Source organism: Chitinophaga varians, from assembly GCF_012641275.1.
GTDB lineage: Bacteria > Bacteroidota > Bacteroidia > Chitinophagales > Chitinophagaceae > Chitinophaga > Chitinophaga varians_A.
This window is the reverse complement of sequence record NZ_JABAIA010000003.1, coordinates 1,441,789-1,499,459: the sequence shown is the minus strand read 5'-3', so window position 1 is coordinate 1,499,459 and position 57,671 is coordinate 1,441,789. Positions and strand designations below refer to the sequence as shown.

Sequence of the window (57,671 nt, the reverse complement as noted above, 5' to 3'; positions counted from 1 at the left end):
CCATTTGCGGCGTTCTTCGCTGCCGCCGAGGATGATTTCCGCATCGTCCGGAGCGATGATCACCGCAGGGAATTGTCCGATGTGGCGGGAGAAGCGGTCATATTTTTCATCGTTGAGCGATACTTCTTTTTTACCGTCTTTTACCGTGCATACGATTTTGGCTGGCTGCCCCTGTTTGTCGAAGTAGCCTTCCAGACGAAAGCCGTTGGTCTGGTACTGGGTGTTCTGGCTTTCATTGCTGGTAAAATAGCTGCGGGTGAAGCAGAGGTAATAGATGGCATCGAGGAGGTTGGTCTTGCCGGAGCCGTTTCTGCCGGTGATGCCCACCACCCGTTGGTCGAACCGGAAGTCCTGCCGGGTATAATTTTTAAATTGTACGAGTGATATTTTACCTATATGTAGCAAAGAAATTAATTATGTGTATAAAAAAATATGCAAATTCTGCAATATCTGTAACTGATATAGATCCCTGTCTGTGGGCCTTTATCTCTCAATAAACTGCAATTAAATGCAAAACTGTTTGAAATTGATGAATTTGCATAATTTAATACTAATTGGATTTGATATTTACATTTTAGGATTTTCCTGTTATATTTGCCAACAAATTTAGAAAGAGTGCAAACTAAAACAGACGTGAAGACGAAATTCACCAAAGAGACATATCTGTACTGGTATGAATTGATGCTTTTGCTGCGCCGCTTTGAAGAAAAGACAGGCCAATTGTACGGAATGCAAAAAATCCGTGGCTTTTGTCACCTGTACATCGGTCAGGAGGCAATTGCTGCTGGTGCAATGACTGCGACGAAACCGGAAGATAAATTTATCACCGCGTACCGTGACCACGCTTTGGCAATTGCCAAGGGTATTTCTGCCAAGGCTTGTATGGCGGAGATGTATGGTAAAGCAACCGGATGTTCAAAAGGTAAGGGAGGTAGTATGCACTTCTTCTCCAAAGAGCACAACTTCTTTGGCGGTCATGGTATCGTAGGCGCCCAGATTGGCACCGGTGCGGGCCTGGCGCTGGCGGAGCAGTACCAGGGTACTGACAATGTGGTGCTGTGTTTCTTCGGTGACGGTGCCGCCCGTCAGGGTATGCTCCATGAAACCTTTAACATGGCGATGACCTGGAAACTGCCGGTGATCTTTATTTGTGAAAACAACATGTACGCCATGGGTACTTCAGTAGAACGTACCTCCAACGTACTGGATATCTATAAGCTCGCTGACGCGTACGAAATGCCGGCCGATTCTATCGACGGTATGAGCTGTGAAGCGGTACACGAAGGTGTGGAAAGAGCGGTAAAACGTGCCCGCGAAAATGGCGGCCCAACCCTGTTGGAAATCAAAACTTACCGTTACCGTGGCCACTCCATGAGCGACCCCGCTAAATACCGCACTAAAGAGGAACTGGAAGAGTACAAACAGAAAGATCCGATTAACCAGGTGTTGAGCGTTATTGAGAAAAACAAATGGGCTACTGAAGCTGAAATTGAAGCGATCAACGACCGTGTGAAAGCGGAAGTGGAAGAATGCGTTCAGTTCGCTGAAGAATCCCCCTGGCCGTCTGACGATGAGCTGCTGAAAGACGTTTATGTGCAGCAGGATTATCCTTTCATCGTTGACTAAAGCTTAATAGTACGCAACAGTTAGCTTTTTACCTTTTCTTCAAAAGGCAGAAAGCTAACTGTTGTTCATTGATACCTATTAAATAACCAAGCAATCACAATTACCTTTTAAAATGGCAGAAACTAAAGATAAAGCCACCACGCCGCAACCTGCAACAAATTTTGACCTGGAACAGTCCATGCACAAGGCGGAAGACTTCTTCGTTAAAAATAAAAATGTCATTACTATTGCTGTGCTGGCAGTAGTAGTGGGGGTAGGCGGTTTCTTCGCCTATAACCGTTTCGTTAAACAACCCAACGAAAACAAAGCCCAGGAAATGATCTTCCACGCGCAGAACTACTTTGCAGTGGATTCCTTCAAACTGGCGCTGAATGGCGATGGTAACAACTACGGTTTCTTACAGGTAGTAAACAAATACGGCGGCACCAAAGCCGGTAATCTCGCAAAATACAGCGCTGGCGTATGCTACATCCGTATGGGCGAATACCAGAAAGGTATCGACATGCTGAAATCCTTTAGCTCAGACGATCTGCTGCTACAGCCTACTGCACTGGGCCTGATCGGTGACGCTTATATGGAGCTCAACAAAACCGCTGAAGGTATCGAATCCTATAAAAAAGCAGGTCACTACAATGATAATGAGCTGACTGCCCCTGTTTACCTGTTCCGCGCCGGCATGGCCCTGGAAAAAGCAGGTAAGGCACAGGAAGCCATCTCTATCTATAAAGAAATTAAAGAGAAATTCCCCCTCACCAACGAAGGCCGTGAAATGGACAAGTACCTGGCGAGACTGGGAGACGTAAGGAATTAATCAATTACGAATTACGAATTACGAATTAAGAGTTCTTTTGTAGCGCGGTTACTTAGTAACTTTCTAAAAAACAGCCCTCAATTCGTAATTCGTAATTTGTAATTCCAAATTGAATGTATGTCTGATTACAATAAAAGCTTGTTAAATGATACTGGCATTCTCAACCTGGAGGATGCCAGTGTTGTTATGGTGTATACCGAATGGAATGACACTATCGTCAACGAACTGGTAGCCGGTTGCGAAAGATCACTGCAACAATACAAGGTGTCCAAAACCAATAAAATCGTAGTGCCGGGCGCGTTTGAACTGCCTTACGCCTGCAAACAATATTGGGAAAACACCAAAGGCACCGGTCAGCAACCTGGCGCTATTATTGCTTTCGGTTGCGTGATCCGCGGCGAAACCCCGCATTTTGACTATGTGTGCAAAGCTGTTACAGAAGGTATCCTGCAACTGAACCTTCAACTGCCCGTTCCCGTTATATTCGGTATATTGACGGTCGATAACGAGCAGCAGGCCCTCGACAGACTGGGCGGAGCGCACGGCCATAAAGGGGAGGAAGCTGCCATCACCGCATTAAAGATGATCGCGTTACAAAGAGACCTGGCGAGAGGAGTTTAGCACCATAACCATGGTTGTCGGCCTTTGCCCAAGCCCCCGGCGTAACCGGCCCTCTGCGCAACCAATGGAACCGCTAAAAGATTTTATGATGAATGTACAGTTATTTATACCATGTTTCGTAGACCAGCTGTTTCCGGAAACCGCTTTCAATATGGTGAAAGTACTGGAGAAGCTCGGATGTAACGTGATGTATAACCCGGAGCAGACCTGCTGTGGCCAGCCTGCCTATAATGCCGGTTATCAGGATGAATGCAGATCAGTAGCCACCAAATTTGTTAAAGACTTCAAGACTTTCGATTATATCGTGGCCCCCAGCGGCTCCTGTACAGGGTTTGTCCGCAATTACTACAGCAAACTGTTTGATAATTCCGCCGCTCATAACGACGTGAAACTGTTGCGCAAAAACCTCTACGAATTCACCGAATTCCTCACAGACGTCTTGCATGTAACAGACCTCGGCGCTACGCTCAACGGAGTGGGCACCTATCACGACGCCTGCGGCGCTTTGCGCGAATGCGGCATCAAGGAAGGACCCCGTAAACTGCTGGAAAAAGTAAAAGGCCTGGAGCTGAAAGAAATGAATGATTGTGAAGTCTGCTGCGGGTTTGGCGGTACTTTCTCGGTCAAGTTTGAACCCATCTCTGTAGGAATGGGGGAGCAGAAGGTAAACAACGCCGTCAACAGCGGCGCCGATTACCTCATCTCCACCGACCTTTCCTGCCTGATGCACCTCGATGGCTATATCCGTAAACACGGTACTCCTATTAAAGTGATGCACATCGCCGATGTACTGGCGAGTGGATGGTAAACCAAAAACCTTACACATGAACTATTGGCTTGTCAAATCGGAACCTTTCAAGTATTCGTGGGACCAGTTTGTAAAAGATAAAAAGACCTTCTGGGACGGCGTGCGCAATTACCAGGCACGCAATAACCTGAAGGCCATGAAAAAAGGCGACCAGGTACTGTTCTACCACAGCAACGAAGGCCTCGCCGTAGTGGGGATCGCTGAAGTGGCCAAAGAACATTACCAGGACCCTACCACACCAGACCCAAACTGGGTAGTGGTAGACCTGAAGCCGGTCAAAAAGCTGAAGGTGCCCGTTACCCTCGCTGAAATGAAAGCAGAAAAAAGGCTTGCCGACCTTTCGCTGATCCGCCAGGGGCGCCTGTCGGTATGCGACGTTACCAAAGATCAGTTTGACGTGATCCTGGAAATGGGAGGCATGAAATAGATTTTAATTTGATTATGGAGTTTCCGGATTGTTCGCATCATACCGGAAATTCCATTACAATGAAGTACTTAACCCTTATCTCCGCTTGTTGGCTGCTGGCAGCTTGTAGCCATAAACCCGAACCTGCGGCCTCTGTCAGTTTAGAAGCCCCGGCCATTGCTAAAGACGAAACGGCGCCTGCCGGTTTACTGGATGCCAAACAGGCCGGATACCTCGCGCCGGATGACGCTTCTTCCGGCCAGCCCGCTCCCGAACAGAAAATTATCAGGACAGCCCGTATCACTTATTCCGTGGATGATTTTGCGGCTGCTAAAAAGCGTGTAGCCGGTATCGTTAGTAAGGCCGGCGGATATATCTTAGCAGAAACTCAACATGGCGACGGTACGGAAAAACGTAACCAGCTCGATATCAAAGTGCCGGCCGCGGCATTCGACAGTTGCGTGGACAGGCTCACCAGCGGTGTGTCCCGGCTGGATGAAAAAAGTATCAATTCCCAGGACGTAACAGCGGAGTATGTGGACCTGGACGCCCGTATGAAGACGAGGGTGGCCACAGAACAACGTTATCTCGACATCCTGAAACAGGCACGTACCGTAAAAGACGTGCTGGAAGTGGAAGCACAGCTGAAATCCATCCGAGAGGAGATTGAAGCCGCCAAGGGAAGGCTGCTGTACATGGACCGCCAGGTGAGCTACAGTACCATTCATCTTGAATATTACCAGGTACTGGCCTTATCAGCACCGGAAGCGCCGGGGTTCTTTCCCCGGGTGGGACTGGCGCTCCGCAACGGCTGGAACAATATACTGGGCCTCGTAATAGATGTGATTGGCTGGTGGCCTTTGATGCTGGTTGCCGTTTTTCTATTTATATTTATCAAAAGGCGTTGGAGAAAGAACAACCCATCTGTCACAACAGCCTGATTCACTTAAACGACACAAAACATATGAAACCAAGATTAGTGGTGCTGACCGGAGCCGGCATCAGCGCAGAAAGTGGACTCCGGACTTTCCGTGACAGCGATGGCTTATGGGAAGGTTATGACGTATACGAAGTGGCTTCCCCCAAAGGCTGGCAAAACAATCCCGGGCTGGTGCTCGACTTCTACAACAGCCGTCGCCGTGATGTGAAAAATGCGCAGCCCAACGCAGCCCATACAGGTCTGGCGGAACTGGAAGCGAAGTACGACGTACGGGTGATCACGCAAAACATCGACGACCTGCATGAGCGTGGGGGCTCTTCCCGTGTGCTGCACCTGCATGGAGAGATTTTCAAAATGCGCAGTGTAAAAAATGAAGAACTCATCTTCGACATACAGGAAGACATCCGCCTGGGCGACCTCGCTGAAGATGGCGGCCAGCTGCGTCCGCACATCGTTTGGTTTGGCGAAGCGGTGCCCATGATAGAGCAGGCGGTACGTGAAGTGATGTGGGCGGATATTTTCGTGGTGATCGGCACTTCTTTACAGGTGTATCCTGCTGCCAGTCTGCTGAACTATATCAGGCCGGAGGCTGTCGTGTACCTGATCGATAAAAAGCTGCCTTCCGTGGAAGGATACAATAACATCATCAGTATCGAAAAGCCGGCTACGGCCGGCGTGGCAGAGCTGCTCACGCTTTTGTAAAAAATAAAAGCTCCCCGTTTCATGCGGGGAGCTCTCACGAGTCCTTTCTTCTCCGTTAGTGTTTATCACAGGATAATCATATCGTCTACTCAAAACTTTCTTCAAAACGGATATCAAATTCTTCCAGTTCTTTTAAGACCGGGTTATATATTTCGGGCATCACGGGGATGCGCAGGCCGGTGAGGGTTATTTTCTCCTGCAGCAGCAGTTTGGCAAGGATGCCCAGCGGCAGTCCTACTGTTTTGGCCATGGCCGTGCGTACATTGTCTTCTCCCTGTGTGATCATGTAGCTGTGCATGCGGGTGGCCATGTTGCGGCGCTCGAATTCTATCTCATGCATCATCACGATCATATCCTTATCAGAAGGTTCCATCTTCAGTTTATCTTCCACCAGGTGTTGCAGCACTTCCGCGTCTGTTTTCTCGCCGAGGTTGATCTGGTCGCCGTTGAGCAGACCAAGGAATTTCAGCTGCCGGATCACTTTTGATTTGCTGCTGACATTGAGGAACCTGGCCATTACTTCTTCATGGCCGGCTTGTTTGTCAACTCCCTCGATATGTCGTGTGGCCCAGTCGAAGCAGGTGAGGTGGTCGGTCTGTATTTTGCCGTTTTCACCGGTGAGGCCCAGTTTGATCAGGGCGTTCCATCCTTCGCAGAAATCGGGGAAACGCAGGGTGGCGCGCATGAAGGTGGCAATGTTTTCCAGTTTATAGGACTCCATGTACCCGAGGGAATCGCGGTTGGGATAGTAGGCGAGTTTGCCCAGTCCGGGCACCTGGATGGTTTTGTTATGGTCAAAGAGCTGTTCGTACGCCACTTCGCGGGTTTTGCCCTTTTCGCGGTAGATGGCGCCGGAAGCGCCGGCCATCACTACGTTGCGCGCGTTCCAGGAGATCTTGTACTGCCATGGGTTGTCCAGGCTTTCCGGGGAGATAAGGCCGCCGCAGTAGGATTTAAACGAAAATATCTGTCCGCCTTTTTTCTCGATGGAGTGAATAAGTTTCATGGCAGACATATGGTCGATACCAGGATCGAGGCCCATTTCATACATGAACAGGAGCCCGGCTTTTTCAATGTCTTTTTCGAGTTTGCGTACTTCGGGATCAATATAGGAAGCGGTGAGGAGGTTTTTATGGAACTGCAGGCAATCTTTGGCCACGGTAATATGCAGGTGGGGAGGGAGCAGGGAGATGACAAGGTCCGTTTCCTGTATCAGCTGCTGCCGGGCCGCCTGGTCTTTTATGTCGATGGCCGCCGGGGTGGCATAATAAGACTTGCCTGTTTTGGATTTGATGAGCATCAGGTCATGGTCCGCCACCGTGATATGCCATTTTTGTCTAGGTGCATTGGCCAGCAGATAGTCGATCAGGCTGGTCGCCGATTTTCCGGCCCCAAACAACAGAATATTCTTCATAGTCTCTTTAAGAAAAGGTTAAGAATCAGGGGAATAACAGCATTTTTGATGTTAATGTTTGAACTGACAGTAAAATTCGGTGCATATCCCGCCCAAAACCCAGGTTTGAGTGATTCGATCTATTGATTATCAGTCTATTAAAAACAAATACTTTGCCAATATTTAATTTTCGATATATTTCCCTATTTATACATATTTTAGATAAAGTAAAATTAAACCATTACACATACTAACGCAGAAAAGCAAAAAATGGTTGTTCGTTATGGGAAAAATCAGTCATATATCGATTGCGCTATATAATTGATTAACACAATGATGTTTTTATTCACATTTCTTCGGTTTTAGGCCATAATAAGCCCTGAAATGGCTATATTTGCCCTTATCTGTTTTCAGCAGAAAAAACTGTAAATCAACACACAAAATGACAGAGCACACGGAAAATCAGCAGGAAGGGAGAATTGTCCAGATTAATATCGAGGAACAAATGAAAACGGCCTACATCGATTACTCAATGTCTGTAATCGTGGGTCGTGCCTTGCCCGATGTGAGAGATGGTTTAAAGCCTGTACACCGCCGCGTTTTATTCGGAATGAACGAGTTGGGCAACCACAGCAACAAGCCCTACAAGAAGTCAGCGCGTGTGGTGGGTGAGGTAATGGGTAAGTATCACCCCCATGGTGACGCCTCTATCTACGACACCATTGTACGTTTGGCCCAGCCCTGGAGCATGCGCTATCCCATGGTGGACGGCCAGGGTAACTTCGGCTCCGTAGATGGTGACATGCCCGCTGCGATGCGTTACACCGAAATCCGTCTTCAACGCATTGCGGAAGCGATGCTGGAAGACATCGAAAAAGAAACGGTGGATTTCACCAACAACTTCGACGACACCCTGGAAGAACCTACGGTGTTGCCTACCCGCATTCCGAACCTGCTGGTCAACGGCGCTTCCGGTATCGCGGTAGGGATGGCCACCAACATTATGCCCCATAACCTCTCTGAAGTAGTGGACGGCGCAGTGGCCTATATCGAAAATCGGGACATCACCGTTGAAGAACTGATCAAACACGTGAAGGCCCCTGACTTCCCGACAGGTGGCACCATATATGGTTTTGAAGGCGTTAAACAGGGCTTCGAGACCGGAAGGGGCAGAGTGGTGGTAAGAGGTAAAATCACCGCGGAAACGGCTAAAAACGGCCGCGAAAGACTGGTGATCTATGAACTGCCCTACCAGATCAACAAAGCCATCCTGCACCAGAAAATCGCACAGCTGGTAAACGACAAGATCATCGAAGGCATCACCGACGTACGTGACGAGAGTGACCGCGAAGGGATGCGCCTGGTAATAGACCTGAAAAAGGAAGCTATCTCCAACGTGATCATCAACCAGCTCTATAAATACTCCGAGCTGCAGACTTCCTACGGTATCAACAACGTGGCCCTGGTGAAAGGCCGTCCGCGTATCCTCAACCTGAAGGACATGCTGGCAGAGTTCATCGACTTCCGCCACGAAGTAGTGGTCAGAAGGACCCGCTTCGACCTCCGCAAAGCGGAAGAAAAAGCGCATATCCTCGCCGGCTACCTGATCGCACTGGACCACCTGGACGAGGTGATCGCCCTGATCCGTGCCTCCAATACGCCGGACGTGGCCAGAGACGGACTGATGAGCCAGTTCGGCCTCTCCGAAATACAGGCCAAAGCCATCCTGGAACTGCGCCTGCAACGCCTCACAGGCATGGAACGCGATAAGATCCGTGCGGAATACGACGAAGTGATGAAACTCATCGCCTGGTTGAAAGATGTGCTTAACGACGAGTCGCTCCGTATGAAGATCATCCGGGAAGAACTGGAAGAGGTGAAAAAGAAATTCGGTGATGAACGCAAAACCGAAATCCAGTACCTCGCCAGCGAAATGAGAATTGAAGATATCATCGCGGAAGAAGACGTGGTGATCACTATTTCCCACCTGGGTTATATCAAACGTACCTCTGCATACGACTACCGTCAGCAGAAACGCGGCGGCCGTGGCGCCATCGGCGGCAGGACCCGCGACGAAGATTACATTGAACACCTGTTCGTGGCTTCCACGCACCATACCATGCTGTTCTTTACTGAAAAAGGACGCTGCTACTGGCTTAAGGTATACGAAATACCGGAAGGCGAGAAGAGCGGTAAAGGACGTGCTATCCAGAATATGATCCAGCTGCCGGGCGATGACAAGATCCGCGCGATCATCGATATCAAAGACCTGGGCGATAAAGATTATATCAACAATCACTATATCGTTCTCTGTACCAAAAAAGGTATCATCAAGAAAACACTGCTGGAAGAATTCTCCCGTCCCCGTCAGAACGGGGTGAATGCCATCACCATCAACGAAGGGGACCAGCTGCTGGAAGCCAAACTGACTACCGGCGACAGCCAGATCATGATGGCCATCCAGAGCGGCCGCGCTATCCGCTTCCCGGAAAATACCGTGCGTGACACCGGTCGCGGCGCCATCGGCGTAAGAGGTATTGAAGTGGACAGCGAAAAAGATGAGGTAGTTGGTATGATTTGTGTAAACAAAGACGACGACTCCAGGACGATACTGGTAGTTTCTGAAAAAGGTTTCGGCAAACGCACCAACATCGAGGAATACCGTATCACCAACAGAGGTGGTAAAGGGGTGAAAACCATCAATATCACTGAAAAAACCGGTAACCTGATCGCCATCCTGGACGTAACGGAAAAACATGACCTGATGATCACCTGTAAATCCGGCATCACCATCCGCATGGCGGTGGCTGATATCCGCGAAGCAGGACGTGCCACTCAGGGCGTGCGCCTGATCCGTCTGGACGACGCTGATGAAATAGCAGCAGTGGCCCGTCTCGATGAGCAGGAAGAGGAAACCGCAGAAGTACTGGAAGGAGAAGAAAACACTGTAGCCAACGACAGCATCGCTGACACCAGCACAGATACTGATACTGAACAGGATACTGCAGCGGAAGGACCTGAAACGCCGCAGGAATAGTATTCACAGCAAACTGAAAAAATTAACCCGCTTATGGCAGGAGATGCCCCTTCAAAAGGTGTCTCCTGCCTAAACTGATAAAAAAAGTACAGCCGGCTTTAGTGGTAACGATGGGCCCGATTGTATTGGATTATTGGGAGCACCATACTCTTATTGTAATCAGCAACTAAAAACTAGAGACATGAAAAAATTATTGGTATCTCTTCTCTTTTGTACGGCCGGCGTATCGGTGATGGCCCAAAGAGCAAAAGTAAGCAGCGCAGATGAGAACCTGAAGAAACAAGATCTGGAGAAAGCCAAGGCAGATATCGATGCAGCGTTACAGAACGACAAGACCAAAAACGACGCAAAGACCTGGCTGGTAAACGGCAAAATCCTCGAAGCAATGGGCACCAAACAAAAAAGCGCTGGTCTTGCCCTCGAAGCCTATAACTCTTTCAAAAAAGCACTGGAAATCGATCCTAAAATGAAAGAGGCTATCCTGGAGATGAGCGGCCCTATGTTCAATGTATACGCTACTGTGGCCAACGCCGGTTACGGTTTCCTCAACGAACAGAAATGGGATTCCTCCCTGGTGGATTTCAAACATGCGTTCGAAATCGCTGAATACTACAACAGCAAAAACCTGGGCACCACTATCCCTACCGATACCGCACTGACCTTCTACACCGGTTACGCAGCTAACCAGGCCAATAAGAAAGATGATGCTTTCACCTACCTGAAAAAAGCCGCTGACCTGCAGTTCAAAGGCGAACCTGCACTGTACGTAGTACTGGGCCAGCTGTATGAAGAAAAAGGCGACCAGGCCAACTGGCTCAAAACCATCGAACAAGGTAAAGCTTTATTCCCTAAGGATAAACGCTTCAACGATATGGAAATGGCTTTCTACAGCAAAACCGGTAAAACCAACGAATTACTGTCCATGCTGGAAAAGAAAATGGCCGACAACCCTAAAGACGAAGCCGCTGTACTGGACTACGCTATCCGTGTAGACAACCTCGCTAATCCCCGCGACGAAAAAGGTAACGACGCTCCCAAACCAGCTAACTACGAAGAGCTGATCGGTAAAGCTGAAGGCGCCTATAAAAAAGTACTGGAACTGAACGCTAACGACGCTACCGCCAACTTCCAGCTGGGTGCGCTGTACTTCAACAAGGCAGTTGTATACAACAAACAACTGAATGAACTGGACAGCAAACAACAGACTTCTCCTAAAGCAAAAGAACTGCAAGGTAAAGTAGAAGGCCTTATGAACCAGGCATTGCCTTTCTTCGAAAAAGCTGATGCCGCTTTCACTGCTAAAGCCAGCAGCCTCGACGCCGGTGACAAACAGACTTACGAAAGCTGCCTGTATGCCCTGCAGAAAATCTACGCTATCAAAAACCAGACTGCGAAAGTAGAAGAAGTGAAAAAGAAACTGGAAGCACTGAAATAGTAAATAGCATATACATTATAATTGAGAAAAGATCCGCCGGCAACGGCGGATTTTTTTTTGTCCCAGGGCTGAAGCCCTGGACTACGTTCTGATTCAATTTCTTTTGGGTGTAAGAGTTCTGTATTTATGGATAATAAACTCCGCAGCTTAAAGCAGAGTCATATACTTCCATACCAGCGTATACGTTAGAGATTATTCTGGAAGGACATTCATCAATTACTCAGGGTTTACGCCAATAAAGACACCTGAATCAGAACGTAGCCCAGGGCTTCAGCCCTGGGACAATAGCGTTCGTTTTAACACGCACATAAAAAAGAATAGCTCCGGGGCTACCCGGAGCTATTCTTTAACTCAAACGCTGTATAATGGTGAATTAAGCAGCTTTTTTTGCAGCAGGCTTAGCTTCAGCTTTTTTGTGTTCGTGATGAGCTTTCTTAGTTGTGTCAGCAGCTGGTTTTGCTTCTGCTTTAGCTTCAGTTTTAGCTTTTTCTTTTTTAGCAGGTTTAGCAGCAGGAGCCTGTGCGAAAGAAGCAGCAGAAATGCTCAGTACCAGTGCAGCAGCGATAACTTTTTTCATGATGATTGTCTTTTTAAATGATTAATGATGTTTTGTTCAGTATTGTGATGTAAAAATAATGCCGGTAACGACGTGAGAAGCGGAGGTTTCGGTGAACTGGTTATTACTGTCGTTGAAAAAGGAAAAATGAACGGTCGTATCGGGGGATGACCGGGTTAAATCGTGATATCAATGGCCTCCTGTATCGCCTGTAAACACAGCTGTTTCAGGGTATAGAACAGTTCGTTGGCCGTATCTGCATTATAGTTATTTTCGTCGGTCTGTTCCAGTTGTTCGAGAATAGGGTAGAGGTGTGTTTCCAGCCCGGTAAAAGACACTGTTGTCTTCAGGTTGTGGGCGGTGGCCCGGATGCTCACGGGATCGTTGATACTGATAGCGTTTTTGAGCATGGCAAGGTCTTCGGGCAACTGTGTCACGAACTGTTGCAACATGTTTTTTTCGAAGCCTTTATCACCTTTGGAGAGGTCCCGCAGGTATTGCATGTTGAGCAGATGGGAATGTCCGTTTTCAGGTATGTGCGTGCCTGACGGCGGCATGTCCCGGGAACCGAATTTGCCGGTATATACCTGGATCATGCGGTACAGGGTATTCTCATCGATGGGTTTGGAGATGTAATCGCTCATGCCCATCTGCAGGCATTTTTCCCGTTCGCCTTCCATGGCATGGGCCGTCATGGCGATCACGGGGATATTGGAATGCATTTCCTTCCGGATTTTGGCCACGGCCGAATAGCCGTCCATTTCCGGCATCTGTATGTCCATCAGCACGAGGTCGAACACTTGTTTTTCGAGGGCCTGCAGTGCCTCCCTGCCATTATTGACCACGCGGTATTGCAGTTGCCAGCTGCTGAGCAAATGGCGCAGCAGGTTCTGGTTCATGCGGTTATCTTCTGCTACCAGCAACCATATATTGGGATGGATAGGCAGTTGGTCCTTTTCGGTATAAGATGTTTCTGTATTCTCCGGCATCATTTCCCCCAGCATGTACGGCAGTTCCACTTTGAACGTGGAGCCTTTGCCGGGAGTGCTTTCCACCGAGATAAATCCGTTTTGCAGCTCAATCAGCTGTTTGACGATGGTCAGCCCCAGGCCGGTACCGCCGTATTTGCGGGTGGTGGAAGCTTCTGCCTGGTTAAACCGGTCGAAGATGCTGTCCAGCTGTGCCGCTTCAATGCCGATGCCTGTGTCTCTAACGGTGAAGAGTAAACGAACATTTTTATCCTCTGCCCATGTGCGGGTCACATGTACGTTCACTTCGCCTTCAGCGGTGAACTTAATGGCGTTGCTGGTAAGGTTGACCAGCACCTGCGTGAGGCGCATCACATCACCGTAGAGGATGTCCGGCACTTCCTCGTGTGCAGTGATGTTCAGCTGCAGGTGTTTTTCCTGTGCCCTGGCGTGGAAGAGGGTGTCAATGGAATGCAGTACGCCGCGCAGGCTGAAAGAAGTAGCCTCGATGCGCATCATACCGGATTCTATTTTAGAGAGATCGAGTATATCGTTGATGATTTCGAGCAGGTTGTGACCGGCATCGGAGATGGCGCTCACATATTCTTTCGATTTTTCATTCAGTGGCTGGGCCTGCAACAAGTTGGTGAAGCCGAGCACGGCATTCATAGGCGTACGTATCTCATGGCTCATATTGGCCAGGAACTGGTCTTTTACGGCGGCCAGGTTTTTTTCCTGGCGCTGCGATTCATCGAGCGCTTCAATGAGTTGTTCCTGCCGGTGGATACGGCTGGTGATATACAGGAAGGCCAGCAGGCTGGTAAGGCATGCAAAGAGCACCAGCACGGTGCCCCAGCTCTGCGCTTTCTGGCCGCTGGTATCGATAAGGCGGGTGGTGCGGTTCACTTCTGTTTGCCGCGTGGTGTCCAGTTGGTGAAGAATGCCGGTGATGGCTTCTCCCAGCCTCTTGCCCCGCTGGTTGTTGATCATTTTTTCAGCGGCGCTTTTCCCGCTGCTGTAGAAGGTATCGAGGATGAGGAGGTTAAAACTGTTTTTCTCGTCTACCAGGTAATTGAGCTGGGTAAGCAGTTTCTCGGTACTGTCGTTTTTAACGATTTTATTGATCTCCTTCAGGTCGGACTTGATGATGGCTATTTCCACTTCAATACCGGTAACATGTGTGGTGTCCTGAGAGATAACGGCACCCCGCACTTTGCTGTCGGTTTTGGCGAGCGATGTTTGCAGTTTCTGGATCTCGTTCTTCACGTTCAGCTCCTGCAGCAGCTGTTCATTGCCGGATATGAGTTTCCGTATATTCTTGGCTGAATTGAATTGCAGTACCACGAATAAAATCATCCCTGTGATAAACAGGCCTAGCAGGTAATATTTTATTCTTTTCGGCTGCATGACATTATTAACGCTATTGAAGGAAAGGCGGTTCAAAATACGATAATAAAGGTCCGTGTATATAAATTATTGTTCAACGGGCAATAGGTATCGGTCAAAACGGATAAATGGTCGTTAAACTGTTAAAGAAAGTTTAATTTATTGTTGAGGGCTGCTTTGTAGGTATCAGCCACCGGAATAGCGTTCTTTTGAATGATAATATTGCCGTCTTCGATGCTTTCTATTTTGTCCAGCGCCACCATATAGGAGCGGTGTACGCGCATGAACTTGTTGGCCGGCAGTTTTTCTTCCAGTGCTTTGAGGGTGGTGTGAATGGCGTGAAATTTCTGTGCAGTGTACAGCTTCACGTAATCGCCCATGGCTTCGAGGAAGAGGATGTCTTCTGTCCTGATTTTTTTCAGGATGCCATTGTCACGGATGAAGACGAATTCAGTATCTGACACCTGGATTTCGCGGTTGTTGCTATCGATGATTTCCCGGGCTTTTTCGATGGCCTGGATAAAGCGGGCGGGGCTCACCGGTTTGATGAGATAATCGGCCACGTTCAGCTCGAAAGCCTCCACTGCATAGTCTTTGTTGACCGTGGTAAAAATGATGACCGGTCTTTTTTTGCCCAGGTTGCGGGTCAGTTCAAGGCCGCTCATGCCCGGCATTTCGATGTCGAGCAGCAGCAGGTCTATTTTTTCCTTCTGGATAAGATTGTAGGCCTCCATGGCGCTGCTGCATTCGCCGGTGACATGCAGCTGTTCCACATGGCTGGCCAGCTGTTTCATGGCAGTGCGCGCGAGTTTGTTATCGTCTACTATCAGGCAGTTCATGCGGCTAATTTAGGAACAAATCATAATATAAAATCATCGGGCCCGCAACAGAGATGCAGTTTTTCCTTTAGCGTTTTTCTTTTTAAGTTTTACTTTTGTAAATATGAAATGGTTGATATACCTGTTGAGCCTTTATATCCTGGTGTTGTCCTGCATCCCGTGCAACGACGCCCAGGCGGCGACTGTATATCAGACTGCTGAAATAACCTCCGCCGACACGCATCACCATGAGGCGGCAGCGGATTTTTGTTCCCCGCTGTGCGTATGCAGCTGCTGCAACGTACAGGTAACGCCCGCGCAGATCATCCATCTGTCATATATCCACCGTCAGGTACAGGTGGTATTCCCGGTATTACCGGAAGCACCGTTGCCATTGTTGTATGCCACTATCTGGCAGCCTCCCCGGTTATAATCTTCCCGTCCTTATTATGTCTGATGATGTGCTGACGTGATGCCGCTATGGCATGGCGCGGCCGCCATACCCTCTTTTTATTACATACCAACCTGTTTATGCTGGATAAGATCATTCGTTTCTCTATCAGAAACAAGCTTATTGTAGGGATACTCACGCTTGCACTGGTCGTGTGGGGTATCTTCTCACTGACACGGCTACCCGTAGATGCGGTGCCGGACATTACCAATAACCAGGTGCAGGTCATCACCCTGTCGCCTTCACTGGCGGCGCAGGAAGTAGAGCGCCTGATCACCTTTCCGATTGAACAGACCATGGCAGTGATACCGGAGCTGAAAGAAGTGCGTTCCATTTCCCGCTTCGGCCTTTCTGTGGTCACTATTGTATTTCATGATGATGTAGATATTTACTGGGCCCGTCAGCAGGTGAACGAGAAGCTGGGCGAGGCCAAATCCAATATCCCGCCGGGCATCGGCATGCCGGAGATGTCACCGATATCTTCCGGTCTGGGTGAAATTTACCAGTATGTTGTCCACCCTGCCAAAGGCTATGAAAAAAAGTACGATGCCCGTGAACTGCGTACGATACAGGACTGGTACGTGCGGCGGCAGCTGCTTGGTACGCCTGGCATCGCGGAGGTGAACAGCTTCGGCGGACTGCTGAAACAATATGAGGTGGCGCTCAACCCTGATAAACTGCGCAGCTACAACCTCAGCATCAGCGACGTGTTCACCGCATTGCAAAAGAACAACGAAAATACCGGCGGCGCCTATATCGATAAAAAGCCCAATGCCTACTTTATCCGTAGTGAAGGCTTAATAGGCAGCACAGCGGATATTGAGCGCATCGTGGTCAAAAATATCCCCAACGGGCTGCCGGTACTGATGCGCGATATCGGTACGGTACAAACCGGGAGCGCCAACCGCTACGGCGCCCTTACCCGTAATGCCGACGGGGAAGCGGTTGGCGGTATCGTCATGATGCTGAAAGGCAGGAACTCCAATGAAGTGGTAAAGGCCGTGAAGGAAAGGGTAGAGCAGATCCGCAAGACCCTGCCGGAAGGTGTGGTGATAGAGCCGTTCCTCGACCGCAGCGACTTTGTGGGCCGCGCCATTGGCACCGTGGAGAAAAACCTGATAGAGGGCGCGCTTATCGTGATTTTTGTGCTGGTGCTTTTCCTGGGCAATCTGCGGGCAGGCCTGATCGTGGCATCGGTGATACCGTTGGCCATGTTGTTTGCCATCGCCATGATGCAGTTGTTCGGCGTGTCGGGCAACCTGATGAGCCTGGGGGCCATTGATTTCGGGCTCATTGTGGACGGTGCGGTGATCATCGTGGAAGCCACGTTGCACCACCTTGCCGGTCGTGTGCAGGGCAAAGGGGCTGTGAAGCTCACCCGCGAAGAAATGGACGAAGAGGTGTATACCTCTGCCATCCGTATCCGTAGCTCGGCCGCTTTCGGGGAGATCATCATTCTCATTGTATATCTGCCCATCCTGGCGCTGGTAGGCATAGAAGGCAAGATGTTCCGTCCGATGGCGCAGACCGTGTCTTTCGCCATCCTGGGCGCCTTCATCCTGTCGCTCACCTATGTGCCGATGATGTCGGCGCTGTTCCTCAATCGCCGTATCTCTGACAAGCCTACTATCGCTGACAGGATCATGGCGTTCTTTCATCGTATATACGACCCCGTTATCCGCAGGGCACTTACCCGTAAAGGTATCGTGACCAGCATCGCCGTGGCGCTGTTTGGCGTGGCATTGGTACTTTTTGGCCGCATGGGCGGAGAGTTCATTCCCACACTGGAAGAAGGTGACTTTGCCGTGGAGACGAGGCTGCTCACCGGCAGTTCACTGTCGGAAACCATTGACAAGGTGGGCAAAGCGTCCGGCATCCTGATGAAAAAATTCCCGGAGGTAAAAGAAGTGATCGGTAAGATAGGCGCCGCGGAAATACCCACGGACCCTATGCCGATGGAAGCCTGCGACCTGACTATTCTACTCAAGCCCAAGAAAGAATGGACCAGCGCCTCCAGCCGGGAAGAACTGGCCAATAAAATGCAGGAAGCGCTGGAAGCCATACCCGGTGTGAGCTTTGGCTTCTCGCAGCCGATACAGCTTCGCTTCAATGAACTGATCTCCGGGGTACGGCAGGACGTCGGTATTAAGATATTCGGGGAAGACCTGGCCACACTGGCATCGCTCGCACAAAAAATCGGGGGCATTGTAAACCGCACTGATGGCGCGCGTGACCTGTACGTGGAACAGATTGGTGGGCTGCAACAGATTGTGGTATCGATCAACAGAGACAGGATCGCGCAGTACGGACTGGACATCGCCACCGTGAACGAAGCCATTAACACCGCTTTCGCGGGGCAGAGTGCAGGACTGGTATATGAAGGCGAAAAACGTTTTGACCTGGTGGTGAGGCTGGACCAGCAAAGCCGCCGGGATATCAGTGACGTGCAGGGGCTTTATATCACCACGCCTTCCGGCAACCAAGTGCCGCTGCAACAGCTGGCCACCGTAGAAATGGCCACCGGCCCTAACCAGGTACAGCGCGAAGATGCCAAACGGCGCATCATCGTAGGCTTCAACGTAAGAGGACGGGACATTGCCAGTGTGGTGAAAGATATAGAAGCCGCCATCGGCAAAGAAGTGAAACTGCCGACCGGTTATTTTATCCGCTATGGCGGCCAGTTTGAGAACCTGCGTGAAGCGAACGCGCGGTTATCCATTGCTGTGCCGATAGCATTGTTGCTCATCTTCGCGTTGCTGTACTTCACCTTTAATTCTGTAAAGCAGTCCCTGCTCATTTTTACGGCTATCCCCATGGCGGCCATCGGTGGCGTGTTTGCACTGTTGCTGCGTGGCATGCCCTTCAGCATCTCCGCAGGCGTAGGCTTTATTGCCTTGTTTGGCGTAGCGGTGCTCAACGGGATCGTACTGATAGGGGAGTTTAACCGGCTCAAAAAAGACGGTCTTACCGACCTGCAGGAAATTGTGCTGCAAGGCACCGCCACGCGTCTGCGGCCGGTACTGATGACAGCCATGGTGGCGTCGTTGGGCTTCCTGCCGATGGCGCTGGCCACCAGCGCGGGCGCGGAAGTACAGCGACCGTTGGCCACCGTGGTGATTGGCGGGTTGATCACCTCCACCTTGCTCACCCTGTTAGTATTGCCTTGTTTGTACATCTATTCTGAAAAAATATTCCAAAAGCGTAACACATGAATTTCCGCATAATCATATGCCTGCTATTTCCCATAGCGGCATTTTCCCAATCACATCCGCTCACGATGGAACAGGCGGTGCAACTGGCCCTGGCCCAAAACAAAGGGCTGCAGTCAGCCTCCTCCAACGTGGCGTACTATAGAGACCTGGCCCGCACCAGCGGCGAAGTGCCCAAGACAGACGTGTCCCTGCAATACGGACAGTATAACAGCTATGTGCGTAATGACAACAACTTCAGCGTGTCGCAGAGCATTCCGTTTCCCACCTTGTTTGGGGCCAAGAAGGCACTGGGCCAGGCACAAACCGAGAAGGCAGTATGGCAGAAAGCAGCGACACAGAACGATCTGGTGTTCCAGGTAAAACAAGTATATGTGCAGTTGCTGTTCCTGCGCGAACAACGTGCTTTGCTTCACAGCCAGGACAGCCTGTTTACCAGCTTTTCGCGCAGCGCCGGCCTGCGCTATAAAACCGGTGAAAGCCGGCTGATAGAAAAGACAGCCGCTGAAGTGCGGGTCCAGGAAATACGCAACCTGCTGCGGCAGAACGAGGCAGATGAGGCCATTTTTATGGCCAGGCTGCAGGCTTTGCTGGGCAGCGCCACGCCGGTAACGATTGCAGGCACCGCCATTCCCGAGGCCAATGCAGGCATGCAGGAAGACTCCCAGGCCATAGCGGACAACCCGCAGTTGCAGTTTGCCAAACAGAACATTGTCATCGCAGAAAAACAGAAGAAAGTTATCAGTAACAGTATACTGCCGGACCTCACAGTCGGGTATTTTAACCAGTCACTGATAGGCACCGGGCTGAATGCTTCCGGTACACCGCTGGCCACCGGAGGCAACCGCTTTCAGGGTTTTCAGGTAGGATTGGCCCTGCCGCTGTGGCTCGGGCCTATGAAGGCGCGTGTAAGGGCCGAAGAAAAGCAGCAACAGGCTGCCGGGCTGTTTTATGACAACAGTGTGATGCAGCTGAGAAGCCAATACAGGCAGGCCGTGCAGGAGTTCGTGAAACTGCGCAACAGCCTGGAATACTATACCGGTAATGCGTTGCCTAATGCAGACCAGTTACAGCAACAAACCGTTAAATCCTTTACGCTGGGGGATATCGGCTATGCCGAATATTTCCTGAACCTGGAAAAGGTAATGGCCGTAAGACAAGGCTTTCTGCAAACACGACATGACATCAAACAAGCTGAATTATATATTGCTTACCTCAGTGGGCATCAACTTTAAAACCAACCTCGTATGAAACAACGTCCATCTCATATATACGTAGCTGTTATACTGTTGCTGGCAGGCTTTGCCCTGGCATCCTGCGGCAGCAAAAAAGCTCCTGCTGAAAAACAAACCGAAGCACATGATCATCAGGAAGCCGAAAATACCGTGACACTTACCGGTGAACAGTTCAAAACAGCGGGCATTACTTTCGGGGCGCCGGAGAAGCGCGACATCAGCAGTGCCATCAAAGTGAACGGACTGCTGGACGTACCGCCGCAGCAGGCTGTGAGCGTGTCTGTACCGATGGGTGGCTTTATCCGTCAAACGACCATGTTGCAGGGCATGCCCGTAAAAAAAGGCCAGGTGCTGGCGGTGCTGGAGAATATGGATTACATTCAGCTGCAGCAGGATTACCTCGATGCCCGCAGCCAACTGGAATACGCCACTACAGAATATACGCGTCAACAGGAACTGTCCAAAGAGAATGTGAATGCATTAAAAACCGTGCAGCAGGCCAAAGCCTCCTATGAGTCATTGCAGGCCAGGGTAAAAGGATTACGGGAAAAACTTACGCTCATCAACATTAATCTGGCAGCGCTGGAAAAAGGAACGATCCAGCGGAACATTAGTATATACGCACCTATCAGCGGATATGTTACACAGGTGAATGTGAACCTCGGGCAGTTTGTGAACCCGGCGGACGTGCTTTTCCGTATTGTTAACACAGAGCACCTGCATGCAGAGCTGACAGTATTTGAGAAAGATATTCCCCGGTTGAAGATCGGTCAGCCGGTACGGTTCACGCTCGCCAATGAAACGCGGCAACGTACCGCCACCGTACACCTGATCGGCCGCGAGATAAGCCAGGAGCGGACGGTGAGGGTACACTGCCACCTGGAAGAGGAAGATACGCAGCTGCTGCCAGGCACCTATCTGCAGGCCATGATAGAAGCCGGTGCGGCCAACGTACAGGCGTTACCGGAGGCGGCAGTGGTGAACTTCGAAAACAAAGCCTATGTGTTTGTGAAAGACTCCACCGGGAACGACAGCACTTTTCACTTCAAGATGCTGGAAGTACAGCAGGGGAGCAGTGAGCAGGGATATACAGAAGTTACCTTTCCGGGTGGTATGCCAGGCAAAGAGATTGTGGTTAAAGGGGCATATGACCTCCTGGCCAAAATGAAGAACAGTGGAGAAGAACACGGGCACTAAGATACAGTTGCTTATATGATAAAAGCCCGGACGTACCGGGCTTTTATCGTTATACCTGAATATAATGGGACAATTTTTTCGTGATTTGTTGATACTACTGATACCTACCGGCATGAACAAAGGCCTTACCTGTTTCAGGTAACCGCTATTGATACAGATGGTTTTACCTGTGAAGGCCCTGAGCTTGATTTCCCAAAGAAGATTGTCTTTGCGTAGGTTGGTGATAACCTGAAGGTGGCAATTTCCGGTGACAGCAAAGCGATTGATTTTTTCTTTGAGAAGTATGAAATCAAAAAATAGCTTATATTGAGATTAGCTTATGATACTGACTATCGTTGTAAATAACGACTAGTGATAATAGCCACTGTACTTTTCTTTACGCAATTTATTGGTAAATCAATAGCAGATTTCTATGAAAATAGTAATAGTTGGTGCTGGTTTAGCTGGTTTAGGCGCAGGGGTAGCATTAAAGGAGCAAGGGATATCGTTCCAGATTCTGGAGGCATCTGCCGAGCCGGGAGGCCTGGCAAGAACAGATGTGATTAATGACTGTTTTTTTGACTATACAGGTCATTATCTGCATGTGAAAACGGAAGAGGGGTTCTGTGACCTAATTAAAGGTACGACGGACTTTATAAAAGTAAAAAAGCAGTCTGCGGTGCTTATTGATAAGAAGATTGTGCCTTATCCCGTGCAATACAACCTGAAATATTTGGCTGAAAAATATGTTCATAAAATAATTAATGAAATCTCTGTCCTCAGGGAAAAGGCAGGAGAAAAAACAGAAACATTAAGCCAGTTTATTGAAAGCCATTTTGGCAAGACATTGCTGGACTTATTTTTTAAGCCCTACAATGAAAAGCTTTGGGGCAGACCGTTAGATGAGCTTCCGAAAGATTGCCTGGGAAATTATTTCCCAAAAATTGATCTGGAGTTACTATTGAAGAGCGCAATATCAGATGTCACTTATCACGGATACAACGATTTTTTTTACTATCCGGCCTCCGGTAAGATCAGTGCGATGGCAGAAGCATTAGCTGAAAAAGTAAAAGAAAACATTATCTATGAAACCGAGGTAACGGAAATTGATGTCAAAAAGAAAATCTGTTATAGCCACAATAAGAAGTATGAATACGATCATTTAATTACCTCCATCCCGCTTTCTCAGCTTTGTTCAGTATTTGATTCCGGGCTGAGCGATGATAGTTTTAAATTTACAAGCCTCAGAAATGTGAGGATTGTTATAAAGGGTGCATTGTTGCACGGATATCATTGGCTATATATTCCGGATGAAACAGTTCCCTTTTATAGACTCGGATTCCCACAGAATGTTATTGATGCTACTTGTCCTCCGGGATGTGTGTCCATCTCCGTTGAGATAGAAGAGAACAGGCGTCTCTCATATACAGACGAACAGATTGCAGATATGGTGGTTCGATATCTGGTTGAATGCAATCTCATTGATTTTATAGAATTTTTTGATGTTAGCAGTATCCTTATAGCGCCCGCCTACACCTATTGTATGGAGCATACAAAAGTATCGTCGGCAGCTTTTTTAGAGAAGCTTAAACGAAATAATATAATAACTGTCGGGAGATATGGCATGTGGAAGTATTTTTCTATGGAGGAGGCGTATTTGTCCGGAAAACAAACAGCACGATTATTAGGTCTCGGTTTAAAGGACGCTACTTCACATGGAAACAAAATACAGCCAGTAGATTAGTAATAATTGTCACCAATACTGCATAGATCACTATAGTTTGACTTTTAATTCCTTTTTTTAAGAGGAGGGTGCTTATGTGTACCCCATCTCCGATCCATGGCAACCTTCCAGTCATTATCCGCCGGGTAACCGTGAAAGTAAATTCAATAATTACTAAAAAGAAAACAAAGAAGTACCCCAAATGTGTAGAAACTCCTTCAACAGGACGTATTGAGATGATTATAAATAAGACTGTATAAATGAGACCAAATGATCCCAGGTCACCCATAAATAATTTTGCCGGCCGCCAATTAAATCTCAGGAAGGCTAAAATAGCCCCGGTAAACAAAGCGACAAATGAAATGAGGTGAATATTTTCGTGATATATCATGCTGGCACCAAGTAGAATGAGCACACTTGCTATATAGGCTCCCGCTAATCCATCCATTACGTCAATGAAATTATAGGAATTGATGATGATGCAACAAATTACCACAAACACACCTGCATTTATTAGATTATAACTGAGATGGCTTATCTCATTCCAATAAAAGTATAAAATAAGGCAGGTTGTGATTTGGAAGACAAGCTGAATGATTGAGGACAATGGGGCTTGAAATCTGTCTTTATAGACCCCTAAAACGGCCATGGGCAATAATCCTAAAAGATAGGTTCCCAATGGAAAGCCCTTCTCCAAAAAAAATACAGCGGTAAGTGCCACACCGAGAAAAATGCCTAGTCCACCGATGAGGGGGATGGGCTGTACATGGGTCACCGTATTTGCATTGGGCTGAGCAATGAGCTTAAAGTTGATTTTGTTCCTAAGTAAAATGTTAAATAAACAATAGGTGACAATAAGTGCTAATAATAGAGGTAAAATTACATTCAAAATCATAAGCTAAGTATAAAACAGGGTGAAACAAATTAAGTAGACTTACGAACAAAGCCGGAATTGAGTTTTGTTAAGGAGTATACACGTTCATCTTTTCAAAAGGAAGAAGCCGTCACGTCCAATAAGTAACAAAGTGCCTTAACAGCCCTGTGAACAGCTTTAGTTGTCCAGGTTGCGTAAAGGCATGAAACTGATCGTGCGTAGTATGGAATCCCATGTAGAACAACCACCAGCCCACAGCGAGGTAAGGCACTATCTCCAATTCCGCTTCACAGGGCGCCCGGTGTTGCCGGTAGGCGTCCAGCAGGATATGATATTGTGCGTCTGCCGCCTCTTGTGTCAGCCTTTTGGTATACACTTCCAGCGACAGGTATTGCCAGCAGGCAGCGATATCATTTACCAGCCAGCCATATCCCATGAAATCAAAATCAAAGAGGGTGATCGTATCGCCCGCGAAGTGCATATTTTTCGGCAGGAGATCGAAATGACAATAGCCTGCCGGCAATCCATTCACAGCGGATAATTTTTCGATGGCTTCTTTGGCTGCCTGCTGCAGCCAGGCATAATCTTCCGGGTTGCTGTCAAAGCCGGCCCTGAGCATTTCAAGCGGACGGTCAAACATCGTCTCCATATTAAATTCCCATCGGTTCGTTTCCGGTGCGAAGGAGGACGACACCTGGTGGAAACGTGCCATCTCCGTTCCCAGCAGCTGTAATTGTTTATTGTCCAATAGTCTTACCGCATGCCCTGGCGCATAGCTAAACAATACCGCGCACCTTTCTCCTTCCAGGGCCTCCAGCAGTTGAACTGTTTCCCCTGTAATATCGGGGAGAGGGTAGGATACTGATATGGCCCTCTCTTTCAACGCCTGTAGCAAGGCTACCTCTTCTTTTATCTGTAAGATGTTCCGGTGAGACGAACGATACACGCGGAGTATAAAACGGTTATCCGGTGTTTCCGCCAGATAGGTATCGCCTACGCCACGCACCAGCAGTTTGCATTGAACATTTTCAAGCGCATATTTTTCGGAAAGAAAGGAGGACAGTGCTTTGGGGCAGAGGGTGGAATAAATAGCGGGGAAAACTGTTTTCATCTGGTGAAGATATTTATTTTTTCTTTTTTTCATCTTTGAGATACATATGATAAATAGATAATTACATATAATTATATATATTTGAAATATATAATTAGTAAGATAATGTCCTATATCAGATCAGTTGTTTGGTTATGCTTGTTTTTGATCCCTGCCGGCCTGTATGCCCAGGTACCCGTTGTAACCCTGGGACCTGCCGTGGAAGAGCCATTGGACGGATGGGACAAACTGATGCAATTAAAGAATGGTCATACCTTCTGGTTACATTTTTCCAAAAAGGAAGGGATGAGGGTGACCGTATACAACGCTAAACATGAACAGATAGCCGCAGATTCCGTGGGCGGCAGTTTGTGGAACGCGGCCGATCTGGAATCAACCGAAATAGATGGTATCTATGAAATCAACGGTCAGCCGGTGATCTTTCTCCAGCAGCTCGTGAAATATGTGCCGGTGTTTTTCCGGCTGGTACTGGACCCTCAAAACGGTAAACTGCTACGAGAGGATAAGCTGGGAGAACTGTCCACGGTGCTGCATCGTAGTGTATATGTGCAGGAAAACCTGGCTTCGCACGACTGTTACGTGGAAAAAGACCCTGACAGCGACTACTATGCAGTAGCGTTTTTCAATGGCGCGGAAATACAGCGCAACGATAGTATCCGCGAGCGTATCCGCGTGATGCATTTCTCCCCGTCGCATGAACTGCTTAACACCGGGCTTTATTATCTGCCGGATACAACGTACAGCTATTACAGTTACATCAGCCTGTCGGTGCATGGTAAAGACAAGGTGTATATGAGCACGGTGGGATTCAATGCCAAAAGGAAAGGCAACGAACCGTGGTCTAAAGTCATCTTCTCCGCCCTGTCGCCCGATTCCGCCACCTTTGCGCATCACGTGCTCGACTATACGGCCAATTTCGGCGATGTAAGCGGTTATCAGCAGTACCTGCCTGCCCGCGATGAAGTGAAGCTGTTATTATATGCCCCCGGCCAACGGTCAGACGGCAGCAGCGGCATCTTCCTGAACACGCTGTTGTCTTCCGGCAAGCTGCGTAAACATCAGCAGCTGTCCTTCCCCGAGCTGGGAAAGAACGTACAGCTGAACCTTGGCTACAAGGAAGATTACAAAGGCGCGCCCCAGCGCATGTACTGGCAGCCGGACGGCAGCGGTACCCTGCTGCTGGAAACGCTTACCCGCTACAAACAAGGCAATACGCAGATCAATAAACTACATACCAATATGGGCGACATCGGTGTGGCGCTTCTGGACTCCACAGGCCGGGAGAACGAAACACTGGCAGTTTCCAAGTACCAGTCTATTACTGGCGTATGCGAGCCCTTTTCCCTGCACCGCAGAATGAAAAGCGAATGGGTGTTCCGGAACAAAATCGCAGCGTTGAATACCAACACTTACCTGTCTTATGACTATGTCAATATTCCCAATGCCACCTTTGTACTGTTCAATGATTACCTGCAATACCTCGATTCCGGCGGACAGGACAAAGTAAAGAAGCCGCTGAAATATACCACAGACGCCAACTTCGTATGTTACCGGTTCTATAATGGCAAAATGGAACGGCTTTTCCTGTTTGGAACGCCGGAAGTGACGAAAGGATATTATTGTATGATGGGCGCTTCGAGCTACGACCAGGCACAGCGTGTATACGCCACCGTGATGATCAGCCGTAAAGGCACGGAGAAGCAAGCCTGTGTGGCCTGGATACAATTTTAACGGTCAGACGGGCGTATAGCCCTGTGAGAGAACACCTAGCCGGAACTGGTTGACCGCATTGTGCGCCAGCCGCGTAGGCTCCGGCAGCCGGTGTTTCCGCACGCACTGTTCCACCAGTGCCAGGCTGCCTGGTACATCGATCAGGTGCCCGGGGGAGACGAAAATGGGTTTTACCTTTTGTTTGCTGCGCAGCACGGTGCCGATCACCACGCCTTGTTTATCTGTCAGCGGCGTATGTGCGCCCCGCTCTTCCCCGGGTTCTTCATAGCTGCCGTACAGCTTTTTCTTCGCGCTGCCCACCGTCACCTGTCCGGCCAGCACCCCGAAATGAGAGGCGATGCCCATGCGCCGCGGGTGGGCAATACCATGGCCGTCTACTACCAGCACGTCCGGTTTCTGCGGCAGCTGCTGCCACGCATCCAGTAACGCCGGTACTTCACGGAAAGCCAGGAAGCCCGGCACGTAGGGAAACGTGACTTCTTTAACCACGAGACTGTAGCCCACCGGCTCCAGGCCGGGGAACCGCATTAATACGATACCGGCGTATACGGTAGTACTGAATTTATTAAAGGAGATATCTGCTCCGGCGATCAGCTGTATCTTTCCATTGAATGGCGCCGTGATCACTTCTTTGCGCATTTCCTGCTGCAGCAGGGTTGCTTCGGGTACCGTGAGGGTGTTGTAGTCTTTCATGAATTTCCGCTGTAGCTTCAGAATAAAGATAGTTGCTCCCCGTCTTTCGGTGGAGCAGCTTTACCAAAGACTGTACGTCCGCCATATTTCCACGAATCCCGTTTTTCCCGTTCTATGACTTTTTCAAAATTCGTATTGGGCTCAAAGTCCTGCTCAATTTTTTGTGCGAGGACAGAGAGCTTGCGGATGGCCTCCTGTTTGTCGGTGTGACCTATTTTGGCTTTGTTCAGCGCATCCCGCAGCGTGTCGATGGTTTCATCATAGATCCGGACGGGCACGGGGAACGGATGTCCGTCTTTACCGCCATGAGCAAAGGAAAATCGTGCCGGGTCTTCAAAGCGGGAAGGAGTACCGTGTATCACTTCACTGACGAGGGTGAGGGACTGTAACGTCCGCGGACCTACGCCTTCCAGCATCAGGAGCGATTCAAAATTGGCCGGGTGTACGTCATGCGCCAGCGCCAACACGCTGCCCAGTCTTTTAAGGTTGACATTTTCCGCCCGTACATCGTGATGGGAAGGCATGACCAGGTTGCGTATTTCGGGCAACAGGTGTGCAGGTTTTTCCTCCAGCAATTGAAGAATGCCGCTTTTTGTGGAAGCCGCCTGCATGTCGGTGAGATTGAGGATCATGCCCTGGTTGCGGCCGTAGATAAAAGTATGCGGCGCCTCCGTGTACGACGTGAATGCCGTGGAATGCCAGTGATAGCGCCGTGCCATGCTGCTGGCGTCGTTCATGCCCTGCTGCACCACGGCCCAGTCGCCGTCTGTCGACAAAATGAAAGAATGCAGGTACAGCTGGAAGCCGTCCTGGATGGCAGTGTTGTCTACCTTGGCGGTGAGTTTGCTGCTGTGCACCAGTTGTTCTCCGGGCAGACCGGTTTTTTCGGCTATGCGCATCAGTTCTGCCGGTGTTTCGCGGCTGTGACGGCCTTTGCCGCCGCAGATATAAATGCCCAGTTCCTGGGAACGGGGATTGATGGCCTTTTTCAGTGCGCCCATAACGCTGGTGGTGATGCCGGAAGAATGCCAGTCCATGCCCAGCACACATCCCAGCGCCTGAAACCAGCAGGGATCGCTCAGCCGCCTTATTACTTCACCTTTTCCATAGTCTGTCACAATTGCCTCTACAATGGCGCCACCCAGAAGGGCCATGCGTTTGGCCAGCCAGGGCGGTACGTGACCATAGTGTAAAGGCATGTCTGCATAAGAAGGCATAATGTAGTTATAGTGGGTTTTGTTGTACCTGAAACTCTGTAACGGATTTGTTCTGTAGCAAAAAGTCATCTAATTGTTCCATTTTGCTACGATTTCCCCGGACTGTGTAACTGAGCTCTATCAGGTCCGCTTTCCGTACAATGAACATCCGTTTATATTTTAATCCAAAATTGCGGAGAATATGTTCTATGTCCACCTCCGGAAATTTGTCTTCATGAAAATAGATGATATAATACCGTTTGTCGTTGACCTCAGCAATACTTTTTTCGGTGAACTCCATCAGTATGAGTACGATCAAAGCGCCTGCCAGTCCGCCTACGGCCAGCACGTACTGGCTCATGCCGATGGCCATGCCCAGGGCCGCGGCTATCCAGATGGAAGCGGCGGTGGTAATGCCATCTATGGTGTAATCGTTTTTAAAGATAACCCCTGCGCCTATGAAACCTACGCCGGTAAGGATGTTGGATGCCACACGGTCCGGGCTGTTAGGGTAGCCCAGTTCGGCCGACAGTATAGTGAAAAGGGTGCTGCTTAAGCAGATGAGCGTCATGGTACGCATACCGGCAGCTTTGCGTTTGTACTCGCGCTCAAGGCCCAGTAGGGTACCTATCAGCAGGGCAACGCATACTTTCAGTATCTGGTCTTCCTGAATAATTTGTACGACGTGTTTCATATTGTGGGGAAATAACTTCTTACAAATGTAAGGGTTGGCACAATTCTTTCCTGCAGGTTGTGAGTTAAGACTATAAATACCTGCCATATGAAGCCTTTCGTATATAAATTTTTTATGGTAGCCTGCGTTACAGGAGTGTTGTGTATTCTTTTATTCGCCTGTAACAGCAGCAAGGAGGCATCCCGTGAAGCCGATTCCGCTGCGGTTTCAGTACCGAAGGTAGACAGCACCAGCGTAATCCCGGTAGACACCACCATGACCAAACCGGATACTTCGCGTCAGTAGTTGTTTAACCGGGTGGAGCTTGATTATACCATGTAACTGTTTACTTCACCCTTAAACACTGGACCATGAAAGTATCTTACCTGTTGCTGGTTGCCGGCATATCGGCGGCCATGCTGACGGCTTGTGGCAACGGCGCACAGCACAACAATCAGGATTCGATGAACCTGAACAACAGTGGCACCACAGACACGGCCGCTATTATTCCGGACACCGCGCCGGCGGCTCAGACACCTCCGGGAGCTATTAATCCGGGCGAAGATTCAGCCCGCTTCGGTACCGGAGCCGGAGATTCCTCCAAAAATCCGGGGCACAAATCGCAATAGTAGCTTGTTGCCCGCAACAATGCCTTACTACGGAATAAAATTATTTTATCCGAAGTAAGGCATTTCTTAATGCAATATCTTTGTGAGTAGATCGTCCCCATTAACAAAGTATATATCCTAATGCAAAATGAAACCACTGCCGTCGTCCCGGCTCCCAAACCAATTCTGAAATGGACGTCCCTTAAAAAGACCTTTCGCCTTTTCCGTTATGTAAAACCTTACTGGGCTGAATTCGCCCTAGGACTCGCCTTTTTGTTGATCTCCAGCCTGGCAGGCCTGGCATTTCCCCGTTTGCTGGGAGACCTGGTAGACCCCAAAAGCGTCGGTGAGCTGCTTCACGGCTTTAACAAGGCCGGGCTGATGCTGGTGGCGGTACTGGTGGCGCAGGCCATTTTCTCCTTTTTCCGCACCATTCTGTTTGTAAACGTCTCAGAAAAGACACTGGCCGCACTGCGGCAGCACGTGTATAGTCATATGATCAAGCTGCCGATGCGGTTTTTCCTCGAAAGAAGGGTGGGAGAGCTGAGCAGCCGTATTTCTTCTGATATTTCCCTGTTACAGGACACCTTTACCACCACGCTGGCTGAATTTATCCGCCAGATGATCATCATCGTCGGTGGGGTGATCATTCTGCTGGTGACCTCCTGGCAGCTGACCGCCTTTATGCTGGCCATTCTGCCCATTATGATGGTGGCCGCGGTGTTCTTCGGCAAGTTTATCCGTCGTTTCTCCAAACAGGTACAGACCCAGGTGGCTGCAGCCAATACAGTGGTGGAAGAAACCCTGCAGGGGATTCTCAATGTAAAAGCATTCGCCAACGAACAGTTTGAAATAGCCCGCTACCGCCAGCGCACCAATGAGGCGGCCCGCATCGGCATGAAGAGCGGTAAATTCCGCGGGGCTTTTTCCTCTTTTATTATCCTGGGTATCTTCGGGGCACTGGTGGCGGTTATCTGGAGAGGGGTGTCTATGGGCATCAGTACGCCCCAGCTGCTGTCATTTATCCTCTATTCCGTATTCATCGGCGGTTCTATCGCCGGGCTGGCGGAAATATATACCAGCCTGCAGAAAAGCATCGGCGCCACAGAAAACCTGCTCGAAATACTAGACGAACCGGAAGAAGCTATTACCCCGGTTCCCCAGATAGCACCGGCAGACCAGCTGGGAGGACAGATTTCCTTCCGCAATATCTCTTTCCATTATCCTTCCCGGCCGGACCTGACCATCCTGAAAGATGTTTCCTTTGAAGTGGAAGAAGACCAGAAAGTAGCGCTGGTAGGCCCCAGCGGCGCAGGTAAAAGCACAATCGTATCACTGCTGCTGCGCCTTTACGACCCTACAGAAGGCCGCGTGTTGTATGATGGCAAGCTGGGAACTTCCATCCCGCTGTCTGTGCTCCGTTCTCAAATGGCGGTGGTGCCCCAGGACGTCTTCCTTTTTGGAGGCACTATCCGGGAGAACATTGCATATGGTAAACCTGACGCAACAGAAGAGGAAATAGAAGCTGCCGCCCGTAAAGCCAACGCGTGGGAGTTTATCAGGCATTTTCCCCTGGGACTGGAAACCATCGTCGGTGAACGCGGTATTCAGCTGTCAGGCGGGCAACGCCAGCGTATCGCTATCGCAAGGGCAGTACTTAAAAACCCGCGTATCCTCATCCTTGACGAGGCCACGTCGGCGCTGGACTCTGAGTCGGAAAGACTGGTGCAGGACGCGCTGGACAAGCTGATGGAAGGTCGTACATCTATCGTCATCGCCCACCGGCTGTCTACTATCCGGCAGGCCGACAAAATCATTGTGCTTGACAAAGGCCACATCGTGGAACAAGGTACCCATACTGAATTGATAGGTGTAGACGGAGGCCTGTACCGCATGCTGAGCGAAATGCAGTTTAGCCATTGACGTTGTCCCCGGGCTGAAGCCCCGGGCTATGTTGAATTACCTGCATATTCCCAGGACTACGTTGAATGAGCGCACATCAGCCTACATATAGGGTTTCATTTCTTCATCGATGTCTTTGCGGAGGTCCATCAGTTTTTTAGCATAACTCTCCATACTGATCTCATTGGCCGTACGCGGTGTCCATTTGGGCACCGGTATGGTTTTGCCATTATCATCTACCGCAGCAAACACCATAACGCAGTGCGTGGTCTTCTGTTTGTGCTGCTGCCGGGGATTACCGGCAAAAACGTCAATGGAAATATGCATGCTGGTATTACCGGTGTAGATGATAGTAGCGGTAATTTCCACCAGGTCGCCAATGGCAATGGGCTTAAAAAAACGAATGCCGCCCACATATACCGTTACCGCATATTGTCCGCTCCAATTGGCTGCACAGGTATATCCCGCCTGGTCAATCCATTTCATCACAGATCCGCCGTGTACTTTACCGCCAAAGTTAACGTCAGAAGGTTCGGCCAGGAAACGCAGGGTAATGGTATGGTAAATAGAGTCCATGTAGTTTGATTTGTGGCACTAATGTAAAACAGAAATAGAAAAAGCGCGCAGTGATTTTTTCATCATGAAAAAAATCGCTGCGCGCTTTGTGTTAAGAGAACGGGTAGAGGACTATTCGCTTTTATCGCCGCCGCCCATTTCGCCGTTATTGTCTTTTCCGGACTTGTTGTTCTTACGTTTGAACAGGTTATAGTCCATTTTTCCGAAACGCCAGGTGGCATTGAGGCGTAGCTCGCGGCTGAGGCGTTTGCGGTAGTTTTCTGTTTCGGAGAAGGCGGTAGTGGTATAACTGAGATTACGGTCTGAATTAAAGATGTCGTTCAGGGTAAGAGAAATAGACAGTGCTTTATTCTTCAGCATATCTTTTTTGACACCGGCGTCAATGGAGTATTGCGGTTTCCGTTCGCCCTGCGGCAGGATCTGGCGGGATTCATATTCGCCGGTGATCTGCAGGGTGAGGTTCCACGGTAGTTTGGTATTGCTGTTCAGCTTACCGAACCAGGTAAAGCCTGAATTGCTGAGGTTATCTCCCTGGTTGCCGGCATTGATTTTTGTCTGCGCCAGGTTGACGTTGGCCGTAAGGTCCCAGTCTTTGGTAAGCTGGCTTCTTACGGTAATTTCAGCGCCATAGGAATTGCGTGTGCTGGCATTGATCGGGTAAGACAACAGCACCCTTTGCGTTTGTCCGTTCAGGTTAAGGGTGGTATCTACATAAAAATCAGTGATGGCATTATCGGTGTTGCGATAGTACAATGACACCAGTACGTTGTGCTTGTGGGCAATGTCTTTCAGGTAGGACAGCTCAAAAGAATTGGTGAACTCCGGGCGCAGGTCGGGGTTGCCGCGACTTGCATTCTGTCCGCTGTAGTCAATGGTAGGCAGCAGATCGCGGAACCATGGCCGGCGTATACGGCGGCTGTAGTTGAGCTGCAACTCATGGTCACCTTTGAATTTCTGTGACAGGAACACGCTTGGGAAAAGGCTGATCGGGTAGTTGATCTTGTAAGATGCTTTGTCGCCGAAGCGGGTTTCACCGTTATAGTTGGACTGCTCCGCCCGCAAACCCGCCTGGTAGCCGAAGTTGCCCTGCGAGCCGGTATAGCTCACATATCCGGCGTTGATCTGTTCCTGGTAGTGGTAGTTGTTGGACAGTGCTGAATCGATGGTGAAAGTACCACTGGGATAGTTCTGTCCAAAGGTATTGGTGTAGTTGTCGAATTTGCGGGTATTGGTGCGCAGGCCCATTTCTATTTTTGATTTATCAGAGAAGGGGCGCACATAATCTATTTGTCCGGTGATGTAGGTGGTTTTACCATCACCGTTGCTATAGCGGTTCTGCGGCTTTACAGGGCTGTTGATCGTATCCCCTTTCAGGTTATAGTATTGCAGGGAATACGCGGAGCTGTTGTCACTGGTCGCGTAGTTGTAGGTAAAGTCGGCAGTCAGTTCTTCGCCTTCGCGTGCAAAGGTGTGTTTATAGCCCAGCTGGGTGGTATAGTTACGGAACCCGTTTTTGCTGTTGTTGATCCCTGTGCCGTAGCGGACCAGTTCCCGGTGGATGTCCATTTCGTTCTGGGTCTGGTCGTTGTAGCGGTTGAAATTACCGCCGGTAAGGCCTTCCGAGATGGTAAGGGTGTTGCGGTTGTCGATGAACCAGTCGAAGCCGATGCGGCCTGTCTGGAAGTTGCGATAGAAGTCGCCGTCCTGTAGCTGGTCTGTGTAGGTAGTGGTATCTGCCAGGATATTTTTCCGGGAGATGCGGCTGGTCATGGGTGACTTACGGTTACGGGTGCCGTAGTTGACGAAGAAATTGAATTTCTCCTGCCGCAGGTTAAAGTCGATGCCGGTGTTGGTGCTGCCAAGAGAGGTTACGCCTGCACTGAGCTGCCCGTTGATACCTGCTTTTTTATTTTTTTTCAGGACGATGTTTAAGATCCCGCTCATTCCTTCCGCGTCGTATTTCGCCGAGGGGTTGGTGACCACTTCGATGTTGGCGATGGCGTCTGCCGGGATCTGGTCGAGGGTGAGGGTAGTGGGACGGCCGTCCACGAAAATGGTGGGGGCGCCGTTACGTACGCTCACGTTGCCGTCGATGTCCACGCTGACGGACGGTACTTGTTTCAGTACGTCCGTGGCCGTGCCACCGATGCTGGCCAGGTTCTTCTCCACATTAAACACCCTTTTGTCGATGGCCATGGTAAAGGCCGGTTTCTCGCCTACCACGTTGACGGCCGCCAGGGACTTTACATTAGGCCGAAGTTTAATATTGCCCGCATCAACACTGGTGCTTTGGGTGTTGAGCTGTACCGGTTTGAAGAAGGCTTCATAACCGATGAAATTTATCTTCAGGATATATTTACCGATAGCGAGATTTTCAAAATTAAAATCACCGTTGGGTTTGGAGAGCATGCCGGTGAGCACGGAAGAGTCTGGGCGTAACATGGCCACAGAAGCATATTCCACCGGTTTGCCGGTCTGAGCGTCGAGCAGTTTTCCGTAGATCGTTCCGGTATTGGCAGCGGGAGGTTTGGTGCCGTGCTGCTGTGCCGTCAATGCCAGGTTAAACAAGAACATCCATCCTGTCAATAGCAATACAACTTTTCTCATAATTTCTTTTACTAGCGTCCAACAATTTATAGCGGCGGTAAATTTAGTTTTAATGAAGGAAGAAAATCACTTTTTTAGGATGAAAGGTGTGTCAAGATCCTCTACAGTAACATGTTTGAACTTCAGAATCGCGCAGAATTCTTTACAGGTAATGGTTTCACAAAGGGTGTGCCTGAAAATCCACGAGTGTTAATTAGTGTTAAGCCTGCTGTGTGGTGTTGAAAAGGTGATGATGATCAAACCAAAAATCATACGTTAATTTTTGGTGATAAAAAAGCGCAGATAATTGTTTTATGATTTCGATGGTAACAGATAGGTACGTATCTTTACAGCCAGCTGTTGCGTTATTTTAATTTTTTTATATGCATAAGGATTACCGACCGGACTGGGATATTTACACGTGCCATATTGAAGAAAGTCCAGCAGTAATAGGCCTTGACCTTGATCTGAGACGATTTGCACCATTGAAGGAGAAGCCGAATGCCATATATATTACGGTATACCTGAACAATCCCCGGGAAGACGGGTTTCCACAGAATGATGAATTCGCCATCATGGGCGAGATAGAAGACAGCCTGGTAGAACAGCTGACAACCAATCTGGATGCGCATTTTGTGGGACGTACCTTTTCCAATGGTGTGCGAGACTTTTATTTTTATACAGGCAATCTGTTGCTGCATGATAAATTCATTGCGGATGCAATGATCAAATTCCCGGATTACCGGTACGACTACGGTGTAAAGGAAGATAACAACTGGGAACTTTATTTCGACTTCCTGTTTCCCGACGTATATGAATTCCAGCGTATCCAGAACAGGAAAGTATTGCGGATGCTTCGTCAGCATGGCGACATGTCTGAACGGGAACGTCCCATCGAACACTGGATACACTTCCGTACAGAGGAAGACAAAACGGCCTATTGGGAACATATCCGTGAGAATGGTTTCGAGATCGCGCATGATATGAAGAACGACAATCCCGAGTTTCCGTTTAAATTATGCGTCTCGCGATCGGACAAAGCCAGTGAGGCCACTATCGACAGTGTGGTCATGACGCTCTGGGAGCTGGCACAACAGGTGAATGCAGAATATGACGGCTGGGAAACCAGCATTGTAAAATAAAAAAAGCAGGGATGACACCATCCCTGCTTTTTTGTTTATTTCCTGAGCAGTCCTGACAATAGCGAAATGAGAAACAGTACCAGGAAAATAAAAAACAGTATTTTGGCAATGGATGCGGCGCCGGCAGCGATACCACCAAAACCAAAAATGGCCGCCACAATAGCCACAATAAAGAATATTAATGCCCAACGTAACATAGCAGAAGGTTTTAAGGTGAACAATATATAATAGTGGTTGCAATAAACTTTCTTATCCATTCTGCTTCATTCAATTATTATTCCGGTCCAGTACAATAATTGCATTACACGCAATCCCAAATTTTTTTAATATACTTGTCACCTTCGATAACCCTTGAGGACGGAACTAAAAATATTAACTGCTATTTCTGTTACCTGCTGGCTCCTTTGCTGGTGCCAGATCGCGTTTGCCCAGGACCAACCGGTGACGGACACGACGCCTAAGCGGGGCAACGGCCTCATGAAAAAGATAGGGGAATACCGCGATTCACTGCGAAATAAAGAGTACCGTCAGTCCTTTATACGCCGTATTACCAAGCAGGACGTACAGACGCCCGATGTGGACATGGACAGCGTTATTACCAAAAGTGAGGCATATTTTACCCCGTTTGTGGGAAAAGTCATCAGGAACATCTACTACCGCCAGGTAAAGGTGTTCGGTCCCCGTAGCATCAACGATACCACTTTTACCACCAGCATGAAGCTGATCCACCTGGCCAACAGGCTGCACTTCGATTCGCGGGAGTGGGTGGTCCGCCAGTCGCTGTTTTTCCGCGAAGGCACCCGGTTGGACCCCTACGAGCTGGCGGATAACGAACGTTACCTGCGTAACAGGCCTTTCTTCTCTGATGCCCGTATTCACGTCAGGAACGGCAATCCGGACTCCGATTCCGTGGATGTGGAAGTGGTTACCAAGGATGTATTTGAATACGGTGTGGACCTGTCGCAGTTCAGCGCCACTAACATCAAGACCCGGGTATCCAACAACAACCTGCTGGGAGCAGGGCAGGCACTGCAGGCAGGCTTCCAGTGGCGCAGCGACTATTCACCCACCTGGAACACAGAAGCCCGTTATACCAAATATAATGTGCTCGGTTCTTTCGTAGACCTTGGAGTAGGGTACTCGACGCTCAATATTACCACGCCGCTGGACACCAACGTATACGAGGGAACAATATACCTGTCCCTCAACCGGCCATTGTACCGCAATGCCGCCAAATGGGTGGGGGGCCTCATGCTGGCCGAGAACTGGTCCATCAATATCCTGGGGAGGGAACAACAGACCATCGACAGCCTGCTTTACCGTGATTACCGCTACACCGTTATCGATGGCTGGGCAGGTTACAACTTCATCAATAATTACGGGCATAACGGCAGCAGCAACCAGAAGCCTAATTTTGCGGTGCTGTTCAGGCACTTTAACCTCAATTTCTCCAGGATGCCCGAGCAGGACACCTTTAAAAGGGACCCGGTGTATAACGACCACCGGTATTACCTGCTGGAGTTCCAGGTGTACCGGCTGGACTATTTTAAGGCGCACCAGTTCTTCGGCTTTGGCAGAACGGAGGATATTCCGCTGGGGTATAATCTAAAAGCCGCTACCGGCTGGGAAACATGGCGTGACAGGCGCAGGCTGTATACCGGCCTTGAGGCGCAGAAATACTGGACCACCAGAAGACAGGGCCTATTTAATACGACCGTCGGCGTTAGTACCTTCTGGCAGGGAGGCGCCCTGGAAGATGCCGTCATCCATGCAAGGGCGGAGTACTATAGCCGGCTTTTCTCTATCAGGAAATCCCGTTTCCGCCAGTTCGTTAACCTGGACTACCTGGAAAGTCCCAATCCTTTTTTCTACAAGCCGCTTAATATCAATAATGACAATGGTATCTGGGGATACCGGAATACCAAGCTGAATGGTTACCAGCGCCTGAATTTTGGCTCTGAAACCGTGTACTACAGCCCATTACGGTTCCTCGGTTTTAAGTTCAACTTCTTTGCTTCGCTGCAGGCGTCCATGATCACCGCCAGAAATGACAACCTGTTCAGCAACCCTGTGTACCTGGGAATAGGAGGTGGTTTCCGGATCAAAAACGAAAACCTTTCGCTCAACACGATCAAGGTGTCGGGGTATTATTTCCCGAATGCGCCGGTGCTACAGCCCAAGAGCATGGTGGAAATTACCACCATCGTGGATTTCCGGTTTGATGTATCGGCGCTGAAGGCTCCTGCTTTCCTGAGTTTTCGCTGATGACTGTTAACTGAAAAAACGAAGATATATGGAATGGAAAAACAGACTTACTTCCCTGCTGGGCATTGAATACCCTTTTATACAGGCGCCCATGCTGGGCATTACAACACCGGCGATGGTTGCTGCCGTTAGCAATGGCGGCGGCCTGGGATCGCTGCCGGTAGGCGGCTTGCCGCCTGAGCGGGTAGCTGCGCTGATAGCGGAAGTAAAAGCGCTCACGTCCAGACCGTTTGCCGTAAACCTTTTTACTTATGAAATGCCGGCAGTAAACCAGCAGGAGCAGTTTGATCAGATGCAACAGTTCCTGCAACAGCTGTATAAAGCCAACAGTCTGACCGTGCCTGCGGTAGCTTTTGATGCCGTGAAAATTTATTCCTATCGTGAACAGTTGCCCGCCTTGCTGGATGCCGGCATATCATTGGTGAGCTTCACCTTCGGTATACCGGACGAGGCCAGTATCGCGTTGTTGAAAGAAAAAGGCTGTCTCCTTTTAGGTACCGCCACGTCTGTAGAAGAGGCCGTAGCATTGGAGGCGGCAGGTTGCGATGTGGCAGTAGCGCAGGGTATTGAAGCCGGTGGCCACCGCGGCTCATTTTTACCAGGGCCTCTGCCGCAGGTGGGCACTATGGCGCTGGTACCACAAATAGCCGATCGTATTGCCCTGCCTGTTATTGCTGCCGGTGGTATTGCCGATGGCCGCAGCGCGGCCGCCGCTTTTTGCCTCGGGGCCAGCGGCGTACAATGTGGCAGCATATTGCTGAGAAGCCCGGAAAGCGCTGCCACGCCTCATCATAAAGACAAGGTCGCCACTGTCACGGACACGGGCACACGTATTACCCGTGCGTTCTCCGGCCGATGGGCGAGAGGCATTGCAAATACGCTCATGGATGGAATAGAGGCGTCCGGACTGCCGCTGAACGTATACCCCGTACAGGATGCCCTGACACAGGCGGTGCGGAAGGTGGCAAAGGAGCTGGATGATCCTGCCTTCATCGTCATGTATGCCGGACAGGCGGCGCAGATGGCGAAAGCGTTGCCGGCAGCAGAAATCATGGAAGCGCTGCGGATGGCCGCAGAGAAAATACTGGCCCCGGGAACGCAGCGTTCCCAGGGCTGAAGCCCCTGGAAACAATAGGTTCACTTACTTCCGGGATATGCCCCTGGTTTGGGCAATGTTGTGTCCAGGTTTCGAACCACGAGACTATCATACATAAATGCCCGGACTTACTTCAATAAAGAACCAGAACACAACGTAGCCCAGGGCTTCAACCCTGGGACGAGAGGTCAATAAACCCGTGTAAAAATGCCCGGATAATCTTTCACAATGCCGTTTTCATCTACCGGCAACTCTGCCCGGAAGCCACTGTCACCATTTTCGTAGAGATATAGGTGGTTGTCCATTTTGGTGTAGTACTGCTGTAGTTTCTGCAGTTCAAACTCCGGTAGTTTAATATAGAGCATATTCAGCAGCTTCCTTTCTCCATGGTCAAACTCCAGTCTCCTTATAGGCAGCGTGTTGGTGAAAGGCGTCAATGAAATATCGATGTCTGTGCAGTCATCAAATGCTTCGATGTGATTCCCGTCTTTATCAAACCAGTGGCCGTTCAGGTCTGACGTCAGTTTGAGTGCTGTGGGCTGAAGGCCGTCCCGTATGATATGAAAGGAGGATACTTTCCATTCCGGCGTGATCTCGATCTCGTATTGAATAGAGAAAGGCTCCGCGTCTGTGCAGCCATTGATAATCCCTTTGACCACGCTGTTGTGTTCCTGTTTTGTCACCGTTAAAAATTCCGTTGCCGGCCATTTGGTGGCCTGCCATACTACTGGTCCCATGATTATCTTTTTATGGTGGATGATTTAATTTGAATGATGACGCTTTTGGATGCAGGCGTGTTGCTTTTATCGGCCACGGTGTCCACCGGTACCAGCACATTGGTTTCGGGGAAGTAGGTGGCGGTGCATCCTGCCGGGATATCATAGGCGACGATGATAAACCCGGGGGCCACACGCTCCGTTTGTCCGTGATAGTTATAGAGGTCTACTACCTGGCCGGCCGTAAACCCTGCCCGGGCGATGTCTTCCGGGTTCATGAAGATGATACGTCTTTCGTGGTGTACACCGCGATAGCGGTCGTCCAGTCCGTAAATGGTAGTGTTGAACTGATCGTGGCTGCGGATGGTCATCATCAGGTATTCCTCCGGACGAAGCGGTGTTGCCGTCACCGGCGCCACATTAAAATTGGCTTTTCCGGTGTAGGTATTGAACTGCCCGACCCTGGAGCCGTTAGGCAGATAAAATCCACCTGGGTGGCGCACACGTTTATTATAGTTATCGAAACCGGGAATCACTTTTTCTATTGCGTCCCGGATATGATCATAATGTTGGGCGTATAGTTCCCAGGGTACTTTGCTTTGTGCTCCCAGTATGGCCTGGGCCATTTCGCAGACGATCACCGGTTCACTTCTCAGATGCTCAGAGATGGGATGCAGATTGCCTTTCGACATCTGTACCACGCCCATGGAGTTTTCGCAGGTGACAAACTGTTGCTGTTGCTGTTGTATGTCTTTGTCGCTGCGGCCAAAGCATGGCAGTATCAGTGCTTCGTGGCCGTGAACGAGGTGGCTCCTGTTTAATTTCGTGGATACGTGTACGGTAAGGCGGCAGTTGCGTAGCGCCTGGGCCGTATAGGCCGTATCCGGCGTAGCGGAGAGGAAGTTGCCGCCCATGGCGATGAACACTTTGGCGTCGCCGCGGTGCATGGCATGGATGGCATGTACTACGTCGTAGCCGTGTTTATAGGGCGGTTTGAAACCGTATACGGTTTCCAGTTTCTGCAACAGGGCGTTGCCCGGTTTTTCGTATATGCCCATGGTCCTGTCGCCCTGTACGTTGCTATGGCCTCTCACCGGGCAGGTGCCGGCGCCGGGCTTGCCGATACTGCCTTTGAGCAGTAGCAGGTTGACGACCTCCCGGATAGTGTCAACGGCATTCTTATGCTGGGTCAATCCCATGGCCCAGCAGGCGACTATCTTTTGTTTATGCATCAGCGCGGCGGCAGCCTCTCGCAGCTGTTCTTCCGAAATGCCGCAGGCGACGGAAAGGTCGCTCAACCGATGCTGTCGCAGATGCGCTATGTATTCTTCATACCCCGATGTATTGCTGCCGATAAATGAATGATCGAATACGGTCCCGGGATTTTTGTCTTCTTCTTCCAGCAGCAGGAGGGCCAGTGCTTTTAGCAGGGCCATGTCACCATTTATTTTTACCTGTAGGAAGATATCGGTGAGATGGGTTTTTACCTGTAGGACGCCTTTTATGGTCTGCGGATTGAGGAAGTTGAGCAATCCTGTTTCCTTTAAGGGGTTGACCGCAATGATGGTAGCGCCGTTGGCCTTGGCCTTTTGCAGGGCGGTAAGCATCCGGGGGTGATTGGTGCCGGGGTTCTGGCCCAGGATAACGATCACTTCTGCCTGATGTACGTCTTCAAGGGTAACAGACCCTTTGCCGATGCCTACTGCTTCGCCGAGGGCCACGCCGCTGGACTCATGGCACATATTGGAACAGTCGGGCAGGTTGTTGGTGCCGAATTCTCTTACCATCAGCTGGTAAAGGAAGGCGGCTTCATTGCTGGTACGGCCTGATGTGTAAAACACGGCCTCATCGGGACTGTCTAGCTGATGCAGCTGCTCCGCTATCTTACGATAAGCTTCCTCCCAGGACACTGGTGTATAGTGGGAGGCGCCGGGAGCGAGATACATCGGCTGCGCGATCCTTCCTTTTTTACCGATTTCATAGTCAGAGAGTTCACCGAGGGAGGCTATACTGTTGGCTGCAAAAAACGCAGGGTCCAGCTTGCGCGTTGTGGCTTCTTCTGCAATGGCCTTAGCGCCGTTTTCACAATATTCCGCAATAGGGGAGCGCTCATCGTCGGGGTCCGGCCATGCGCAGCCGGGGCAGTCAAAGCCGTCTTTCTGGTTCAGTTCCAGCAACGCTTTCATGGCCCTAAATGCATTCATCGCTTCCAGCACATGTTTCATGCTGGAAACCACCGCCGGGATACCGGCAGCTACTGTGGCCGGTTTGGTGAGTTTGAGCCCGGTGAATCTCACGGGAGTGAACTCAGTATGTATCGCCATTTAGTTTCCTCATTTTAGCCTGGTGAGACAGTCAGCATCTCCCCGGCAATCTACGTATTTATCCTTGTTCTCCGATGGAACAGCTGTCATCCTGTGAACCGGCATCAGGTGTATTGGTTATACCGGTCTTCTTTCAAAAATCCGATCAGGGTGATGTTCCATTCGGCAGCCATTTTTACGGCCATGCTGGAGGGGGCGCCAATAGCGGCGATCATAGGGATGCCCGCCATTGCTGCTTTCTGGACCAGTTCAAACCCGGCCCTGCCACTGAGGAGCAACAGGCTTTGTTGCAGCGGGAGTTGTTGCGTCAGTGCAGCACCAATGATTTTATCAACAGCGTTATGACGGCCTATGTCTTCACGCAACAGCTGTATCCGGCCGTTGCCGTCTACCAGGGCGGCGGCGTGAAGGCCGCCGGTATGCTGGAAAAGCGCCTGTTGCGCCCGCAGCTGTTCCGGTAGCTGTGAAATCCATTTGCCGGGAACACGCCGCGCGGAATGGCTAACGTTAACGCCTGTATGAATATTTTCAATGGAGGATTTACCGCACATGCCGCAGGCGGCCGTTGCCTGAAAATGACGCTGGCTTTTATCGAGAAAGGGCACGATCTGTTCCCTCAACCCAACGGTAGCCAGGCTGCCGCCGGGTGTTTCAGTCAGTGTCACCTGTTTGACAGCGGCGGCACCCGGAATGATGCCTTCGGTAAACAGGAAGCCGGTGGCCAGTTCTTCATCCTGGCCCGGCGTACGCATGGTAACAGCAACGTTCTGTTGCCGGCGGTTATGGGTAGGGCCATGTTCCAGCCTTATTTCCAATGGTTCTTCCGCTGCCAGGATATCTTCGGTATCGGTTTCTCCAGTGGCGGTGACTTTTTTTATACGGGTATGAACAACAGCATTTGTCATGCTTAAAATTACACTTTCACGATCATCTTACCGCTGTTTTGTCCGGAAAATAATCCCAGCAGGGCGGCGGGCAGCTGATCAAATCCTTCGACAACGGTTTCTGTATATTTTATTTTGCCGGCCCTGATCCATTCGCCCAGCTGTTGCACCCCTTCCATGTAGCGGTTGGCGTAGTTACCGATGGTGAAACCCTGCATCAGCACACTGAATTTGATCAGCGCGGGCTGTACGCGCGGGCCCATGGGCACTTCAGTGGTGTTGTATAAAGCTATCTGTCCGCAAACGGGGATGCGGGCAAAAAAGTTCAGGTGTTCCATCACGGCATCGGAAATCTCTCCGCCTACATTGTCGAAGTAGATATCTACGCCATTGGGACAAGCCGCTGCCACGGCCGCGCTCATCTGTGTGTTGCCCTTGTAGTTGATGGCAGCGTCGAAGTTAAAGTCACTGGTGAGCAGTTTTACTTTTTCCTCGCCGCCGGCGATGCCTACCACCCGGCAACCTTGTAGTTTGGCGATCTGTCCTGCCACAAGTCCTACTGCGCCGGCGGCCCCGGAAATAACCACTGTTTCGCCGGGCTTGGGCTTGCCTATGTCCATAAGGCCAAAATAGGCCGTCAGCCCTGGCATGCCTAATACGCCGAGGTAATAGGTGGGAGGAATACTGCTGTCTATCTTGCGCAGATGGTCACCGGAGAAAAGCATGCCTGTGGCCCAGGGGAGGAAGTTTTTGCCGCCGCTGGGCATCACCAGGTCGCCGGGGGAGAACCGGGCGTCTTTGCTTTCCACGACGGTGGCCACGCCGCCGCTTTCTATCGGCTCCTGTACTTTGAAAGGGGGGATATAGGAGCGGGCGTCGCTCATCCGGCCGCGCATGTAGGGGTCTACAGAATAATAGAGCGGCTGAAGGAGCACTTCGCCCTCAGCAGGGGCGGGCAGTTCCACGTTTACTGTTTTAAAGGTATTGGAAGATGGCATGCCTTCAGGCCGTTCGTTCAAAAGAATCTGTTGTACTTTCATGAAAACGGATTTATGGTAATATCTTTTCTTAACGGGCAAAAAACAAGTTTTGTTTAATCCTGCTTTTCAATATACACCTCCTGATGGGAATTATCGGGTAATAATGTATTTTAGGGCCGTAATTAACCACTAAACCCTAACTGTCTATGCGTTTGGATGATGAAAGATTAAGTGACAATGTCGAGAAGCGTTCCGGAGGCGGAAAGCGCACACTGATTGGCGGCGGTATCGGCGGCGTCATCGTCATTGTGCTGGCACTGTTGTTTAAACAAGACCCCAACCAGGTAAACCAGGTACTGCAACAGGTGCAGGGACCGGGTGGCACTGAGAAAGCCGAGAAGCTGAGCAAAGAGAATGCTTCTGCTATTGAATTGTTTTCTTCCAAAGTACTGGCCAGTACGGAAGATGTATGGACCGACGAATTTAAGCGCCTCAATATGCAGTATGAGCGCCCTAAAATGGTCCTGTTCGAGGACGCCACCACCTCCGGTTGCGGTTCCGCAGAATCAGCCATGGGACCGTTCTATTGCCCGGCCGACCGTATGGTGTACCTTGACGCCTCTTTCTTTAAAGAGCTGGAAGACCGTTTCGGTGTAAAAGGTGATTTTGCCAAAGCCTATGTGATCGCACATGAAGTAGGGCATCACGTACAGAACCTGCTGGGCATCAGCCGCCAGGTGCAGGCCGCCCGGAGCAGACTGAGCGAAACGGAATACAATAAGCTCTCCGTCAAACTGGAGCTGCAGGCCGATTTCCTCGCGGGGCTGTGGGCCAACCATGCTCAACAGATGCGCAATATCCTCGAAGCAGGGGACATTGAGTCGGGCCTCAACGCCGCCAGTGCGGTAGGTGACGATAAATTACAGGAAGCGGCCACGGGCCGTGTGGTACCCGATGCCTTCACGCATGGCACCTCCCAGCAAAGGATGTTCTGGTTCAAAAAAGGATACGATTCAGGTGATCTCTCACAGGGAGACACGGGTATCGGCCTTGGACAGGCAGGAAAATAATTCAGACAGTATATAACGTACAAAATAGCCCGGGACACAAGTCCCGGGCTATTTTATTATAACTCCAGCATTTCTTTTGCCAGTGAGATCATGTGTTCATCGCCGGTATATTTGCCTTTCTCGTCCGATAGTTTGACGACCGGCGTCCAGCGGGGCGCATCTTCGGGGAGGGCTTCATACATTTTCACGACAATATTGAGCGGGGTGAGCCCCACATCGTTGGTGAAATTGGTGCCGATGCCAAACGACATACCGATTTTTCCCCGGCAGTGGGCCGCTATGGTGGCCACTTTCTGATAGTCGAGGCCATCCGAGAAAATAATGGTTTTGGAAAGCGGGTTGATGCCTTTGTCCAGGTAATGACGGACCGTTTCGTCTGCAAAGTGCAGCGGGTCACCACTGTCATGACGGACGCCGTCAAACAGTTTGGCGAATTTTTTATCGAACTGTTCAAAGAAAACCGGCGTGGTATAGGTATCGGAAAGCGCGATGCCCAGGTCTCCGCGATAAACCTGTACCCAGTGTTCCAGCCCCAGCATATTGGCCATCTTGAAACCGTATTTGGCGGCATGGAACATGAACCATTCATGGGCGTGGGTACCCACGGGCTTTACCCCGTTGCGCATGGCCAGGTGTATATTGCTGGTGCCGATAAAGGTGTTGCCACCATACTGGCGAAGCGTTTGCACCACCAGTTTCTGAACGGCCAGGGAATGGCGCCGCCGGGTGCCAAAGTCGGCTATGGTGATGTTCAGGTCTTTATACCGTTCTATTTTTGTGCGCGTGATCTCCACAACCTGTTCGTCCGGTACGCGCTGCTGACCGGTAGCTTCGTAGTAAAGCTCACATATCAGCGACATTAGCGGCACCTCCCACAGGATGGTACGATACCAGTATCCGTCGGCATGTACCTCCAGCTGGTCGCCGTGTTGGGCGATATGTATTTCCGCAGGGTTGTACCGGTAGCCTTGCAGGAAATCCAGGTAGGTAGGATCGAGGTAGGGACAGGTAACAGTGAGGAAGTCTTTTTCCTCCTGGCTGAGTTGCAGGTACTGCATATCATCTACCGCCTGCCGCAATAGTTTGTCGAACCCCGGAGGAAAAGCATGTTTGCCGCGATTGATGAATTTATAACGGGCACGCGCCTTCGGAAACAGTTTAATCACGCAGTGCTGCATGGTGAATTTATAGAAATCATTGTCCAGGATGGAATTCAGCTTCATAATAATCTGCGTTTTATGTGACAATTATACCATATTTTTGCGCTCATAATCATATCCATTAATAATGAAACAGATTAAAGTAAAGTTTGCACTTAACCCACAAGAAACCGTTTTATTCAAAGTAGACGGATCGTACCTCAAAACAAAATGGCAGGCAAAGCCAGGAGCCCTGTGCCTGACCAACGAAAGGATCGTCATCGAAGGTAAATCAATGACAGCGTTCTTACTGTTTGGCGTTATCGGCTGGTTGTTGACCCGGAAAAAAATTCACAAGGAATTTCCTTTATCAGACATCACCAACTTCAGCAGAGGCAAGCAGGGATTCAACAAGAAAGTGGCCGAATTTGAGCTGCTGGACGGTTCTACCGTACGGATGGCCATTACCGGCAAATGGGAAGTGTTTGAAGCAGCTTACCATAAAGCGATGATAGATGTAAAGCCTTTGTTCTCCGTTAACTAGCTTACAGCTTAGTACCACAATATTTACAGTAGTCCGCATTCGCATCGTGTCCTTCACGCATGCAGTGCGGACATATTCTGTGGTCCACGTCGTCCTTGTCTTTCAGCCGGCTCATTTCCACCGTCACAATGCCTGTCGGCACCGCAATAATTGCATACCCCATAATCATGATCAGCGCCGAGAATGCCTGTCCCAGCGGCGTAATGGGGGCAATATCACCATATCCCACGGTGGTGAGTGTTACCACGGCCCAGTAAACGCTGACGGGTATACTGGTGAAACCGGAATTATGCCCCGATTCTATCACATACATGACAGAGCCCAGCACCACGGTCAACAGCAGGATAAAGAAAAGAAAAACAGCGATCTTACGCCGGCTGTGCTCCAGCGCCAGCGCCAGCTGTTTGCTTTCATTGAGAAAAGGCACCAGCTTAAAAATCCTGAAAATACGCATCAGGCGCAGTATCCGGATGGCCAGCAGGAAATGCGCGCCGCCAAAGATAAACTCCACATAGGTAGGCAGCACACAAAGGAGGTCTATCAATCCGTAAAAACTGAAGATATAAGCCTTGGGCCGGTAACTGCACCATATCCTGAACAGGTATTCCAGGGTAAAAAGAATAGTGAACACCCACTCCAGCAGCGTAAATATCCGGTCGAACCGTTGTTGTATGCCCGCCACGCTTTCCAGCATCACAATCATTACACTGAACAGGATCAGCAGCAGTAGCATGATATCAAATGCCCGGCCGGCAGGCGTGTCCGCTTCAAAGATGATATTGTGCCAGCGTTGCTGAAACGGGGTTAATGTTCTCTGGTCCTGTTTTGCCATGCGGTGATATTATGTTGGTTCAACAATTATCAGGGTATTTATGTTTATCTTTTCACGTCCCCCGCAAAAACCATGTCAGATCGCCTTAAAACCAACGGCTTAAGGAAAAGTATATCCGTTGGCGTTAGCCATGGGGAAAATGGCCGGTCGTTTCCAATAGTTCCTTATCTTAGCTGCTATGCTTACAGAAATATTAATCAATTTATTTGAGCGGGACCTGAGCCGCCTGGAAGACGAAATCGCCGCATATGACTCGGAGGAAGCCATCTGGCGGGTGCCGGAGGGGATTAAGAACTCCGCCGGCAACCTGTGCCTGCACCTTTGCGGTAACCTGCAGCATTATATTGGCGCCAATTTGGGCCAGAGCGGTTACGTCAGGAACAGGGAACGGGAATTCAGCGATAAAAACGTGCCGCGGCAGGAACTGCTGGCACTGGTGGGCGTTACCCGCCGTGTAGTGCTGACCGTTATCGTGGGCCTTACCCCGGAAACGCTGGATAAAACTTATCCCGAGCGGGTGTTGGGGGAGATGACCACCACCAATCATTTCCTGGTGCATTTGTATGGACACCTCAACTATCACCTGGGGCAGATCAACTACCACCGCAGGTTAACCCGATAGCCTATGCAACAGCCGACGTTCGCGCAGCGGTTGCTGCAGGTGTACCAGCAGCTGAAGATGCTGATTTGGCCGTTTATCGGGCTGGTGACCATGGTGCTGATACTACGCAGTATTTATAGCAGGGAAGAGGTTTATTTTTATGTAAACCGTTTGCATACCAGTTGGGGCGACTGGCTGTTTCCCCGTATCACTGAACTGGGAAGTACGGCGGCCTGCGTGGTGCTGACCGTACTGTTGTTTTATTTTAATAAGCGGCAGGGCATTGTGTTGGCAGCTGCCTATCTGTTTAATTCCATGGTCAATTTTGCGCTGAAGTTTACGGTCGCTTTCCCCCGGCCACGCCGTTTTTTTGTGGAGCGGCTGCACGATATCTATTTTGTGCCGGGCGTAGAAGTACTGGATAACTTCAGGAGCTTCCCTTCGGGGCACAGCGTATGTGCGTTCACGGCAGCCACGGTGTTTTCCTATTATGTAAAAAACAAATACTGGTCGCTGGTATTTCTGTTACTGGCAGCCATGGTGGCTTATTCCAGGATGTATATGAGCCAGCATTTTCTGGAAGATGTGACCGCCGGCGCTACAGAGGCCGTGTTGCTGACCATATTGTGGATTACCCTGATAAAAGATAAAGCCCCGGCCAATTGACTTAGGTTTCCTGTAACAGTATCTGGTAAAGCAGGCCTGGTTTAAGTTCTGCTGTGTCTATTCCGCCGGTGTATGGCGAAGGGGGAGGCGTATGCCTGTAATAAGTTGGTGCGGGCGTATAACGTGCCCAGATAATTTCGTAACCGATGTAAATGGAAGTACTGCCTTCCTGCACATGATCGGTGTGCCCCAGCTGCCGCTCATCGCCAGGGGCGATATTTTCAATGATGCGTATGCTGCTGGTAGTGCCCATGGGAGTACGCACGATCTGGCGGGTGGCCACTGTCACAAACCGGTGTGAGGACATGTTGCGGATATTACGCAGGTACCTGGAAATGGTAAAGGTGCTGTTGGAGACACTGGTGATGGTCACGTCTGCAAGGGCGTCGTCTCCTGCCGGCGGTGCCGGCAGCGATGGCACAGCGGGTATGGCCAGGCGGCCGATCAAATAGACTGCGTATGCTACCACACTGACAATCATACAAAAAAGGACCAGTACAAAGTACATAAGAGGGTTAAGGTTAAGTCGTACCGGCCAAATATACTACGACTTGACTCTCCAAATGTAAATCTGATGTTAACGTGCTGTTATTCGATAATATTATTTTCAACATAACAGATATAGAATTAACATCACTGCTTTTTTACCGGGATTAACAATTGACTCACAAAAAAAACAGAAAGAAACCCCCAATTTTGCCTGACGTTTTTTTTTAGGGTGTTTGTAACCTTGTGCTGTCTTTAGTTTTATTAAGTTTAGTAAGTGTCTGTATTACCCCTATTTTTATGAATATTTGGTTGTTACCGCTTCCGCACAAACGGCAGTCGTGCTACATGCGTGCAGGTAATAAGCAGGTGCCGGGAGGGTATCGCTATTGCTGGCGTTGAGCCCGTATAGCCTGTATGGCTATTGGTGGTTAACGGCCAAAGAAAGCGATGCTCAGCCCGGCGCTGTGCCATTGTGTGTTGTAGTAAGGTAAAATAACCGTAGAGGCGTGCTTGTTAGTATCCCTGAATAATTTGCGTTGTATCCACGGATACACCCAGTACGCTGCTTTGGTGCTAAGGATACCGAATCCGGCGCCTGCCACCACATCACTGAACCAGTGTTTATTGTTGTACATTCTGAGTGCGCCTGTTGCGGTAGCGGCAGCATAACCTGCGATGCCGTACCAGGGGGAAACATCCTTGTATTCCTGGCGGAGAAATTCGGCCGTAGCAAAAGCTGTTGCCGTATGTCCGGAAGGAAAGGAGAGATTGTCGCTGCCATCCGGGCGGGTTTCGTGTGAGGCATGTTTCACCAGCTCCACAGAGCCGGCCGTAAACACCGCGGAAATACCCAGAATAATGGTCCTGTCGCGGAAATTGTGTTTGCCATGCACACCGGCGGCATTGAGCACGTATACGGCAGCTGCGGGCGCAAACTGCAGATAGCTGTCCACCGTGGTATGAAACCCTGAATGGTCTTCCTGTATTTCTTTATTGGTACTGTGATTGAGATCGGAGAGCGGATGCCATCGTAAGGCTGCCACGCCATAACCGATCATCACTACGGGGACCACCAGGCCGGTGGCCGTGGTGCGGAAAGCCGGTGCTGGTGCAGGCTTTATCTCCAGGTGAAAAGAGTCCTTAACGGTAGCAGCGAGGGAATCGGTCTGTAACTGGGCCTTTACAGGGCTGGTCATGGCGCCCAGGGCCAGGCCAGTGGAAAGTATCATCTTTTTCATGCATCACTCCTTGACCTTCCAAATGTAGAAGGCAATTCTGGAGGAATTCTGTACTTGTTATTCACCGCCGCGATCAGTTGTTTTGGACAGGATCATCTCAGCGGTCTGTTTCGTATAGCGGTTATGGAAAATAAAGGTGATCAACAGCCCCAGCACACAGCCGGTCAATACGGACAGCACCCTGCCCACGGCCGTGTCCCACAGATGTGCGCCCGCTTCATGCGTCATTACGATGATGGTGGCCGCCAATGCGGTACGGGTAGCAGCTTCCAGGTTAAAAAGATTGCACAGCACCACCGTCACGCATACGGCCACGCTCATGGTGATCAGCAGGTTAGGATGACATAACAGCAGCAAAAAACCCGATATCGCGCCAATCACATTGGCCTTGATGCGTGTAACCGCCAGGGTGAGAGCGTCCGAACCGTCCGGAGATAACACCAGCATCACAGAAATCAGTACCCATACAACATCCGGATAATCGAGCAGCCAGGACAGGAACAAGACCACCAACACGCCACTTATACATTTGGCGGCATAGATCAATATCCTTTGAATGCGTGTTCTGTTCATCATTTCACAATGTTATGAATTTTGTTACATATACCGTTAAACATATATGTACAGTATTGAAAATAGATTCCCTACCTTTGCCGCTATTTCGTTAACCAATTGATAACCATGAAACTGCGGAAACTATGCTACGTCGTGGCCGTCGCCGGGTCGTTGCAATCCTGTATCAAGGATGCACCCATGAACCCCGAGGCCGACATTGAAACATTTACCCTCGACAAGAGCCAGCTGACAAGTGATGTATTTATTGACCAGGCCAATAGCACCATCAGGCTGTACCTGACACCTGAAGCCTATGCTACAGGAATTGCGCCTAAACTAAGCCTCTCCACCGGTGCTACGGTCACGCCGGCATCCGGAGACTCGATTCATTTTGATACCGGAATACACCAGTACGTGGTAACGTCTGCCAACGGTCTTAATAAAAAGACCTATAAAGTGGAAGTTGTCAACGTAGGCTACTGGAAGTGGGACTTTGAAAAATGGATGATCAACGACGATTTCAAATATCAATATCCCATTGATGAGGACAGTGCCGTTACATGGTCTTCCGGTAACCCTGGCATTGCCTATTCCGGGGTAGATGAAGACCCGATGGCATATCCGCTTCGTGCCACCACCGACGCTTACCACGGTAAATATGCAGCAGAGATGGTGACGCGTGAAGGTACCGTGCTCTCTGGTTGGGTAGGCATTAAACTGTTTGCCGGATCGATGTTCCTGGGCGTATTTAATATTGAGAATGCGTTTGCCAAACCACTGGAAGCCACCGAGTTTGGACAACCCTATAAAGGACAGCCGCTTCGTTTCACCGGTTACTATAAATACAAACCCGGAGCACAATACCAGGACAAAGCCGGCAAGATTATTCCGGGTATGATCGATTCCTGCGCTGTTTACGCGGTATTGTATACCGGTACCACCCGGCTGAATGCGACCAACATCCACAGTTCAGACCGCATTGTGGGCACGGCCTACCTGCCTGATGGTTCCGCCCGCGAAAACTGGACCCGCTTCGACATTCCTTTTATGATGAAACGAAAAGTTGACGGCAACGAGAAACTGATGATGGCCATTGTAGCCTCTTCCAGTAAAGACGGCGACAACTACAAAGGCGCTATCGGCAGCCGCCTGGTACTTGACAGCCTCGAAATTGTTCACGAATAAAGACCCTTCATTAACCGATGAATATAAAAACAAAAGGACTGCTGGCCGCTCTGTTATTTGCAGCCGGACAGCTCTCCGCCCAACAAAGCGATAAAGAAAAATCAGACTTTCAGCCTCACCTGGAACACCGGATCATGGCCGGATTTAATTTCGGCGCCACAGCACCGGTAGGCCTGCCCAATACTATCCGGAAAATAAACAGCTACTGGCCGGAATTCAGTCCCTCGCTGGGTTATGAGCTGGGCTACCGCATTACGCCAAAATGGGGCGCTGCTGTGGGTGTAAAGCTGGACTATAAAGGCATGGGCACCAAAGATCAGGTACTGTATTTTCCTACCATCATCACCACTGAAGATGGTGGTACCTTTGCCGGTGACTTCTCCGGTAAAAACCAGACGACTGTCCGTAATGCCTATGTGGTATTTCCGCTTAGCGCCACGTTCACGCCCAATAACAAATGGCGTTTCAACCTGGGTGGTTATGCCGCGTGGCTGTTCAGCTCCAATTTCTATGGCACTGTGTCAGACGGTTATATCCGCAACGGTGGCCCTACCGGCGGGAAGGTAGTCATCGACCATGCCACTTTTGATTTCGGAACAGATGTCCGCAAATTTGATATCGGCCTGCAAGGCGGCGCACTACGCAAGGTAGGGAACAAGCTGGAAGTGATGGGTAATCTGAACTGGGGCCTGAGACCTGTATTCGCCAGCGAATTCAAAGGTCTGGACTTCCCGTTGTATAATATCTATCTGACACTGGGAGTGGCTTATAAAATCTAACTGTATAAAGAGATAACGAAAGCGCGAAGACACCTGTCTTTGCGCTTTCGTTTTTTAAACGATCCAGCCAGTTAGCGGACCAGGTATTATATGTCCGTGTACGTTATTTAGCACCTACAGGTTCGCCATATGCGGCTTCTATCGCTTTCAGGTCCAGCTTTTTCATCCGGAAGACAGCGTTCATCACCCGGCTGAGGCGTTCCTGGTCTTTGTCAACGAGCATTTCCGCGATCTGCACGGGAGCTACCTGCCAGGACAGGCCGAATTTATCTTTCAGCCAGCCGCACTGGTCCGCTTTGGGATCTCCGCCGGCACGCAGTTTATCCCAGTAGTAGTCTATCTCTTCCTGTGTCTGGCAATTCACCAGAAAGGAAATGGCCTCATTGAATTTGAAAAGTGGGCCGCCATTGAGGGCAATAAAGGTTTGTCCGTCGAGGGTGAACTCAACCGTCAGTACAGAACCGGCCGGCATGCCGTGTATCTCGTGCCCTGCCTCGGTGTAATGGGATATCCTGCCTATAGATGAATTAGGAAAGATCGATGTATAGAATTTAGCCGCTTCTTCGGCCTGGTGCTCAAACCATAAATGCGGTGAAATACGTTGTGAAATGATTTTGTTTGCCATAGTTTTTTATTTTAACAGCTAGTGAAATGGAGATTGTTTGATAACAACCTAAAGGTAAAAAGCCTTGTTGGGCCGGCAGGGGGTAGGGGGCGACTTTGTGAAGGGGTGTTTGCGACATCGGAGCAAATTCTTTATTTTCGACGGATGAACTGGCTGCCAACGAATAGGTATACCTTACTGAGCCCTCTTTCTCCCGATGAAGTGATGGCTGCATTGCAGGCGAATTTCTCCTCGTATGATCCCAAGTTTTATTGGTATACTGAGGGGATATTGAATCCGGACCTGCGTTTCACAGGCACGGTTAATGGTAATACTTTTGTTATCAGCAGGCTTAGTCAAAAACTCAAAAGAAAAGAATTAATAAGGGTAAAGGGAACCGTCAGTAAATCCTTGCACCAGACAGCCATCGACATGGAGGTGGATATCATACCGCAAGTAACCACCATGTTTATGGTATTTGTGTTGTTGACGGGAGGAGGAGCGGCTGCATTTCTGTTGTGGGCGCTGTTTGAATGGGCCACTATCGGAGACATTCGCCTGGGAAAGCTAATCTATGCGCTGGCGTTGTTGGTCATATGTGTGGTGATATTTGGCCGGTTCAGCTATGAAGATCGCCTTGCCCGGAAATTTATTAAACATATTTGTGAGGCACAATAATCATCCATGAAATTATTACCCATAGAACGTTATACGTTGTTAACCAAACTTTCTCCGGAAGAAATAAAAAAACTGCTGGAAGCTAATGTTGAGCCCAGCAAAAAGGGGCTGAGGACTACCATCGGCTGGTCTAAGCCTGTCACCGGCAAGCCTTATGAAGGGGTGGTGAAAAACAACCGCTTTGAGATCATCCGGATCATTGATTACAGAAACTCTTTCCTGCCGGTGATTACCGGTGATATCAGCAATGAGATCGTGCATACAGCTGTGAAGATCAGAATGACATTGTCTATTGTAGTGGCCGTGTTTATGACGTTTTGGATGGGAGGGGTTGCTATCGGTTTGATGGGATGTTTGGTTGAGATAGTCAACTGCATCCGTACGGGCAGCAAGTTTGAGCCACTTTTACTGATACCTTTCGGTATGTTGATCTTCGGGTACCTGCTGGTGACACTGGGCTTTCGAAGTGAAGCGTCCAAATCACGGAAGTTCCTGCAGGATTTGCTGCAGGGGTGGGAAGAGGGCAAATCCTGAGCGGACCACGAAAGCCCGGAGGCTTTCATGATCAACGATATTTATACCAGGAGCCGGTGTTGAACAGCAATACCTGTTCATCTTCCTGCACCCAGTCCTTTTCAATCAGTTTTTTCAGGCCCATATAAGTGGCGCTGCCTTCCGGGGAGAGCAGGATGCCTTCTGCCTCGGCAATTTCGGAGATGCCGGCTTCCATTTCCTCTTCGGTGACGGTCAGTGCTTTGCCGTCGCTTTGCCGGATCACTTCCTGCATCATGTCTTTTGCAAAAGGCTGTGGAACAGCCAGGCCATAAGCTATGGATGGATAACCGCTGAAGTCGTCCGGTAGGTTTCCGTTTTCGATGTACTGTACCATGGGAGCACAATTTTGAGATTGAATAATGATCATTCTGGGCAGCTTGCCGGTGATCCAGCCCAGCTGCTGCATTTCGCGGAAGGCTTTCCACATGCCTATCAGGCCGGTGCCGCCGCCGGTAGGATAGATGATCACATCGGGCAGCTGCCAGTGCAGCTGTTCGGCGATTTCATACCCCATTGTTTTTTTGCCTTCCAGGCGGTATGGTTCTTTTAAAGTAGACATGTCAAAGCCGCCGGTTTCCTGTACCAGCTGGCGCGCCATGCGCCCGCAACTATCTATCAGCCCGTCGGAGAGCAGCAGTTCCGCGCCATAGAGGCGGCATTCTTCCTGTAGTGTGACAGGGGTAAGCCGCGGCATGATCACCGTGGCTTTCATGCCCGCTTTGGCGCAATAGGCGCTTAAGGCGCCGCCTGCGTTGCCGGCGGAAGGAATGATGCAGTGCGTAATGCCAAATTCAAGCGCTTTGGATACCGCTACGCTGATGCCCCGGGCTTTGAAGGAGCCGGTCGGGTTCACACTTTCATCTTTTAGTAATACCTGCACGCCCGTCCGTGCGCTGAGGGTATGCAGGGTGGTCAACGGCGTGCCACCTTCCCCCAGGCTAACAATATGACGGGGATCAGCTACCGGCAGCATTTCGCGGTACCGCCAGATACTGTGGTCCCTTCCCTTGAGGAAATCAGGTGCAGGCAGGTCGCAGGAGTAAACAGCTGTCAGCGGCTGCTGGCAGCAGGTGGCGTATGACTGCAATACAGTAGCGTCGTATTGTTTGCCACAACGGGGACACTGCAAGGCAGTAAGGTGCGATATGTTTTTTCGGGTAAGTGTCATTCCTTGTAAATGTAGGAATGACCTATAACAAACAGCTGGTCGTTTTTGTTATAACCTATAACTATTGGTTATATATGCTTCTGGCGTAGCGAATCAGTTTTTTATTCAGTTCACTGGTCTCGCCTTTCCGCTGAATGAAATAAAAACTTCTTTCTATATGCAGTCCTTCAAATGAAATCTCGGTCAGGTCGCCCTGCTTCAACTCCTTGAACACAGAGCGTTTGGGCAGAAAGCCTATGCAGCCCGATTCTATCAGAAAATTCTTCAGCGCTTCGGTGCCGCCCAGCCGCGCTTTTACCTGTAGCGCGTCAATACCGGTCTTGTGTTTCTGTAAGGCGTCTTTCAAAGCCTCCAGCGTACCACTGCCACGTTCCCGCAGCGCTACCGGCATCCGCAGCACCTCCTTCAGCGGATAATGCCGCGTTTTGGAAAAGCCGCTTTTCCTGCCACAGACGGCAATCACCTGATCATTGATGAAAGGATGGTACACCACATTGGTCAACTTGCCCCGTCCTTCGATAATGCCCAGATTGATTTCCTGGTTCAGCAGCGCCTCCAGCACGATCTCGGCGTTACGGTTCAGCAGGTTGATCTCTACCTGCGGATATTCCTGCTGAAAAGCAGAAAGCACCTTCGGGAGGATGTACAACGCCACCGTAGTACTGGCGCCCAGCTTTAACAACCCTTTGGCCTGGTGCTTATCGCTGAACGCGGCCATCTCAAACTCTGTCTCCGCCTGTATATTGGCGACCTGCAACAAACGCTTCAACAAAAAACTGCCGGCATCTGTCAGCGATATTTGAATGCCTTTACGCTCAAACAACCGCGTTCTGTAATATTCTTCCAGGTACTTCACATGCTTGCTGATGGCCGGTTGAGAGATAAACAGCGTTTGGCTGGCCTTAGAGAA

54 protein-coding genes (2 of these 54 only partly in view) are annotated in these 57,671 nt (G+C 49.9%); 29 read left to right on the top strand and 25 right to left on the bottom strand.

The window, feature by feature from the left end:
• Positions 1-405: the 5' end (the start) of a DNA replication/repair protein RecF gene (gene recF / locus HGH92_RS28730; protein ID WP_168874253.1), read on the bottom strand. Its footprint begins 672 nt before the window's first position; the window shows 405 of its 1,077 coding nt (coding positions 1-405); its start codon is at positions 403-405; its stop codon lies off the left edge, out of view.
• A gap of 210 nt (positions 406-615) precedes the next feature.
• Here recF and pdhA point away from each other — a divergent pair, with 210 nt between their 5' ends.
• The 7 genes from pdhA to HGH92_RS28695 all read left to right on the top strand — a co-directional run bounded on the left by pdhA (position 616) and on the right by HGH92_RS28695 (position 5,914).
• Positions 616-1,626, top strand: a complete 1,011-nt coding sequence (gene pdhA / locus HGH92_RS28725) for a pyruvate dehydrogenase (acetyl-transferring) E1 component subunit alpha (RefSeq protein ID WP_317166455.1) — start codon at positions 616-618, stop codon at positions 1,624-1,626.
• 112 nt (positions 1,627-1,738) lie between these two features.
• Positions 1,739-2,437: a tetratricopeptide repeat protein gene (locus HGH92_RS28720; RefSeq protein WP_168874252.1), complete on the top strand. Its 699-nt coding sequence runs from the start codon at positions 1,739-1,741 to the stop codon at positions 2,435-2,437.
• 117 nt (positions 2,438-2,554) lie between these two features.
• On the top strand, positions 2,555-3,058 hold the full coding sequence (gene ribH / locus HGH92_RS28715; protein WP_168874251.1) for a 6,7-dimethyl-8-ribityllumazine synthase: 504 nt from the start codon (positions 2,555-2,557) through the stop codon (positions 3,056-3,058).
• Between the two features lie 85 nt (positions 3,059-3,143).
• Complete coding sequence (locus tag HGH92_RS28710; protein WP_247655067.1) at positions 3,144-3,866, top strand: (Fe-S)-binding protein; 723 nt, start codon at positions 3,144-3,146, stop codon at positions 3,864-3,866.
• 16 nt (positions 3,867-3,882) lie between these two features.
• Complete coding sequence (locus HGH92_RS28705) at positions 3,883-4,293, top strand: EVE domain-containing protein (protein ID WP_168874250.1); 411 nt, start codon at positions 3,883-3,885, stop codon at positions 4,291-4,293.
• 59 nt (positions 4,294-4,352) lie between these two features.
• Positions 4,353-5,213 carry a DUF4349 domain-containing protein gene (locus HGH92_RS28700; RefSeq protein ID WP_168874249.1) on the top strand — a complete coding sequence of 287 codons (861 nt, stop codon included), beginning with the start codon at positions 4,353-4,355 and terminating at the stop codon, positions 5,211-5,213.
• 23 nt (positions 5,214-5,236) lie between these two features.
• Complete coding sequence (locus tag HGH92_RS28695) at positions 5,237-5,914, top strand: SIR2 family NAD-dependent protein deacylase (protein WP_168874248.1); 678 nt, start codon at positions 5,237-5,239, stop codon at positions 5,912-5,914.
• An 85-nt stretch (positions 5,915-5,999) separates the two neighbouring features.
• On the opposite strand, the gene HGH92_RS28690 is transcribed toward HGH92_RS28695, so the two are convergent.
• Positions 6,000-7,328 (bottom strand): saccharopine dehydrogenase C-terminal domain-containing protein, encoded by a 1,329-nt coding sequence (locus HGH92_RS28690; RefSeq protein ID WP_168874247.1) that lies wholly within the window; start codon positions 7,326-7,328, stop codon positions 6,000-6,002.
• Between the two features lie 421 nt (positions 7,329-7,749).
• Between HGH92_RS28690 and gyrA the strand changes: the two genes are divergently transcribed.
• Positions 7,750-10,344 (top strand): DNA gyrase subunit A, encoded by a 2,595-nt coding sequence (gyrA, locus tag HGH92_RS28685; protein ID WP_168874246.1) that lies wholly within the window; start codon positions 7,750-7,752, stop codon positions 10,342-10,344.
• Positions 10,345-10,525: 181 nt separating this feature from the next.
• Positions 10,526-11,779 (top strand): tetratricopeptide repeat protein, encoded by a 1,254-nt coding sequence (locus HGH92_RS28680; RefSeq protein ID WP_168874245.1) that lies wholly within the window; start codon positions 10,526-10,528, stop codon positions 11,777-11,779.
• A 373-nt stretch (positions 11,780-12,152) separates the two neighbouring features.
• Here the strand turns inward: HGH92_RS28680 and HGH92_RS28675 are convergent, their stop codons facing one another.
• From HGH92_RS28675 to HGH92_RS28665, 3 genes are all read right to left on the bottom strand, one after another.
• Entirely contained in the window at positions 12,153-12,356 is a 204-nt protein-coding gene (locus HGH92_RS28675; RefSeq protein WP_168874244.1) for an acid-shock protein, read from the bottom strand.
• A 155-nt stretch (positions 12,357-12,511) separates the two neighbouring features.
• On the bottom strand, positions 12,512-14,710 hold the full coding sequence (locus tag HGH92_RS28670; protein ID WP_168874243.1) for a response regulator: 2,199 nt from the start codon (positions 14,708-14,710) through the stop codon (positions 12,512-12,514).
• 122 nt (positions 14,711-14,832) lie between these two features.
• Complete coding sequence (locus tag HGH92_RS28665) at positions 14,833-15,528, bottom strand: LytR/AlgR family response regulator transcription factor (RefSeq protein WP_168874242.1); 696 nt, start codon at positions 15,526-15,528, stop codon at positions 14,833-14,835.
• A gap of 103 nt (positions 15,529-15,631) precedes the next feature.
• On the opposite strand from HGH92_RS28665, the gene HGH92_RS28660 reads away from it, so the two are divergent.
• The 5 genes from HGH92_RS28660 (at position 15,632) to HGH92_RS28645 (ending at position 23,322) form a co-directional block, all read left to right on the top strand.
• Positions 15,632-15,940 (top strand): DUF6660 family protein, encoded by a 309-nt coding sequence (locus tag HGH92_RS28660; protein WP_168874241.1) that lies wholly within the window; start codon positions 15,632-15,634, stop codon positions 15,938-15,940.
• Between the two features lie 47 nt (positions 15,941-15,987).
• Entirely contained in the window at positions 15,988-19,170 is a 3,183-nt protein-coding gene (locus HGH92_RS28655) for an efflux RND transporter permease subunit (protein WP_247655066.1), read from the top strand.
• Positions 19,167-20,402: a TolC family protein gene (locus HGH92_RS33685; RefSeq protein WP_211092772.1), complete on the top strand. Its 1,236-nt coding sequence runs from the start codon at positions 19,167-19,169 to the stop codon at positions 20,400-20,402. The genes HGH92_RS28655 and HGH92_RS33685 overlap by 4 nt, the downstream gene beginning before the upstream one ends.
• Positions 20,403-20,414: 12 nt before the next feature.
• Positions 20,415-21,599, top strand: coding sequence for an efflux RND transporter periplasmic adaptor subunit (locus tag HGH92_RS28650; protein ID WP_168874240.1), 1,185 nt, complete (start codon positions 20,415-20,417; stop codon positions 21,597-21,599).
• A 412-nt stretch (positions 21,600-22,011) separates the two neighbouring features.
• Positions 22,012-23,322, top strand: coding sequence for a protoporphyrinogen/coproporphyrinogen oxidase (locus HGH92_RS28645; RefSeq protein ID WP_168874239.1), 1,311 nt, complete (start codon positions 22,012-22,014; stop codon positions 23,320-23,322).
• Here the strand turns inward: HGH92_RS28645 and HGH92_RS28640 are convergent.
• Entirely contained in the window at positions 23,285-24,196 is a 912-nt protein-coding gene (locus tag HGH92_RS28640) for a glycosyltransferase family 4 protein (RefSeq protein ID WP_168874238.1), read from the bottom strand. The genes HGH92_RS28645 and HGH92_RS28640 overlap by 38 nt on opposite strands.
• A 109-nt stretch (positions 24,197-24,305) precedes the next feature.
• Entirely contained in the window at positions 24,306-25,286 is a 981-nt protein-coding gene (locus HGH92_RS28635; protein WP_168874237.1) for a phosphotransferase enzyme family protein, read from the bottom strand.
• A gap of 105 nt (positions 25,287-25,391) precedes the next feature.
• On the opposite strand from HGH92_RS28635, the gene HGH92_RS28630 reads away from it, so the two are divergent.
• Entirely contained in the window at positions 25,392-27,017 is a 1,626-nt protein-coding gene (locus HGH92_RS28630) for a hypothetical protein (protein WP_168874236.1), read from the top strand.
• A 3-nt stretch (positions 27,018-27,020) separates the two neighbouring features.
• Here HGH92_RS28630 and nfi read toward each other — a convergent pair whose 3' ends face one another.
• Genes nfi through HGH92_RS28615 form a run of 3 tightly spaced genes read right to left on the bottom strand, consistent with a single transcriptional unit; the run spans position 27,021 to position 29,600 of the window.
• Positions 27,021-27,710 (bottom strand): deoxyribonuclease V, encoded by a 690-nt coding sequence (gene nfi / locus HGH92_RS28625; protein ID WP_168874235.1) that lies wholly within the window; start codon positions 27,708-27,710, stop codon positions 27,021-27,023.
• A 17-nt stretch (positions 27,711-27,727) separates the two neighbouring features.
• Positions 27,728-28,927 (bottom strand): DUF763 domain-containing protein, encoded by a 1,200-nt coding sequence (locus tag HGH92_RS28620; protein ID WP_168874234.1) that lies wholly within the window; start codon positions 28,925-28,927, stop codon positions 27,728-27,730.
• A 7-nt stretch (positions 28,928-28,934) separates the two neighbouring features.
• A complete protein-coding gene (locus tag HGH92_RS28615) occupies positions 28,935-29,600 on the bottom strand; it encodes an MgtC/SapB family protein (RefSeq protein ID WP_168874233.1) in 666 nt (221 codons plus the stop codon).
• Between the two features lie 87 nt (positions 29,601-29,687).
• Between HGH92_RS28615 and HGH92_RS28610 the strand changes: the two genes are divergently transcribed.
• The 3 genes from HGH92_RS28610 (at position 29,688) to HGH92_RS28600 (ending at position 32,110) form a co-directional block, all read left to right on the top strand.
• Entirely contained in the window at positions 29,688-29,885 is a 198-nt protein-coding gene (locus tag HGH92_RS28610) for a hypothetical protein (protein ID WP_168874232.1), read from the top strand.
• A 65-nt stretch (positions 29,886-29,950) separates the two neighbouring features.
• Complete coding sequence (locus tag HGH92_RS28605) at positions 29,951-30,208, top strand: hypothetical protein (protein WP_168874231.1); 258 nt, start codon at positions 29,951-29,953, stop codon at positions 30,206-30,208.
• A 120-nt stretch (positions 30,209-30,328) separates the two neighbouring features.
• A complete protein-coding gene (locus HGH92_RS28600; protein ID WP_168874230.1) occupies positions 30,329-32,110 on the top strand; it encodes an ABC transporter ATP-binding protein in 1,782 nt (593 codons plus the stop codon).
• An 81-nt stretch (positions 32,111-32,191) separates the two neighbouring features.
• On the opposite strand, the gene HGH92_RS28595 is transcribed toward HGH92_RS28600, so the two are convergent.
• Together HGH92_RS28595 and HGH92_RS28590 are read right to left on the bottom strand one after the other, a co-directional pair.
• The gene (locus tag HGH92_RS28595) at positions 32,192-32,665 is read right to left on the bottom strand and encodes an acyl-CoA thioesterase (protein WP_078672521.1); all 474 of its coding nucleotides are present in this window, start codon (positions 32,663-32,665) and stop codon (positions 32,192-32,194) included.
• Between the two features lie 111 nt (positions 32,666-32,776).
• On the bottom strand, positions 32,777-35,272 hold the full coding sequence (locus HGH92_RS28590) for an outer membrane beta-barrel family protein (protein WP_168874229.1): 2,496 nt from the start codon (positions 35,270-35,272) through the stop codon (positions 32,777-32,779).
• A gap of 362 nt (positions 35,273-35,634) precedes the next feature.
• Here HGH92_RS28590 and HGH92_RS28585 point away from each other — a divergent pair, with 362 nt between their 5' ends.
• Positions 35,635-36,393 carry a DUF695 domain-containing protein gene (locus tag HGH92_RS28585; RefSeq protein WP_168803542.1) on the top strand — a complete coding sequence of 253 codons (759 nt, stop codon included), beginning with the start codon at positions 35,635-35,637 and terminating at the stop codon, positions 36,391-36,393.
• A gap of 35 nt (positions 36,394-36,428) precedes the next feature.
• Here the strand turns inward: HGH92_RS28585 and HGH92_RS28580 are convergent, their stop codons facing one another.
• Positions 36,429-36,590 (bottom strand): DUF1328 family protein, encoded by a 162-nt coding sequence (locus tag HGH92_RS28580; protein ID WP_078672524.1) that lies wholly within the window; start codon positions 36,588-36,590, stop codon positions 36,429-36,431.
• Between the two features lie 154 nt (positions 36,591-36,744).
• Between HGH92_RS28580 and HGH92_RS28575 the strand changes: the two genes are divergently transcribed.
• Positions 36,745-38,658, top strand: coding sequence for a hypothetical protein (locus HGH92_RS28575; RefSeq protein WP_168874228.1), 1,914 nt, complete (start codon positions 36,745-36,747; stop codon positions 38,656-38,658).
• A 28-nt stretch (positions 38,659-38,686) separates the two neighbouring features.
• Positions 38,687-39,775: an NAD(P)H-dependent flavin oxidoreductase gene (locus tag HGH92_RS28570; RefSeq protein ID WP_168874227.1), complete on the top strand. Its 1,089-nt coding sequence runs from the start codon at positions 38,687-38,689 to the stop codon at positions 39,773-39,775.
• A gap of 167 nt (positions 39,776-39,942) precedes the next feature.
• Here the strand turns inward: HGH92_RS28570 and HGH92_RS28565 are convergent, their stop codons facing one another.
• The 4 genes from HGH92_RS28565 to HGH92_RS28550 all read right to left on the bottom strand — a co-directional run bounded on the left by HGH92_RS28565 (position 39,943) and on the right by HGH92_RS28550 (position 44,718).
• Positions 39,943-40,491 (bottom strand): putative glycolipid-binding domain-containing protein, encoded by a 549-nt coding sequence (locus tag HGH92_RS28565; protein ID WP_168874226.1) that lies wholly within the window; start codon positions 40,489-40,491, stop codon positions 39,943-39,945.
• 2 nt (positions 40,492-40,493) lie between these two features.
• Complete coding sequence (locus tag HGH92_RS28560) at positions 40,494-42,794, bottom strand: FdhF/YdeP family oxidoreductase (protein ID WP_168874225.1); 2,301 nt, start codon at positions 42,792-42,794, stop codon at positions 40,494-40,496.
• 104 nt (positions 42,795-42,898) lie between these two features.
• Positions 42,899-43,699, bottom strand: coding sequence for a formate dehydrogenase accessory sulfurtransferase FdhD (gene fdhD / locus HGH92_RS28555; RefSeq protein WP_168874224.1), 801 nt, complete (start codon positions 43,697-43,699; stop codon positions 42,899-42,901).
• A gap of 8 nt (positions 43,700-43,707) precedes the next feature.
• Positions 43,708-44,718, bottom strand: a complete 1,011-nt coding sequence (locus HGH92_RS28550) for an NADP-dependent oxidoreductase (RefSeq protein WP_168874223.1) — start codon at positions 44,716-44,718, stop codon at positions 43,708-43,710.
• A 146-nt stretch (positions 44,719-44,864) separates the two neighbouring features.
• On the opposite strand from HGH92_RS28550, the gene HGH92_RS28545 reads away from it, so the two are divergent.
• The gene (locus HGH92_RS28545) at positions 44,865-45,728 is read left to right on the top strand and encodes a neutral zinc metallopeptidase (protein ID WP_168874222.1); all 864 of its coding nucleotides are present in this window, start codon (positions 44,865-44,867) and stop codon (positions 45,726-45,728) included.
• Positions 45,729-45,784: 56 nt separating this feature from the next.
• On the opposite strand, the gene pncB is transcribed toward HGH92_RS28545, so the two are convergent.
• Positions 45,785-46,975: a nicotinate phosphoribosyltransferase gene (gene pncB, locus HGH92_RS28540; RefSeq protein WP_262888819.1), complete on the bottom strand. Its 1,191-nt coding sequence runs from the start codon at positions 46,973-46,975 to the stop codon at positions 45,785-45,787.
• A 40-nt stretch (positions 46,976-47,015) separates the two neighbouring features.
• Here pncB and HGH92_RS28535 point away from each other — a divergent pair, with 40 nt between their 5' ends.
• Positions 47,016-47,411 carry a PH domain-containing protein gene (locus HGH92_RS28535; RefSeq protein WP_168874220.1) on the top strand — a complete coding sequence of 132 codons (396 nt, stop codon included), beginning with the start codon at positions 47,016-47,018 and terminating at the stop codon, positions 47,409-47,411.
• 1 nt (position 47,412) lies between these two features.
• Here the strand turns inward: HGH92_RS28535 and HGH92_RS28530 are convergent, their stop codons facing one another.
• Positions 47,413-48,243, bottom strand: a complete 831-nt coding sequence (locus tag HGH92_RS28530; RefSeq protein ID WP_168874219.1) for an ion transporter — start codon at positions 48,241-48,243, stop codon at positions 47,413-47,415.
• A 178-nt stretch (positions 48,244-48,421) separates the two neighbouring features.
• Between HGH92_RS28530 and HGH92_RS28525 the strand changes: the two genes are divergently transcribed.
• Positions 48,422-48,865: a DinB family protein gene (locus HGH92_RS28525; RefSeq protein WP_168874218.1), complete on the top strand. Its 444-nt coding sequence runs from the start codon at positions 48,422-48,424 to the stop codon at positions 48,863-48,865.
• A 3-nt stretch (positions 48,866-48,868) separates the two neighbouring features.
• Positions 48,869-49,510 (top strand): phosphatase PAP2 family protein, encoded by a 642-nt coding sequence (locus HGH92_RS28520; RefSeq protein ID WP_168874217.1) that lies wholly within the window; start codon positions 48,869-48,871, stop codon positions 49,508-49,510.
• A gap of 1 nt (position 49,511) precedes the next feature.
• Here HGH92_RS28520 and HGH92_RS28515 read toward each other — a convergent pair whose 3' ends face one another.
• The 3 genes from HGH92_RS28515 to HGH92_RS28505 form a co-directional block, all read right to left on the bottom strand.
• Positions 49,512-50,018 (bottom strand): hypothetical protein, encoded by a 507-nt coding sequence (locus HGH92_RS28515; protein WP_168874216.1) that lies wholly within the window; start codon positions 50,016-50,018, stop codon positions 49,512-49,514.
• A gap of 409 nt (positions 50,019-50,427) precedes the next feature.
• A complete protein-coding gene (locus tag HGH92_RS28510) occupies positions 50,428-51,237 on the bottom strand; it encodes a phosphatase PAP2 family protein (protein ID WP_211092771.1) in 810 nt (269 codons plus the stop codon).
• Between the two features lie 57 nt (positions 51,238-51,294).
• Positions 51,295-51,813, bottom strand: a complete 519-nt coding sequence (locus HGH92_RS28505; protein ID WP_168874215.1) for an FUSC family protein — start codon at positions 51,811-51,813, stop codon at positions 51,295-51,297.
• A gap of 105 nt (positions 51,814-51,918) precedes the next feature.
• On the opposite strand from HGH92_RS28505, the gene HGH92_RS28500 reads away from it, so the two are divergent.
• Together HGH92_RS28500 and HGH92_RS28495 are read left to right on the top strand one after the other, a co-directional pair.
• Positions 51,919-52,977: a PCMD domain-containing protein gene (locus tag HGH92_RS28500; RefSeq protein WP_168874214.1), complete on the top strand. Its 1,059-nt coding sequence runs from the start codon at positions 51,919-51,921 to the stop codon at positions 52,975-52,977.
• Between the two features lie 17 nt (positions 52,978-52,994).
• Positions 52,995-53,756 carry an outer membrane beta-barrel protein gene (locus HGH92_RS28495; RefSeq protein WP_168874213.1) on the top strand — a complete coding sequence of 254 codons (762 nt, stop codon included), beginning with the start codon at positions 52,995-52,997 and terminating at the stop codon, positions 53,754-53,756.
• A 103-nt stretch (positions 53,757-53,859) separates the two neighbouring features.
• Here the strand turns inward: HGH92_RS28495 and HGH92_RS28490 are convergent, their stop codons facing one another.
• Positions 53,860-54,381, bottom strand: a complete 522-nt coding sequence (locus HGH92_RS28490; RefSeq protein WP_168874212.1) for a VOC family protein — start codon at positions 54,379-54,381, stop codon at positions 53,860-53,862.
• A 21-nt stretch (positions 54,382-54,402) separates the two neighbouring features.
• Here HGH92_RS28490 and HGH92_RS28485 point away from each other — a divergent pair, with 21 nt between their 5' ends.
• Complete coding sequence (locus tag HGH92_RS28485) at positions 54,403-55,038, top strand: hypothetical protein (RefSeq protein ID WP_168874211.1); 636 nt, start codon at positions 54,403-54,405, stop codon at positions 55,036-55,038.
• Positions 55,039-55,044: 6 nt separating this feature from the next.
• Positions 55,045-55,572 (top strand): hypothetical protein, encoded by a 528-nt coding sequence (locus tag HGH92_RS28480; RefSeq protein WP_168874210.1) that lies wholly within the window; start codon positions 55,045-55,047, stop codon positions 55,570-55,572.
• A 31-nt stretch (positions 55,573-55,603) separates the two neighbouring features.
• Here the strand turns inward: HGH92_RS28480 and HGH92_RS28475 are convergent, their stop codons facing one another.
• Both HGH92_RS28475 and HGH92_RS28470 read right to left on the bottom strand, forming a co-directional pair.
• A complete protein-coding gene (locus HGH92_RS28475; RefSeq protein WP_168874209.1) occupies positions 55,604-56,761 on the bottom strand; it encodes a threonine synthase in 1,158 nt (385 codons plus the stop codon).
• Positions 56,762-56,822: 61 nt separating this feature from the next.
• Positions 56,823-57,671, bottom strand: the 3' portion of a protein-coding gene (locus HGH92_RS28470) for a LysR family transcriptional regulator (protein ID WP_168874208.1). It continues 51 nt past the right edge of the window; the window shows 849 of its 900 coding nt (coding positions 52-900); the start codon falls outside the window, past its right edge; the stop codon is at positions 56,823-56,825.

Bases quoted from the DNA above. Each gene is read 5' to 3' on its own strand.
- HGH92_RS28720 (WP_168874252.1), top strand. From the start codon at position 1,739: ATGGCAGAAACTAAAGATAAAGCCACCACGCCGCAACCTGCAACAAAT.
- ribH (WP_168874251.1), top strand. From the start codon at position 2,555: ATGTCTGATTACAATAAAAGCTTGTTAAATGATACTGGCATTCTCAAC.
- HGH92_RS28710 (WP_247655067.1), top strand. From the start codon at position 3,144: ATGATGAATGTACAGTTATTTATACCATGTTTCGTAGACCAGCTGTTT.
- HGH92_RS28705 (WP_168874250.1), top strand. From the start codon at position 3,883: ATGAACTATTGGCTTGTCAAATCGGAACCTTTCAAGTATTCGTGGGAC.
- HGH92_RS28700 (WP_168874249.1), top strand. From the start codon at position 4,353: ATGAAGTACTTAACCCTTATCTCCGCTTGTTGGCTGCTGGCAGCTTGT.
- HGH92_RS28695 (WP_168874248.1), top strand. From the start codon at position 5,237: ATGAAACCAAGATTAGTGGTGCTGACCGGAGCCGGCATCAGCGCAGAA.
- HGH92_RS28690 (WP_168874247.1), bottom strand. From the start codon at position 7,328: ATGAAGAATATTCTGTTGTTTGGGGCCGGAAAATCGGCGACCAGCCTG.
- gyrA (WP_168874246.1), top strand. From the start codon at position 7,750: ATGACAGAGCACACGGAAAATCAGCAGGAAGGGAGAATTGTCCAGATT.
- HGH92_RS28680 (WP_168874245.1), top strand. From the start codon at position 10,526: ATGAAAAAATTATTGGTATCTCTTCTCTTTTGTACGGCCGGCGTATCG.
- HGH92_RS28675 (WP_168874244.1), bottom strand. From the start codon at position 12,356: ATGAAAAAAGTTATCGCTGCTGCACTGGTACTGAGCATTTCTGCTGCT.
- HGH92_RS28670 (WP_168874243.1), bottom strand. From the start codon at position 14,710: ATGCAGCCGAAAAGAATAAAATATTACCTGCTAGGCCTGTTTATCACA.
- HGH92_RS28665 (WP_168874242.1), bottom strand. From the start codon at position 15,528: ATGAACTGCCTGATAGTAGACGATAACAAACTCGCGCGCACTGCCATG.
- HGH92_RS28660 (WP_168874241.1), top strand. From the start codon at position 15,632: ATGAAATGGTTGATATACCTGTTGAGCCTTTATATCCTGGTGTTGTCC.
- HGH92_RS28655 (WP_247655066.1), top strand. From the start codon at position 15,988: ATGGCATGGCGCGGCCGCCATACCCTCTTTTTATTACATACCAACCTG.
- HGH92_RS33685 (WP_211092772.1), top strand. From the start codon at position 19,167: ATGAATTTCCGCATAATCATATGCCTGCTATTTCCCATAGCGGCATTT.
- HGH92_RS28650 (WP_168874240.1), top strand. From the start codon at position 20,415: ATGAAACAACGTCCATCTCATATATACGTAGCTGTTATACTGTTGCTG.
- HGH92_RS28645 (WP_168874239.1), top strand. From the start codon at position 22,012: ATGAAAATAGTAATAGTTGGTGCTGGTTTAGCTGGTTTAGGCGCAGGG.
- HGH92_RS28640 (WP_168874238.1), bottom strand. From the start codon at position 24,196: ATGATTTTGAATGTAATTTTACCTCTATTATTAGCACTTATTGTCACC.
- HGH92_RS28635 (WP_168874237.1), bottom strand. From the start codon at position 25,286: ATGAAAACAGTTTTCCCCGCTATTTATTCCACCCTCTGCCCCAAAGCA.
- HGH92_RS28630 (WP_168874236.1), top strand. From the start codon at position 25,392: ATGTCCTATATCAGATCAGTTGTTTGGTTATGCTTGTTTTTGATCCCT.
- nfi (WP_168874235.1), bottom strand. From the start codon at position 27,710: ATGAAAGACTACAACACCCTCACGGTACCCGAAGCAACCCTGCTGCAG.
- HGH92_RS28620 (WP_168874234.1), bottom strand. From the start codon at position 28,927: ATGCCTTCTTATGCAGACATGCCTTTACACTATGGTCACGTACCGCCC.
- HGH92_RS28615 (WP_168874233.1), bottom strand. From the start codon at position 29,600: ATGAAACACGTCGTACAAATTATTCAGGAAGACCAGATACTGAAAGTA.
- HGH92_RS28610 (WP_168874232.1), top strand. From the start codon at position 29,688: ATGAAGCCTTTCGTATATAAATTTTTTATGGTAGCCTGCGTTACAGGA.
- HGH92_RS28605 (WP_168874231.1), top strand. From the start codon at position 29,951: ATGAAAGTATCTTACCTGTTGCTGGTTGCCGGCATATCGGCGGCCATG.
- HGH92_RS28600 (WP_168874230.1), top strand. From the start codon at position 30,329: ATGCAAAATGAAACCACTGCCGTCGTCCCGGCTCCCAAACCAATTCTG.
- HGH92_RS28595 (WP_078672521.1), bottom strand. From the start codon at position 32,665: ATGGACTCTATTTACCATACCATTACCCTGCGTTTCCTGGCCGAACCT.
- HGH92_RS28590 (WP_168874229.1), bottom strand. From the start codon at position 35,272: ATGAGAAAAGTTGTATTGCTATTGACAGGATGGATGTTCTTGTTTAAC.
- HGH92_RS28585 (WP_168803542.1), top strand. From the start codon at position 35,635: ATGCATAAGGATTACCGACCGGACTGGGATATTTACACGTGCCATATT.
- HGH92_RS28580 (WP_078672524.1), bottom strand. From the start codon at position 36,590: ATGTTACGTTGGGCATTAATATTCTTTATTGTGGCTATTGTGGCGGCC.
- HGH92_RS28570 (WP_168874227.1), top strand. From the start codon at position 38,687: ATGGAATGGAAAAACAGACTTACTTCCCTGCTGGGCATTGAATACCCT.
- HGH92_RS28565 (WP_168874226.1), bottom strand. From the start codon at position 40,491: ATGGGACCAGTAGTATGGCAGGCCACCAAATGGCCGGCAACGGAATTT.
- HGH92_RS28560 (WP_168874225.1), bottom strand. From the start codon at position 42,794: ATGGCGATACATACTGAGTTCACTCCCGTGAGATTCACCGGGCTCAAA.
- fdhD (WP_168874224.1), bottom strand. From the start codon at position 43,699: ATGACAAATGCTGTTGTTCATACCCGTATAAAAAAAGTCACCGCCACT.
- HGH92_RS28550 (WP_168874223.1), bottom strand. From the start codon at position 44,718: ATGAAAGTACAACAGATTCTTTTGAACGAACGGCCTGAAGGCATGCCA.
- HGH92_RS28545 (WP_168874222.1), top strand. From the start codon at position 44,865: ATGCGTTTGGATGATGAAAGATTAAGTGACAATGTCGAGAAGCGTTCC.
- HGH92_RS28535 (WP_168874220.1), top strand. From the start codon at position 47,016: ATGAAACAGATTAAAGTAAAGTTTGCACTTAACCCACAAGAAACCGTT.
- HGH92_RS28530 (WP_168874219.1), bottom strand. From the start codon at position 48,243: ATGGCAAAACAGGACCAGAGAACATTAACCCCGTTTCAGCAACGCTGG.
- HGH92_RS28525 (WP_168874218.1), top strand. From the start codon at position 48,422: ATGCTTACAGAAATATTAATCAATTTATTTGAGCGGGACCTGAGCCGC.
- HGH92_RS28520 (WP_168874217.1), top strand. From the start codon at position 48,869: ATGCAACAGCCGACGTTCGCGCAGCGGTTGCTGCAGGTGTACCAGCAG.
- HGH92_RS28515 (WP_168874216.1), bottom strand. From the start codon at position 50,018: ATGTACTTTGTACTGGTCCTTTTTTGTATGATTGTCAGTGTGGTAGCA.
- HGH92_RS28510 (WP_211092771.1), bottom strand. From the start codon at position 51,237: ATGAAAAAGATGATACTTTCCACTGGCCTGGCCCTGGGCGCCATGACC.
- HGH92_RS28505 (WP_168874215.1), bottom strand. From the start codon at position 51,813: ATGATGAACAGAACACGCATTCAAAGGATATTGATCTATGCCGCCAAA.
- HGH92_RS28500 (WP_168874214.1), top strand. From the start codon at position 51,919: ATGAAACTGCGGAAACTATGCTACGTCGTGGCCGTCGCCGGGTCGTTG.
- HGH92_RS28495 (WP_168874213.1), top strand. From the start codon at position 52,995: ATGAATATAAAAACAAAAGGACTGCTGGCCGCTCTGTTATTTGCAGCC.
- HGH92_RS28490 (WP_168874212.1), bottom strand. From the start codon at position 54,381: ATGGCAAACAAAATCATTTCACAACGTATTTCACCGCATTTATGGTTT.
- HGH92_RS28480 (WP_168874210.1), top strand. From the start codon at position 55,045: ATGAAATTATTACCCATAGAACGTTATACGTTGTTAACCAAACTTTCT.
- HGH92_RS28475 (WP_168874209.1), bottom strand. From the start codon at position 56,761: ATGACACTTACCCGAAAAAACATATCGCACCTTACTGCCTTGCAGTGT.